Consider the following 54,474-nt stretch of genomic DNA (forward strand, 5'->3'; position numbering starts at 1 on the left):
TCTCCGCCGACTTTGCCAACCTTGAAGCCGAACTGGCCCGCATCGCCAATGCCGACGCCGCCCACGTCGACGTCATGGACAACCACTTTGTGCCCAACCTGACCATTGGCCTGCCCGTCGTGGAACGCCTTCAGGAGATCAGCCCGGTTCCGCTGGACGCGCACCTGATGATTGCCGACGTCGACCGGTGGGCGCCGCACTATGCCGACGCCGGACTGGCATCGGTCACCTTCCACGCGGAGGCGTCCAATGCCCCCATCAAACTGGCCCGGGAACTGCGGGCCAGGGGCGCCAAGGCCGGCATGGCACTGCGCCCGGCCACCCCCGTGGAGCCGTTCCTGGACATGCTCACCGAGCTGGACATGCTGTTGATCATGACGGTGGAGCCGGGATTTGGCGGGCAGTCATTCCTTGACGTCACGCTGCCCAAGATCCGCCGTGCCCGGGCCGCCATCGAGGGCTCCGGCGCCGCCGTCGCGATCCAGGTCGACGGCGGCATCACGGAGGAAACCATCACCCGTGCAGCCGAGGCCGGTGCCAACGTCTTCGTGGCCGGTTCGGCCGTGTACGGCAAAGATTCACCTGAGGCAGCCATCGAGTCGCTGCGGGCAAGGGCACAGCTGGCCTTCGGCCGAACGCCCGCCCGGGAATGAAGCCGCGCCCCGTGTGGTTGGCAAGGGGGTAGGGCAAACGGTGCCGTGAAAGGTGCCATAATGTAAGTGGACCGGCGCAAGCCGGTGCAAAGAATTATCAACGTGCTCCGGGGTCGGTGTAATTCCGAACCGGCGGTTATAGTCCGCGACCCGCGCTCAGCCGGCTGGAAACAGCAGGCAGTGCACGGTTGATCTGGTGAAATTCCGGAACCGACAGTTAAAGTCTGGATGGGAGAAGCACGAACAGTTTCGCTGCGGCCTCGGCCGGGGCGCTTCGGCACACAGGCCGGGCAGTCCCGCAGCTGCGCCGGAACTGAACGTTACCCCCGGAGCCATCGCGGTTCGAAAGGGTTAAGGTAACGATGGACTTTCTGCGATGGCTCTTTGACGCAAAGCTTGAATTCGCCGGTGGCGGATTCCTGCTGTGGCGCGAAGTCATAGGCAACATCTTTGGGCTGGCCAGCGCCCTCGGCGGCATGCGCCGGAAAATCTGGGCCTGGCCTGTCGGCATCGTCGGCAACGCCCTCCTCTTTACTGTCTTCATGGGCTCCGTGTTCGGCTCGCCCGTCTACGCCAACCTGCTCGGCCAGGCCGGCCGGCAGCTGATGTTCATTGCCGTCTCCATTTACGGCTGGTACCGCTGGAAGCAGTCCCGGGACGCATCCCGCGGCCACGGACAGGTGCCTGCCGCCGTCCTGCCGGCCTGGGCTGGGGGCAAGGCGCGGCTGGCCCTCGTCGTCGGCATGGTTGCCGGCACCGCCGCACTCACCCCGATCTTCCGTGCCATGGGCTCCTACGAGCCAGTATGGGCGGATGCCTGGATTTTCATGGGCTCACTCCTGGCCACGTACGGCATGGCCAAGGGCTGGGTGGAGTTTTGGCTCATTTGGGTGGCCGTGGACATTGTGGGGGTTCCCCTCCTCTTTAGCGCCGGGTATTACGCATCTGCGCTCATGTACATCTTCTACGGTGTCTTCACACTGGCCGGATTCTTTGTTTGGTGGCGCATCAGGCGCAAGGGCGACACCGCATCCACAACCACCACCGCAACTCCCCTGAATGAGGTCAAACTATGAACCGGGCCAACGCCAGCAGCGGGCACGACGACACCGTGGACGCCGAGTTCAACGTCTTCAGCGACGCTGAAATTGTTGCCATGGAAACAGCACTGGCCGCCGCCCGGCAGGGAGTGCGCGGCGCCAACCCCTTGGTGGGTGCCGTCATCATCGACGCGGACGGCACCGTCCTGGCCATCGGCCACCACCGCGGCGCCGGCACCCCCCATGCCGAGGCGGACGTCATCAACAGGCTGCTCGGCACGGGTGTCAAGCGGGACCTTTCCGCCGCCACCATTGTGGTGACCCTGGAGCCGTGCAACCACCAGGGGCGGACCGGCCCGTGCACCCAGGCCATCCTCGATGCCGGCCTGGGCAATGTGGTTTATGCCGTGGACGACCCCCACACGCCCGCAGCAGGTGGCGCCGACAAGCTGCGCATGGAAGGCATCAATGTGCGCTCCGGGCTCATGGCCCGCCAGGCGCAGGACATGAACAGGCAGTGGTTTGTTGCCGTCCGCGAGGGCCGGCCCTTTGTCACGGCGCGCCTGGCCCAAACGGTGGACAGCCGCATTGCGGCCGCAGACGGCAGCAGCCAGTGGATCACCTCCTCCCAGTCCCGGCAGGATTCACACACCCTGCGCGGCCGGGTGGATGCCATTGTGGTGGGCACCGGAACCATCCTGGCGGACAACCCGCGCCTGACAGCACGTGCCGCGGACGGCACCGAATCCCCCCATCAGCCGCTGCGCGTGGTCATGGGGATGCGCGAGGTGGACGCCGGCGCCGCCGCACGCCACCAGGGCGGGCCGGGTTTCGTGCAACTCCACACCCACGACCCTGCCGAGGTCCTGGCCGAACTGCACCGGCGCGGCGTGGGGCACCTCATGATTGAGGGCGGCTCCAAGATCAACGCCGCGTTCCTGGCGGCCGGGCTGGTGGATGAGCTGATCGTGTACCTGGCCCCCACGCTGCTGGGCACAGGCATGCCGGCGCTGAACGACCTTGGCATCACAACACTGGACCAGGCCCAGCAGTGGGAATGGGACGGCACCACCACCGGTCCCGTGGAACGCCTGGGCCCGGACCTGAAACTCACCCTCATGCCGGCAAAGGTGCCGGCGCCCGCCACGCCCGCAGAAGGACTGTAGAAATGTTTACTGGAATCATCGAAGGCCGCGGCACCGTGGTCAGCATGGACACCCACACGGAAACGGACAGCGCCACGCTGGTCCTGGACACCGCGACAATGGGCAACACCGTGGACGGGCTCGGCCTGGGAGGCTCCCTCGCCGTCAATGGGGTCTGCCTGACAGCCGTGCGCATCAACGGCACCATGGTGGAGGTGGACGTCATGGGTGAAACGCTCCTGCGCACCACCACCGGCGACCTGCGCCCCGGCAACACCGTCAACCTGGAACGCTGCGTGCCCGCCGGAGGCCGCCTGGACGGCCACGTGGTCCAGGGCCACGTGGACGGCGTGGGGTCACTGCTGGAGCGCGAAAACCAGGGGAACTGGGACCGTTTGCGCTTCTCCGTGCCCGCCGCACTGTCCCGCTACATCGCCGAAAAGGGTTCCATCGCCGTCGACGGCGTCTCCCTCACCGTCACGGCCGTCAGTCCGCCCGGCGAGGCGCAACAGTGGTTCGAGGTGGGGCTCATACCTGTCACGCTGGCCAACACCGGCCTGGGCGCCAAGGCCGCCGGCGGCACGGTCAACCTGGAAGTGGATGTCCTGGCCAAGTACGCCGAGCGGCTGCTCCAATTCGTGGTCCCTTCCGCCGCAGGCCCCATTGACGGCGGCACCGTCTCGGCAGGCGCCGGCACGCAGGGGGTGCAATCATGACCGCCCTGACGAATTCCGACACCCTGCTGGACCCCGTCCCCGCGGCCATCGCCGCCATTGCCCGCGGCGAGGCCGTGCTGGTGGTCGACGACGAAAACCGTGAAAACGAGGGCGACATCATCTTTGCGGCCCAGCACAGCACCCCGGCCCTCATGGGCTGGACCATCAGACACAGCTCCGGGGTGGTTTGCGTTCCCATGGACGATGCCCGCGCCGACGCCCTGGACCTCCCGCCCATGGTGGCGCACAACCAGGACGCCAAGGGCACGGCGTACACAGTCAGCTGCGACGCGGCCCACGGGGTCACCACGGGCATCAGCGCCACCGACCGTTCGCTGACCGCCACCATCCTCGCCAACCCGGCTTCCAGGCCCGACGCCGTCACCCGGCCCGGGCACATGTTCCCCCTTCGCGCCGTGGCCGGGGGAGTGCGGCAGCGGCCCGGGCACACGGAAGCCTCGGTCGAACTGTGCCGGCTGGCCGGCTGCGAGCCGGTGGCGTGCATTGCCGAGGTGGTGGATGACGCCGGCCAGATGGTCAGGCTCGAGGGCCTGCGCGAGTTTGCCGACGCCGGCCAGCTGGTGCTCATCTCCATTGCCGACCTCGTGGCACACCTGGAAGCAGGCCCGGCCCTCAACGCCGCTGCCGCCGGGGTGCACCATGAGTAACGCCGCCGAGCCCAGGGAAGAGGAGGCCCGCGTGGATGAGGACGCCAATGTTACGGGCGGACCGGTAGTGAAATTGCCCACACAATTTGGGCTGTTCCGGGCCCAGGCGTGGGTGGATTCGGACACCGGCGCCGAGCACCTCAGTGTAAGCGCCGACGGCACGGACGACAGCAGCAGTTCCCTGGTGCCGCTGGTCCGCCTGCACTCCGAGTGCCTCACCGGGGACGTCTTCGGCTCCTACCGCTGTGACTGCGGCGAACAGCTGGACTACGCCCTGGGCATGATCCACCGGCAGGGCGGCACCCTGGTCTACCTGCGCGGGCACGAAGGCCGCGGGATCGGGCTGGCCAACAAAATCCGTGCCTACAGCCTTCAGGAAGCAGGTGCCGACACCGTTGAGGCGAACGAGCAGCTGGGCCTGCCCGTGGACAACCGCGACTACGCGGACGCTGCCGGCATCCTGCAGGCGCTGGGCCTGTCCCGGATCCGCCTGCTGAGCAACAACCCGCTGAAGTCCCAGGACCTGGCCAGGCACGGCATCACCGTCACCGAAGTGGTCCCCACCGAAGTGCCTGCCCGCACCGAAAACCTGCGCTACCTTCAAACCAAGCGCGACCGCATGCACCACACCCTTGAAGTTCTCAACCCCACCCAACCGGAAGGACCCATCCAATGAGCGGCCACGGAGCACCCGTCATCGGCTTCAGCACTGAACAGCAGGGCCAGGCCTCAGGGCTGAAACTGGCCATCATTGCCGCCAGCTGGCACACCGAAATCATGGACGGGCTGCTGGCCGGCGCGCTACGCGGCGCGGCCGACGCCGGCATTGCCAGCCCCACCGTGGTCCGGGTTCCCGGCAGCTTTGAGCTGGCCGTCGCGGCTGCCCGGCTGGCTCCCCACTACGACGCCGTCGTCGCCCTCGGCGTGGTGATCCGCGGCGGCACCCCGCACTTTGAGTACGTGTGCCAGGCCGCCACGATGGGCCTCACCGAGGTCAGCCTCCGGTCCGGCAAGCCGGTCGGCTTCGGGGTGCTGACCTGCGACACTGAGCAGCAGGGCCTGGACCGCGCCGGGCTTCCCGGTTCCGTGGAGGACAAGGGCCACGAGGCGACCACGGCTGCCCTCGCCACCGCCCTGACCCTGGCAGGGCTCGGAGCCTGATGGCGGACACACAAGGTTGGCGGCTCCGTGAAGGGGCCGCCAAGCAAGTAAGGTGGAGACCGTGAAAACCTTCGAATCCCTTTTTGACGAGCTGAGCGAGAAAGCCGCAGCGCGGCCCGCCGGCTCCCGAACCGTCGCCGAGCTTGAATCCGGCATTCACGGCATCGGCAAGAAAGTGGTTGAGGAAGCCGCCGAGGTGTGGATGGCCGCCGAATATGAGTCGGATGAGGCCTGCGCCGAGGAGATTTCCCAGCTGTTTTACCACCTGCAGGTCATGATGATCGCCAAAGGCCTTTCCCTCCAGGACGTATACAAGCATCTCTAGCCACGTCCCGTGGCCGAAATCCTGAACCGGGTGCACCCTGTGCACCCGCCCCAGACTAAATGCTTGAATACGTTACTGAAAGATAAAAACCATGCTTAGAGTTGCCGTCCCCAACAAGGGCTCCCTGTCCGAAGCCGCCTCAGCCATGCTCGCCGAAGCCGGGTATCGCCAGCGCCGCGACAGCCGCGAACTGGTCATGGTGGACCCGGAGAACAATGTTGAGTTCTTCTTCCTGCGCCCCCGCGACATCGCCGTGTACGTCGGCGCCGGCACGCTCGACGTCGGCATCACCGGCCGCGACCTGCTCATGGACGCGCAGGTGGACGCCGATGAACTGCTGCCCCTGGGCTTTGCCGTGTCCACCTTCCGCTTTGCCGGCCCGGTGGGCCACTTCACCACGGCCGCGGAGCTCGAGGGCAAGCGCCTGGCCACCAGCTACGACGGACTGCTGCGCGAATACCTGGCCGAGCTGGGCATCAATGCCAAGGTGGTCCGCCTCGACGGCGCCGTGGAATCTTCCGTTCGCCTGGGCGTGGCTGACGCCATCGCCGACGTCGTCGAAACCGGCAGCACGCTCAAGGCAGCCGGCATGGAAATCTTCGGCGAGCCCATCCTGGCCTCGGAAGCGCTGCTCATCGGGCGCCGCGGCGTCACCCCGCCCGCCGGTGTCGAAGTCCTGATCCGCCGCCTGCACAGCGTCCTGGTGGCGCGGCAGTACGTATTGCTGGACTACGACGTGCCGAAGTCGCTCATGGAGAAGGCCACGGCGCTCACCCCCGGGCTGGAATCGCCCACCGTGTCCCCGCTGCGCGACTCCGACTGGGTTGCCGTGCGGTCCATGGTGTTTGCCAAGGACACCAACCGGGTCATGGATGAACTGTATGAACTTGGCGCCCGTGCCATCCTGGTCAGCAGCATCCACGCCTGCCGCATCTGATCCGCCGCACCAACAAGGGAGCCCGCCATGAGTGTTGCCATTCGAGTCATTCCCTGCCTGGACGTTGACGCCGGCCGCGTGGTCAAGGGCGTAAAGTTCCAAAACCTGCGCGACGCCGGCGACCCCGTCGAACTGGCCCAGCGCTACGACCGCGCCGGCGCGGACGAGCTGACCTTCCTTGACGTGACGGCATCCTCGGGCAACCGGGAGACCACGTTTGACGTGGTGTCACGCACCGCCGAGCAGGTGTTTATCCCGCTGACCGTGGGCGGGGGAGTCCGCGAAGTCTCCGACGTCGACCGGCTGCTGCGGTGCGGGGCAGACAAGGCGTCGATCAACACGGCCGCCATCGCCCGGCCCCAGGTCATCGACGAGATTACCCGCCGTTTCGGTTCCCAGGTCCTGGTGCTCAGCCTCGACGCGCGGCGCACCCGGGACGGGCACACGCCGTCGGGCTTCGAAGTGACCACCCACGGCGGCCGCAAGGGCACCGGCATCGACGCCATTGAATGGGCCAGGGAGGCAGCCGAAAGGGGTGTGGGGGAGATCCTGCTCAATTCGATCGATGCCGACGGCACCAAGGAAGGCTTTGACCTGGAGCTCATCCGCCTGGTCCGGGCCGCCGTCCATGTGCCGCTCATCGCCTCGGGAGGGGCCGGAAAGCCCGAACACTTCCCGCCGGCCGTTGCTGCCGGGGCGAACGCCGTCCTGGCGGCGTCGATCTTCCACTTTGGCCCCGACAACGCCATTGCCGACGTCAAGTCGGCCATCCGCGACGCCGGCTACGAGGTGCGCTAAGGCCCGACGACAGCCGTCTGAAGAAGGGCGACGGCGTCGGGCTGGCCCTCGAAGGTCACCAGGGCCTGGCCCGTGCGGCCGTTGGCGTGCATGAGCAGTTCGCCCGGCTCGCCCAGGATGGCCACCGAGACGGGGGCGCGCTTGGCGACGTGGCGCAGGCCTGCCGGGTTGACCAGGACAATGCCCAGGTCCACGCTGCGGTACAGGATGGCGGCGCGCTTGACGAGTTCGGCCCAGAGCGAGTCGGAATAGTCGGCGTCGAGGGCGCGGGGGGCCCAGCGGTCCGTAGCGCGGCGGATGTCCTCGGTGTGGACAAAAAATTCAATGAGGTTGGCGCTGTGGTCCACCGCGCGAAGTGACAGCGGCGAAAGCCTGGGCGGCCCGGCCCGGAACTTTTCCACCAGCTGGGCAAACGCCTCGGGTGTGGATGATTCAGCGGCCAGACGGGCCGTGGCCTTTTCGGAAACCTTGTTCCAGGGTTTGATGACCAGGCCCAGCCCCACTTTCGGGCTGTGCTCGCGCAGGTAAAGGTGTGCGGCCAGTTCCTGGGTGCGCCATCCTTCGCATAGTGTTTCCGCTCCGGGACCGGCGGCCAGCAGGGTCTCGGCGAGGACTTCACGGGATGGTTCTACAAATTGCATCACTTGTGAAATTAGCATGTATTGGCGCGCGTGGGCACCTTGAACCGCCGGAATGGACGCCGGAAGAATTGGCGATACCTGCCGGGGTGCCCCGCAATGGCCGGGCCGGGCGGTTTCTGGCACTAGAATTGGGGTGATGCCCCACCTCCCAGCACCCCAGTCCGTATCCGCCCAGGCGCCAGGCTCTTCGGCAGCGGGCCCAGCAGCCGCCCCTGCCGGCACCGCGCCCGAATCCCTGCCTGCAAACATCGAGGCATTGCTGAAGCGGGACGCGTCCGGGCTCGTGGCCGCCGTCATCCAGCAATTCGACACCCTTGAGGTGCTCATGCTCGGCTGGATGGACGCGGAGGCCCTGCGCCGGACCCTCACCGGCGGCAGGGTGACGTTCTGGTCCCGGTCGCGGCAGGAATACTGGCGCAAGGGCGACACCTCCGGGCACGCCCAGTTTGTGAAATCCGTGGCCATAGACTGCGACGGCGACGCCCTTCTGGTCACCGTCGACCAGGTCGGCGCCGCCTGCCACACGGGTACCCGCACCTGCTTCGAGGGCCGCGGACTTCCCGCCGTGACTGGCAGCCGCGACGCCTAGCTTCCACCCCTGCCTTCCTTCCGCCTGAGATGAAAGAATTTCCGAATCCATGCAAGATCTAGGTGTCATCAGCCCCACCCTTGACGAGTTTCGCGAGCTTGCCCGCAGCCGGAGGGTGATTCCGGTCCGCCTGAAGGTCCTGGCCGACGCCCAAACGCCCATTGGGCTCTACCGCACGCTGGCGGCCGGCGCACCGGGCACCTTCCTCATGGAGTCGGCCGCGGTGGGCGGCACCTGGTCGCGCTACTCGTTCATCGGCGTCCGCTCGCGCGCCACCTTGACCACGCACGACGGCGGCACCCACTGGCAGGGCGAGCCGCCCGTCGGCGTGCCGCTTGACGGCAATCCTGTCGCCGCCATGGAAGCCACGCTGAAGCTGCTGGCCACCGAGCGCTTTGACGGGCTGCCGCCGTTCACGTCCGGGCTGGTCGGGCTGGTCGGGTGGGAGTCCGTGCGGCACTGGGAAAAGCTGCCGGCGCCTCCGGTCGACGACCTCCACCTGCCCGAACTGGCCCTGAACCTTGTCTCCGACATGGCCGTCCACGATAACACCGAAGGCACGGTGCTGCTCATCGCCAATGCGATCAATGTGGACGGAACGGACCAGAACGTGGACGGCGCCTGGCGCGACGCCGTAGCGCGCGTCCACACCATGCTGGAGGCGCTGCGCACGCCCGTGGCCCAGCCCATGTCGGTGCTCCAGGAGCCAGAGGCCAGCTTTGCCGACTCCGTGCACGAACGCTGGGACCGCAACGAGTACCTGAAGGCCATCGACCGCGGCAAGGAAGCCATCGTGGACGGCGAGGTGTTCCAGGTGGTCATCTCGCGCCGCTTTGAAATGGAATGCAGCGCACCTGCCCTGGATGTCTACCGCGTGCTGCGCAACACCAACCCCAGCCCGTACATGTACCTGTTCAGCTTTGAGGATGCCAACGGCGGCGCCTATTCCGTGGTGGGTTCTTCGCCCGAGGCCCTGGTCACGGTCAGCGGCGACGAGGTCATCACCCACCCCATCGCCGGTTCCCGCCCGCGCGGAAAGACGGTGGAGGAAGACAAGTTCCTGGCCAAGGACCTGCTGGCCGACGCCAAGGAACGCTCCGAACACCTGATGCTGGTGGACCTTTCCCGCAACGACCTCTCCAAGGTCTGCGAGCCGGGCACCGTGGATGTCACCCAGTTCATGGAAGTTGAACGGTTCAGCCACATCATGCACCTGGTCTCCACGGTGGTGGGCACCCTCGCCTCCGGCAGGAGCGCCTACGACGTGCTGGCGGCCACATTCCCGGCCGGCACATTGTCCGGTGCGCCCAAACCCCGGGCCCTGCGACTTTTGGATGAACTGGAACCGCACCGGCGCGGCATTTACGGCGGCGTGGTGGGCTACCTGGACTTTGCCGGGGACATGGACATGGCCATTGCGATCCGTTCGGCGCTGCTGAAGGACGGCAGGGCCTACGTTCAGGCAGGCGGCGGAATCGTGGCCGACTCGGTCAATGAAACGGAGGCCCAGGAGACCGTCAACAAGGCGGCAGCACCCCTGCGCGCCGTCTATGCCGCGGCGTCCCTCAAGGCCCTGGACGATGCGCCGGTCCTTGCGGAAGGGAGCCTGGCATGAGCACCGGAAAGTCGTCCACGCCAGCCTGGCAGCGCAAGTCCCCGCTGATCCTCCTCGCCGTGCTGGCCGCCCTGGCAGTCTTCGGCACCACTACCCAGACCTGGATCCACGTCTCCTTCGGGCAGACCACGGTCCAGCAGTCCGACCTCAACATACCCGGCAGCAAGGCCGCCGTCGCCGTCTCGGCACTGGCCCTCGTGGCGCTGGCAGGTTCACTGGCGGCAACCATCGCCGGCAAGATCTCCCGGATCATCACCGGCGTCATTGTCCTGCTGGGCGCGGCCGGGATTGTCGCCGTCGTCACCGGCCTGCTCGCCGACCCTTCGGCGGCGGCCATGGCGGAAGTGGGCAAGACCACCGGCGTGGTGGGGGTGGCCAGCAACGCCACCACCACCTGGTTTCCCGTGGCCGCCGTCGTGGCAGCAGTGGTCCTGGCCGTTGCGGCCGTGCTGATCCTGTGGTTTGGCCGGAACTGGAACGTGCGCACCAAATACGACGCCGCGCCGGCCGGCTCCACTCCGGACGGCGGCGGCGCCCTGGACGGGGTGGACAGCTGGGACAGCCTCACCCGGGGCGAGGACCCCACGCTCTAACATCACAACTTGCCCCCCGGGGCGTGGGGGTTTCCGCTTCCACAGGCAACTAATGGCAGAATGTATTGCAGTATCCGCATCAAAGGGAGAATTACCATGAGCAACAAGTCGGCCACCTCCTCCGTGGCAGCGACAGTCCAGGAACCCATGGACCACAGCGTTGAGCTGGGCCACGGCAACAGCCCCGCCGCCTGGACCTGTGTGGCCATCATGCTGTTCGGCTGCATTGTCGGCTGCATCGCCTTCGTCATCGGCGAAAGTGCCACGATCGTCTTCTGGGCCGGCGTGGCCATCATGGTCATCGGCCTGGTCACGGGCATGGTCATGAAGAAGATCGGCTACGGCGTGGATGGAAGCAAGCTGAAGAACAACGGCCACTAGGCGTGAGCGTTCTGCAGGACATTGTCGCGGGCGTCAGGGAGGACCTTGACGCCCGCAGGCAGGCAGTCAGCCTGACCCAGCTTCAGGAGCGTGCCGCGCAGGCGGCGCCGCCGCTGGACGCCTTTGCTGCCCTGGGTGGAAACGATCCCGCCCGCCCGGACTTGCGGGTCATTGCCGAGGTCAAGCGGCGCAGCCCCTCCAAGGGCGAGCTGGCAGGCATTGCAGACCCCGCGGCCCTGGCCGCCCAATACCGCGACGGCGGCGCCTCCGTAATCAGCGTCCTCACCGAGGAACGCCGCTTTGGCGGTTCGCTGGCCGACCTGGATGCCGTGCGGGCGGCGGTCGACATCCCCGTGCTGCGCAAGGACTTCACCTGCGACCCGTACATGATCTGGGAGGCGCGCGCGCACGGCGCCGACGTAGTGCTTTTGATTGTCGCGGCGCTGACGGACGCTGAGCTGGCCGAATACCTGGCCCTGACCCACCAGCTGGGCATGAACGCCATCGTGGAAACGCACACTGCCGGTGAGGTTGCCCGGGCCGTTGCCGTGGGTGCCAGGATCATCGGCATCAATGTACGCAACCTGAAGACGCTCGATGTGGACCGGGGCGTCTTTGCCGCCCTGGCCCCTTCCATCCCCGAGGGGCCGGTGGTCATTGCTGAATCAGGTGTCCGGAACGCCGCCGACGTCCACCACTACGCCGAACACGGTGCGAACGCAATCCTGGTGGGCGAGGCCCTGGTCACGGACGCCACCCCGCTGGAGCGCATCACCGAATTCAAGGCCGCCGGCTCAGCCGCCATCGGCGCACGCTAGGCCGTGTTCCGTTCCACCGGCACGGAACTATCACTTTTTTCTTGCATGACCAACACAGGAACAGGACGGTGGAACTGATGGCCCATGTGCCCACAGCTTCGTCACCAGAGCCCGCAGGGGGCAATGACGAAGGCATGGCAGACGCCGCCACTGCCTTCCTGGCAGGAGGCCACGGACAGCCCGAACCGGACGCGGGACATTCCCTGCGCCATGCTCCGGGCCCCTACTTTGGCAGCTACGGCGGGCGGTGGATGCCCGAATCGCTGATTGCCGCCCTCGACGAGCTGGAAGACACCTTTGAAAAAGCCAAGGTGGACCCGGACTTCCTGGCCGAGGTGGCCGAGCTCAACAAGAACTACTCCGGCCGGCCCTCGCTGCTGACCGAGGCCAAGCGTTTCAGCCAGCACGCCGGCGGCGCACGGATCTTCCTCAAGCGTGAAGACCTGAACCACACCGGATCGCACAAGATCAACAACGTGCTGGGCCAGGCACTGCTGGCCAAGCGCATGGGCAAGACCCGCCTCATCGCCGAGACCGGCGCCGGCCAGCACGGCGTGGCCAGCGCCACGGCCGCAGCCCTGCTGGGCATGGAGTGCGTGGTGTACATGGGCGCCGAGGACTGCCGCCGGCAGGCCCTGAACGTGGCCCGGATGCAGCTGCTCGGCGCCACGGTGGTGCCCGTGACCAACGGCTCCCAGACGCTCAAGGACGCCATCAACGACGCCCTCCGGGACTGGGTGGCCAATGTGGACAACACACACTACCTGCTCGGCACCGCGGCCGGGGCCCACCCGTTCCCGGCCATGGTGCGCTTCTTCCACGAAGTGATCGGCGAGGAGGCCCGCTGCCAGATCCTGGACCAGCTCGGGCGCCTCCCCGACGCCATTTGCGCCTGCATTGGCGGCGGCTCCAACGCCATCGGCCTCTTCCACGGCTTCCTCGACGATGCCTCCGTGAAGATTTACGGCTTTGAGGCCGGCGGCGACGGCGTGGAGACAGGCCGCCACGCTGCGACCATCACGCTGGGCCGCCCCGGCGTCCTCCACGGCGCCCGTTCCTACCTGATGCAGGACGACGACGGCCAGACCGTCGAGTCCCATTCCATCTCGGCCGGGCTGGACTACCCCGGTGTCGGGCCGGAACACTCCTACCTGCACGACATCGGGCGGGTCAGCTACGAGCCCATCACCGACACCGAGGCAATGGATGCCTTCAAGCTCCTCAGCCAGACCGAGGGCATCATTCCGGCCATCGAGTCGGCACACGCACTGGCCGGCGCCATGAAGGTGGGGCAGCGGCTCACGGCCGGCCTCGCCACGCCGTCGGACATTGCCATCATCGTGAACCTGTCCGGCAGGGGGGACAAGGACGTGGAGACTGCGGCGGCCTGGTTCGGCATGTTGGATGAAAACGGCCAGGTCAAGGGCACCACGCTCTCCACCCGGGCCGCCAAGGACACCGCGCCAACCGCCAGCGCCGACGCCGCGGACCCGAATGCAGAGGATGCCAGCAATGAGTAATGCAACCCTGCCGCCCCGCCACGGCGGGCAACCGGCGGCCAGCAAGTCGGCGGCCGCCATCGACCGGGCCCAGGCGGCCGGCCGCAAGGCATTGATCGCGTACCTGCCTGCAGGCTACCCGGACAAGCAAACTGCCATTGACGCCGCGATTGCCGTGGCCCGCAACGGGGCCGACATTGTCGAAATAGGCATTCCCTACTCCGACCCGGTCATGGACGGCGCCGTCATCCAGGCCGCCACCACCGAGGCGCTGGCCAACGGCTTCCGCGTGGCCGATGTCTTTGACATCGTCGCGGCCGTGACAGCCGAGACCGACGCCGCCGTGCTGGTCATGACGTACTGGAACCCGGTGCTGCGCATGGGCGTGAACGAATTTTCCCGTCGCCTCGCCGAAGCTGGGGGAGCGGGGCTCATCACCCCCGACTTGATCCCCGACGAGGCCGCCGAATGGTTTGCCGCGTCGGACAAGTACGGGCTGGACCGTGTGTTCCTGGTGGCGCCATCCTCGACGCCGGAACGCGTGGCCATGACGGTGGAGGCCACGCGCGGGTTTGTCTACGCCGTGTCCATCATGGGTGTCACGGGTGCGCGCAGCACGGTGTCCAGTGCGGCCGAGGCCGTGGTGGCGGCCGCCCACCGTGCCGGTGCGGAACGCGTGTGCGTGGGCCTGGGTGTTTCCCGGCCCGAACATGTCCACGAGATTGCCGAGTATGCGGACGGGGTCATTGTGGGGACGGCGCTGGTCGCTGCCCTGCGCGACGGCGGCGTGCCCGCCGTCGGTGCCCTCGCCGCGGAACTGAGCACCGGCTTCGCCGTGGGCTCGTACGCTTCCCGCACGGGTGCGGGGGAGTAGGCGCCATGGCTGCAATTCCCACGCTTGCCACGGCAGCTGCAACACACCTCGGTGCCGCCATTCCCGCACCGGCCTGGTCCGGCTTTGACATCGGTCCGCTGCGCATCCACGCCTATGCCCTGTGCATCCTGCTGGGGATCGTGGCCGCCATCTGGCTCACCGACCGCCGGTGGAAGCGCCGCGGCGGGCCCGAAGGATCCATCTGGGACATCGCCATCTGGGCCATCCCCTTCGGCATCATTGGCGGGCGTCTCTATCACGTGTTCTCCTCCCCGGACGCGTACTTTGGACCGGGCTACAACGGACATGGCAACCTGGCCCTGATCCCGCAAATCTGGCTGGGCGGGCTGGGCATCTGGGGCGCCGTGGTCCTGGGCGTCATCGGTGCCTGGATTGGCTGCCGCCGCGCCGGCGTCAAGCTTTCAGCGTTCATTGACGCCTCAGCGCCGGGGATTCTGCTGGCCCAGGCCATCGGGCGCTGGGGCAACTACTTCAACCAGGAACTTTTCGGCGGGCCCACCACGCTCCCATGGGGACTTCACGTGGACCCACAGTTCGTGCCCGCGGGGTTCAGCCCCGACACCTTGTTCCACCCCACCTTCCTCTACGAATGTGTCTGGGACGTGTTGGGCGTGGTGGTGCTGCTGCTGGTGGACCGCAAGTTCCGCCTCCGCTCCGGCCGCCTGTTCCTGCTGTACGCCATGGTCTACACGGCCGGGCGCGTGTGGATTGAAATGCTCCGCATTGACGCTGCCGAACAGATCACGTTCTTCGGCATCACCACCCGCCTGAACGTGTGGACCAGCATCCTGGTGTTTGTGGCGGCGCTGGTGGTGTTCCTCATCATTACTTTCCTGCGGCGCGGGAAGCCGTTCACCTCCGTCTACCTGGCCGGCCGCGAACCCGCGGCCGACGATCCAGCCGAGAGCGGAGACGGAGGCGCCGGACCGGCTGCGGACGATGATTCCGCGGACGGTGAAAACGCTGCGAATGGTGGCGGCAAGCCGCGGACGATTGAGTCGGAGGTGGAGCTCGCCGGCACCGACAAGGCTCTTGCGGACGAGCCCAAGGACGGGCCCAAGACGGAACATGAAGTCGTGGGCAAGCCGGCCCCCGGCCGATTTGGCCTGGACGGTGCGTCGCCGGAGACATCCGCCAAGCCCGATTCCTAGGGACTCGGATTCAGACATGAAGCCGTGGGCGTGATGCCCGGGCGATCGAGTTGCGACACATAGGGCGGCCCCGCATTGCCGGGGCCGCCCTTTTTCGCGCCTGCGGGGCGATTCTCCGGGTCCGGTCCCGATCGCACGGCACCAGTTGCTGTGGGGGACCTGCCCATCCAGGTTCCCGGCCCCGCTCGGGCGGCGGCACGCCATCACCGGCAATCGGCGGTGCAGGTCCTGCGACCTTTCCCGGCCTGTGGCCGCAGGTGCTGCACCATCGAATGCTGCAGGGTGTCTGTGCCCACAGGAGCTGCACCGTCGATGTGGATGTTGAATGATGGCAGGGCACCGATGGTCCCTGCCACGGCACGGTTGACCGGACAACGCTGAAATTCGTGCCGGAAGATGCCATACATCAAATAATCTTACTGATCGTGCATATGATTTCATGATTCGAGATCGAAGTATTCTGTGGGTCAGGGTGGCTTATATAGTGGAAATCGCCGCGCAGACAGGCCCGCAACCACCGTTGGGGGATGTTGTGCATTTGCACTACAGGAATACAGCCCGTGTGTATTTGCCACCAGTGCCGCCGGGCCGGGCATGCAACCCGCCGGAGCACAACCGGCATGCACCAACCAATACAGTTGCGCGGGAGATTGCCACCCGCAGACCGAGGGCCACCGCCGTCCCCATCCACCGTTCGACCAGGGGAAGGACTTCACCGTCATGACTCAGACTTCACCGCTCGCCCAGTCACCCTTCACGCGCTTTGCGCAGCTGCCCGCGCAGCAGGGGCTGTACCGGCCCGAGTCCGAAAAAGACGCCTGCGGCCTGGCCATTGTCGCCACTTTGCGCGGAGAGCCCCGGCGCGACATTGTGCAAAGCGCCCTCGTGGCACTGCGCAACCTGGAACACCGCGGCGCAGTGGGCGCGGACGAAGGCACCGGCGACGGCGCCGGCATCCTCACCCAGGTCCCGGATGCGTTCTTCCGTGCAGTGGTGGACTTTCCACTGCCTGCCGCTGGCGGCTACGCCGTCGGAACGGCCTTCCTCCCTACCGAGCCCAAGGAATTGGCAGCGACGCGTGCCGGGCTGGAAGCACTGGCCGAACGTGAAGGTCTGGATGTCCTGGGCTGGCGCGAGGTGCCCATCGTGGCGGACCTGGTGGGGGCCAGCGCCCGGGCCTGCATGCCGCACTTCAGCCAGCTCTTTCTGGCGATCCGGCCCGGCAGCGAGGACGCGTCGAGAAAAGAAGTGAATGCGCTGGACGCAAAGGCCTTCCGCCTTCGCAAGCGCGCGCAGCACAAGTTCGGCGTGTACTTCCCCTCTCTGTCCTCCAAGACCCTTGTCTACAAGGGCATGCTGACCACCGCCCAGCTTGAACCGTTCTACCCCGACCTTTCGGATGCGCGCTTTGCCACCAAGCTGGCAGTGGTGCACTCGCGCTTTTCCACCAACACCTTCCCGTCATGGCCCCTGGCCCAGCCGTTCCGCACCATCGCCCACAACGGGGAAATCAACACCGTCAAGGGCAACCGCAACTGGATGCGGGCCCGCCAATCCACCATGTCCCACTCCCTGCTGGGCGACGCCCCCGAGGAACTGTTCCCCATCTGCACGCCGGGTGCCTCCGACTCGGCATCCTTTGACGAAGTCGCGGAACTGCTGTGGCTGTCCGGCCGCCCCATCACCGAAGCCGTCATGATGATGATCCCGGAGGCGTGGGAAAACCACACCACCATGGACCCGGACCGCAGGGCCTTTTACGAATACCACTCCCTGATGATGGAGCCGTGGGACGGCCCGGCGGCCGTGTCCTTCACCGACGGCACCCTGGTCGGTGCCACCCTGGACCGCAACGGCCTGCGCCCCTGCCGCTACTGGGTGACAGCGGACGGGCTGGTGGTCTTTGCCTCCGAAGTGGGCGTGCTGGACATCCCAGCCGAAAAGATCGTGGAAAAAGGCCGGGTGGCGCCTGGAAAGATGTTTGTTGTCGACACCGAGGCCGGCCGCCTGGTCCGCGACGACGAGGTCAAGGCGCAGGCCGCCGCCAGCAGGCCCTGGGCCGACTGGGCCCGTGAAAACACCATCCGCCTCGCGGACCTGCCCGAGCGCGAGCACGTGGTCCACACCAGCGCCTCCGTCATCCACCGCCAGCGCACCTTCGGCTACACCACCGAGGAACTGAAAATCCTGCTCGGCCCCATGGCCCGCACCGGCGGCGAGCCCCTGGGCGCCATGGGCACCGACACGCCCGTCGCCGTGCTCTCCAAGCGCCCCCGCCTGCTCTTTGACTACTTTGTCCAGTCCTTTGCCCAGGTGACCAACCCGCCGCTGGACGCCATCCGCGAAGAACTGGTCACCTCGCTGAACACCGCCATCGGCCCGCAGGGCAACCTGCTTTCCCGCGCCAAGGTGGCCATGCCGCAGGTGGCCCTGACCTTCCCCGTCATTAACAATGACGAGCTCGCCAAGATCGCCAACATCGAAACCCCCCTGGCAGCCGACGGCACCGGCGGGGAGCGCATCGCCATGAAGGTGCGCGGCCTGTACAAGTTCGACGGCGGCGAGGCGGCCCTGCGGTCCCGGCTCACCGAAATCTGTGAGCAGGTTTCGGGGGCCATCAACCGGGGCGTGCAATATGTGGTGCTGTCGGACCGCGACTCCTCCGCCTCCTGGGCCCCGATCCCGTCCCTGCTGCTGCTCAGTGCCGTCCACCACCACCTGCTGCGCAGTGCCAACCGCACCAAGATCTCCCTGGTGGTGGAAGCCGGAGACGTCCGCGAGGTCCACCACGTTGCCGTCCTGATCGGCTTCGGCGCCGCGGCCGTCAACCCCTACCTTGCCATGGAATCCGTGGAGGAGCTGGTCCGCAGCGGCGACGTCGTGGGAGTCACCCCCGAACAATCCGTGCACAACCTCATCAAGGGCCTGGGCAAGGGCGTCCTGAAGATCATGTCCAAGATGGGCATCTCCACCGTGGCCTCGTACTGCGGCGCCCAGACCTTCGAAGCGCTGGGACTGTCCCAGGAACTGGTCAACGACTACTTCACGGGCACCGTCTCCCAACTGGGAGGCGTGGGCCTGGACGTCATTGCCGCCGAGGTCACGGCCCGCCACACCCTGGCCTACCCCGTCGACGGCGTGGACGTACCCCACCGCCCGCTGCTGGGCGGCGGCGAATACCAGTGGCGCCGCGACGGCGAACCGCACCTGTTCAACCCGGACACCGTGTTCCGACTGCAGCATGCCACCCGGGAACGCCGCTACGACATCTTCAAGAAATACACGCAGGGCATCGACGAGCAGGCCGGCAAGCTCATGACCTTCCGCGGGCTGCTGAAGTTCCGCGACGGCCAGCGGCCACCGGTGCCGCTGGAGGAAGTGGAAGCAGTCAGCAGCATCGTCAAGCGCTTTTCCACCGGCGCCATGAGCTACGGCTCCATTTCCCAGGAAGCCCACGAGAACCTGGCCATTGCCATGAACCGGCTGGGCGCCAAGTCCAACACGGGCGAGGGCGGGGAGGACGTGGCCCGGCTGCTGGACCCGGAGCGCTGCTCCGCCATCAAGCAGGTGGCCTCCGGCCGCTTCGGCGTCACCAGCCTCTACCTGGCCAGCGCACAGGACATCCAGATCAAGATGGCCCAGGGCGCCAAGCCCGGCGAGGGCGGGCAGCTCATGGCCAAAAAGGTCTACCCCTGGATCGCGGCCACCCGCCATTCGACGCCCGGCGTCGGGCTGATTTCCCCGCCGCCGCACCATGACATCTACTCCATCGAGGACCTGGCCCAGCTGATCTACGACTGCAAGCGCGCCAACCCGGCCGCCCGGGTCCACGTCAAGCTCGTCTCCGAGATGGGGATCGGCACGGTCGCGAGCGGCGTGACCAAGGCCAAGGCCGACGTCGTGCTCGTTTCCGGGCACGACGGCGGCACCGGCGCCAGCCCGCTGAACTCGCTCAAGCATGCCGGCATGCCGTGGGAACTGGGCCTCGCCGAGACCCAGCAGACGCTGCGCCTGAACGGGCTCCGCGACCGCGTGGTGGTGCAGGTCGACGGCCAGCTCAAGACCGGGCGCGACGTAGTGGTGGCTGCCCTGCTGGGTGCCGAGGAGTACGGCTTTGCCACGGCCCCGCTGGTGGTTTCCGGCTGCGTCATGATGCGGGTGTGCCACCTCGACACCTGCCCCGTTGGCGTGGCCACGCAAAACCCGGAGCTGCGCCAGCGCTTCAGCGGCAAGCCCGAGTTTGTGGTCAACTTCTTTGAGTTCCTGGCCGAAGAGGTCAGGGAAATCCTGGCCGGGCTCGGCTTCCGCACCTTGGAGGAGGCCATCGGCCACGCGGACCTGCTGGACACGCGGGAAGCCGTGGACCACTGGAAAACGGCGGGCCTGGACCTTTCGCCCATCATGTCCGACGCCGGAGTGCCGGCAGGGACGCCGGTGCGCAACCTCACCGCGCAAAACCATGAGCTGGACAAGCACTTCGACCAGCAGCTGCTCACCATGGCGGCCGAGGCACTCAGCGACCGCACGCCCGTCAAGATCAGCGTGCCGGTGGTCAACACCGACCGTTCCGTGGGCACGCTGCTGGGCTACCACGTCACGAAGGCGTTTGGCGTGAACGTGCTGGGGCCGGACACCATTGACGTCACCCTGACCGGCCAGGCCGGCCAGTCCCTGGGCGCGTTCATGCCGGCCGGCATCACACTGCGCCTCTTCGGAGACGCCAACGACTACGTGGGCAAGGGCCTTTCCGGCGGGCGCATCACCGCCCAGCCGGACCGCGCCAGCTCCCTTGTGGCAGCCGACAACGTGATTGCCGGAAATGTGATCGGCTACGGGGCCACCAGCGGGGAAATGTTCCTCCGCGGCCAGGTGGGCGAACGCTTCCTGGTCAGGAATTCCGGGGCCACCGCGGTGGTGGAAGGCATCGGCGACCACGGCTGCGAGTACATGACCGGCGGCCAGGCCCTGGTCATCGGGCCCACGGGACGCAACTTTGGCGCCGGCATGTCCGGCGGCACGGCCTATGTGCTGGACCTGGCCCGCAGCAACGTCAACACCACGGCCCTGGACTCGGGGGAGCTGTCGCTCATCCCGCTCGACGCCGAGGATGCGGACATTGTCCACGCGCTTTTGGCCCGGCATGTCGAGGAGACGGGCTCGGAGGTGGCCGCCACGCTGCTGGCCGACTTCCCGGGCACGGTTGGGCGGCTGACAAAGATCCTTCCGCGTGACTATGCAGCAGTTTTGGAAACCCGCTTGGCAGCAGCCGAGCTGGGCGAGGACCCCGACGGCGACGCCGTCTGGCACAAAATCTTGGAGGTAACCGGTGGCTGATCCCCGCGGTTTTTTGAAGAACCGGGAACGCATCACCCAGGCCAGGCGTCCCGTGCCGGTCCGCATCATGGACTGGAAGGAAGTGTACGAGAACCAGGACCACGAGGTGCTCAAGGGACAGGCCGGGCGGTGCATGGACTGCGGCGTGCCGTTCTGCCACCAGGGCTGCCCTTTGGGAAACCTGATCCCGGAGTGGAACGACCTCACCTGGCGGGACAAGGGCGAGGAGGCAATAGAACGGCTGCATTCCACCAACAACTTCCCGGAATTCACCGGACGGCTGTGCCCGGCCCCGTGCGAGACTGCGTGCGTGCTGGGGATCAACCAGCCGTCTGTCACCATCAAGCAGGTGGAGGTCTCCATCATTGACGAGGCCTTCGCCCAGGACTGGGTGCACCCGCTCCCTCCGGCCAGGCTCACCGGCAAGACTGTCGCCGTCGTCGGTTCCGGCCCGGCCGGCATGGCCGCCGCCCAGCAGCTGACCCGCACCGGCCATACGGTGGCCGTGTACGAACGCGACGACAGGATCGGCGGGCTGCTGCGCTACGGCATCCCCGATTTCAAGCTGGAAAAGGACAAGCTCGACAGGCGCCTGGAACAGATGAAGGCGGAGGGCACCCGCTTCCGCACCGGGGTGGAAGTGGGCAAGGACATTGGCTGGGACGAGCTGCGCCGCCGGTACGACGCTGTCGTGGTGTGCACGGGTGCCACTGTTCCGCGGGACCTGCCCATCCCCGGCCGCCAGCTGGGCGGCGTGCACTTTGCCATGGAGTACCTGGTGCAGTCCAACAAGGTGGTGGCCGGTGACACGGTGGCCGGCCAGATTGACGCCCGCGGCAAGCACGTGGTGATACTTGGCGGCGGCGACACCGGGGCGGACTGCCTCGGCACCGCCCACCGCCAGCAGGCTGCGTCCGTGACCACGCTCGCGATAGGCAAGCAGCCCCCCGTGGAACGCACCTCCGCCCAGCCGTGGCCCATGTTCCCGAACCTGTTCGAGGTGGCCAGTGCGCACGAAGAAGGCGGGGACCGCACCTACCTTGCCTCCACCGTGGAATTCCTCGGCGAGAACGGCCGGCTCACCGGGCTCAAGATTGCCGAAACCGAGTACGTGGACGGCCGCCGTGTGCCCAGGGCCGGCACGGAACGAATCATCCCTGCGGACCTGGTGTTCCTCTCGCTTGGTTTCACCGGCCCCGAAACGGCAGAGCTCACGCACCAGCTGCCGGTGGCGCTCAGCGCCCGGTCGACGGTGGAACGCGACGGCTACTACATGACCGCCAAGCCGGGCGTTTTCGCCGCCGGGGACGCCGGACGCGGGCAGTCACTCATCGTCTGGGCCATCGCCGAGGGCCGTGCCTGCGCGGCTGCGGTGGACAAATTCCTCATGGGCGAGACATTTCTGCCCGCCCCCGTCTCACCCAGTGACTCCGCTATCAGTGTCTAGGGCCGACCCGCTAGGCTGGACGCAGGACACTAGATTTCCACTGTCAAACACACCACTTAGGTAGGTAAATTGAGACGCGCAAAAATTGTGGCGACTTTTGGGCCGGCAATCGCCAGCTTTGAGAACACACTTGCGGTACTGGATGCAGGGGTCAACGTGGCCCGCATGAACATGAGCCACGGCGACTACTCCGTGCACCAAATCACTTACGACAACGTCCGCAAGGCTTCCGAGCAGCTGGGCAAGACCGTGGCCATCATGGCCGACCTCCAGGGCCCCAAGATCCGCCTGGGCCGCTTCGAAAACGGCACCGGTTACGATCTGGCCGTGGGCGATGTCTTCACCATCACCACCGAGGACGTGCCCGGCACGAAGGACATCTGCTCCACCACGCTCAAGTCCCTGACGGAAGACGTCAAGCCCGGCGACATCCTGCTGATCGATGACGGCAAGGTCTCCGTCCGCGCCACTGCCGTTGACGCCGTCAAGGTGGTCACCGAGGTGACGGTGCCCGGCAAGGTTTCCAACAACAAGGGCATCAACCTTCCCGGCGTTGCCGTGAACGTCCCCGCCCTGAGCGAAAAGGATGAGGCGGACCTCCGCTGGGCCCTGGCCTGCGGCGTGGACCTGGTGGCCCTCTCCTTCGTGCGCGACGCTGCCGACATCACGCGCGTGCACGAGATCATGGACGAGGAAGGCCGCCGAGTCCCGGTCATCGCCAAGATCGAGAAGCCACAGGCCGTTGACAACCTTGAGGCCATTGTTGATGCGTTTGACGCCATCATGGTGGCCCGCGGAGACCTGGGCGTGGAACTTCCCCTTGAGGACGTCCCGCTGGTGCAGAAGCGGTGCGTGGAAATGGCCCGCCGCTGGGCCAAGCCCGTCATTGTGGCCACCCAGGTGCTTGAATCCATGATCGAGAACCCGCGCCCCACGCGTGCCGAGGCCTCCGACTGCGCCAACGCCGTCCTGGACGGTGCGGACGCCGTCATGCTGTCTGGCGAAACCAGCGTTGGCGCGTTCCCGATCGAAACGGTCAAGGTCATGGCCCGCATCATTGAGGCGGCCGAAAAGGACGGGCTCAAGCGCATCCCGCCGCTGGGCACCAACCCGAAGACCCGCGGCGGCGTCATCACGGCCGCTGCCGTGCAGATCGCCACGCAGCTTGACGCGAAGTACATTGCCACGTTCACGCAGTCCGGCGACTCCGCGCGCCGCCTGTCCCGCCTGCGCCCGGCACACCCGATCTTCGGGTTCACGCCCGTGGAGCAGGTCCGCAACCAGCTGGCGCTGACCTGGGGCGTGGAGCCCGTGCTGGTGCCCACCGTGCCCCACACCGACGCCATGACGGCCCAGGTTGACCGCAAGCTGCTGGAAAAGGGACTGGTGGAGGACGGCGACCTCGTCGTCATCGCCGCCGGTTCCCCTCCCGGACAGTCCGGTACCACCAACCTCGTCAAGGTCCACCGTGTCGGGGACGTCGCCGACCTGGGCCTGGCCGAGTCCGGCGCCAACAACAACCGGGAAAAGGTTGGCCCCTGGCCCACCAAGTAGGCTGAGCCAACCATCCCCAAAGCACGACGGCGGCACCCATGGCGGGTGCCGCCGTCGTGCTTTAACCGGTGGCCGAGCAGCTCCCGGTGGTCGAGCAGCGAGCCCTGCGAGCGCGTCGAGACCCCGTCCGGCGGCCGAAGTTATCCACAGGCACCCCAAAATTCCGGACTTTGGCGTGCCCTGGTGGGCTACTGTTTCCACCATCCCCGGAAGCGGAGTGCCGGGGATCCTTAGTGGAAACTCAGGCCGGGGGCGATGGACATGCGGGTCGGAAAATTGATCGTGGGAGCGTGCCTGGCTTGTGCCGGGTTGCTGGCAGCGCTGGCGCCGGCGGCCGTTGCCGTCCCGGGTGAACAGGGGGCCGCGGTGGAGGTGGTGGAGCCGGGCCCGGCCCCCGTGGCCTTGAAGGCGGGGCCCGGCGGGAAGAGCTTTTGGGAGCTGACGGTGAAGGGCGGGGGAGCCTACATCGCTTCCTGGGAGCGCTCAACAGGGGTGTGGTCAACACCTGAGGAAGCCGGGGCAGCGTTGACTGGGATGTACGACTGCCGGAACAAGGCGGTCATGAAGTTCGTCGACCAATTCCCCACCTACCAGGCGTTCAACGCATCCCCGGGAGTCAAGGATGAGGCGGGCAAGATGTCGTTCGTGGATCCCGCCACGGTCAAGGCGATGGAGAAGTGCTTGACGGATTCGTCCATCAGCTCGGACCAGGTCAAATACGTGAAGGAAAAGGCAACATCCGGAAAGACGCCGGGATCAGTGGTCATCCAGATTCCGGCCGCGCTGACAGGGCCCGGCACCCACGAGCTGTTTATCGCTAAATACGCCCTGCTGGCCAGCGGCAACCCTGCTTGTCCGAGTAAAACCTGGGCGCCCGGTCCGGACACGATGGGTGGGGCGGTGGGTGGCATGTGCAACCCCTCGCTCCAGGACATCAAAAAATTCACTGTGACGATCCCGCGTGAGGCTTCGGCAACCGTGCTGGGCGGCCCGGTTGCCGCGGCCGGCGCGTGGTTCGAGCCCAGCGCCTACAGCAACGCGCGGCCGCTGGAGGTGGGTGCAACATCAGGAACTGTCGGAGCAACGGTGGCAGGCCTGTGGCAGGCGGCCGTTCCGGCGCTGGTGCTGGGCGTGGGGCTGGCCCTGCTGCTGGCCGTTCCGACTGCCTTGCTGTCAGCCGAAACCGGCAGGCGGACGGGCCGCCTGGCAGGCGCCGTCCGCATCGTGGTGCCCGTGGCGGGGCCGCCTGTTGGCGGAGTGTCACGGCGCCGTTGGTGGAGCACCCGCACGCTGGGCATGGTGCACGGCCCGCTCGCGTTCCTGGTCCTCGTTGCCTGTTCGGCACTGGCCGCCGTCGGGCAACGCGGATTCGGGTGGAATGGTGGATCTGCGCGCCTGGCGTTGTCCTTCCTGGCGGCGTTCCTGCTGCTGAACTATGGATCCATGGTTTTAAGATGGGCCATTGCGAGCCGCCACCGCCGCGGCAGTTTCCCGAGGGTCGCCGCCCGGCCCATCTATGTGGTGGTGCTGCTGGCCTCCCTGGCCGCGGCACGGGTTGTTGGCCTCGAACCTGCCCTCGTCTTTGGCGCAGTCCTCGCCATCGACTACAGCCTCAACACGGAGGAAGCAGGTCCCCGCAGGCCGGCGATGGCTGCAATTGCGGGCACCCTCTTCTTGGCCGTGGTGGGCTTCGCCGCCTGGGCCGGTTACAGCTTCCTTGCCGCCAACCACGTTGAAACATTCATCCGGTGGGGCGAGATTCAGCCGGACAGTGTGGCTGCCGTCAACGATGCAGCCGGGATGGTGACGGTCGCAGCGGGGGAGTTCCTGGCCGTCATCGCCACCGTGGCCATTGCGGCCCTGCCCGTCACGTTGTTGCCGTTCGCTCCCTTTGAGGGGGCGCTGCTGTGGGCATGGCGCCGGGGTGCCTGGCTACTCACGTACGCCGTTGCCGCTGCCGTCTTCAGTTTCGTGTTGGTGCCGTGGCCCGGATCCGTGGGAGCCATGGAAGGTCCCCTCAATGCATGGCTTGGGCTGTATGCCGGCTACGCCGTCCTGGCCGGAGTGTTGTGGGCCATGATGGTGCTCCCGGTCCGGGGAAGGGGCGTGCCGTCCCCTGACCCCAGCTAAAGCGCGACGCCGGCACCCAAGGCGGGTGCCGGCGTCGTTGGTTTCCGGTGGTCGAGCCTGGGCCCACGGCCGCGAGGGTCCCGCTGCGAGCTTGCGAGCAGTGGGAGCGGCTGGGGAGCGAGACCGGCTCAGTTGACCTGGTTGATGATGGTTTCAGCCACCTCGCGCATGCTGAGGCGGCGGTCCATGGAGGTTTTTTGGATCCAGCGGAAGGCCTCGGGTTCGGTCAGGCCCATTTTGGTGGTGAGGAGGCTCTTGGCGCGCTCCACAAGCTTGCGGGTGGCGAATTGCTCCTGGAGGTCGGTGACTTCGTTCTCCAATGCCTTGATTTCCTCGTGGCGTGAGAGGGCGATCTCAAGTGCCGGGATGAGGTCGGCGGGGGTGAACGGCTTGACCACGTAGGCCATGGCGCCGGCGTCGCGGGCGCGCTCCACCAATTCCTTTTGGCTAAAGGCAGTCAGGAGGACCACGGGGGCGATGCGGGCCTTGACAATCTGCTCGGCGGCGGTGATGCCGTCCATGACGGGCATCTTGACGTCCATGAGGACCAGGTCCGGCTTGAGTTCCTTGGCGAGTTCCACAGCCTTTTCACCGTTGTCGGCTTCGCCAACCACGTCATAGCCTTCGCCGCGCAGGATCTCCATGATGTCGAGACGGATCAGGGTCTCGTCCTCCGCGACGATGACGCGGCGGGCGGGGGTGGTGCTGGTGGATTCCGAATTTTCGGACACTAAGGGCTCCTTGGAAGCTGGTGGCAGTGATTGTCGCCGCTGGGCGGAAAATCGACGCGCATGGGTGGCACTGGTTCTACAAAACAGCCTATCTGCATGTAGAGTGGATCCGCGCACTTGTTCGGAAGTGATTCACGAACGGGCGCGTGATCTTTGTAACGGAGCCCACGTGGGCCCCTGCAGAGGCCCAAGTGGCGGAATGGCAGACGCGCTGCACTCAAAATGCAGTATCGAGAGGTGTGTGGGTTCGAGTCCCACCTTGGGCACATTTGTTCGAAGAATGACCTCCTGGAAACAGGGGGTCATTTTTCTTATCCGGACCTGTTGTTCGAGCTGGTCGAGACACTTTGTCGGGGCCCGGCCATGTCCTTGTTCGATCCAACTAGGCAGCGCACTTGGTCTCCGACGCAGATTTAGTTGATCGTCCCCGGCAGCTCCCTTTCTGAATGTTGCGAGGAGTTCGTCTCCGTCACTGTATCCATGGTCCGTCGGGGCAATTGCCACCGAACTTGGGGGTGCCTTTCTTCTCAGTAGACGGAAGCCCACCCAACACCGGTGTACGACAGATGCCAAGGTCGAGGCCTTTTGCACCAACCACCAGGACACGCCGTGGGCCATGGCGGTCCCTGTGGGCTGCTGCGTAAATTTCGGCCACGATCAAGTCGACGTCCGTCTCGTCGGCATAGCTGGCGTAGATGTCTGCGGTGGGACGGTTGCCAATGCCCTGCCGGATCAGTGCTGCTCAGCCAAGCAACTTGATGTAGCCATTTGTGCCGCGTGCCACCAGCCGTCTGGTGAGCTCATGGAGGAGAGTCGGGATTTCGGCGCCGGTGAGCTCGCCGGCGCTCATGCGGTAGCCAGGCTGCGTTCGCGGATGAAGACGTTCATTGCCGCAAGCTCGTGAGGTGTTTCAGACTTTGTGAGTTCCTTCATTGGTTCGCGGACGGTCCGGTAGGACTCGGCCGGCATCCACGCCTCGTTGAGGGGTTGGATGCGTTTGGTCCAATCTGGGGCGGGTTGGTTGAGGCGGTGTGCGGTGTAGTTGGTGATTCCGGCCAGGGCTGCGGACCATTGGGGGTCATTGAGTTGCGGGCTGCGCTGGATTAACGGCCTGCCGGCTTTCAGGGATGCGCTGGCGTAGTCGGCGAGCATCTTGGTGGCGAATTCAAAGTCCCTCTTGGCGAGAAGGTCTGTGAAGGTTGCTGCGTAGTCGCGCCGTTCCGGGTCGTGCTGGCTGCCTCGGGGGATAGGGGTTGCCGTTGCGAGGGAAAGGCCGAGCGCTGCGAACACCGCCAAAGTCTTGCCGACTTCAGCGCGCTCGTGGCCCGATTCGAGGTCGATGAGGAATTTCCGCGAAACAGCGGCGGCGTCGGCCAAGGCTTGTTGAGTAAGGCCCTGGCCTATTCGTTGGCGGCGGATCAATGCACCGGCCGCGGCCGGTGTGTCTATGGTGTTCTCAAATGTCATGGCCAAATCCCTTCCCTCATCCATTGTGTCACCGAGCGGTGACATCCGCATCTCCATGTCTGAAGACGTAGAGAATAGTGGTTCCATTGCGGACTGTTCCCGCCGGGAACACATGTCCCTCGGGACTGGCCCGGACTGCGTCGTACTTCCGCAGAAACTCGTGGCTTCCCAGTGTTTGCAAGGGTAGAAGTCTGGTTCGAGTCCCACCTTGGGCACATTAAACCCCCTGAACTCAGGGGGTTTTCGTGTTTAAGCGTTGACACGATGTTGACACCCGTTGACCGGTTGCTCCCCTGAGAGGCGATGTTGGGGCGCATCCTGAAAGCCCGACATCGATGTGGCTGTTGGCTTGCGACGGCCCCGTGCTGACGAATTCGGGGAGAACTTCTCCTCCACCTTGATCATCGTGTGCCGGAGCCTCAACGCCGGTTAGCTCCATGTCGGGGCTCACCAGCGCCACTAGCCTCGGAAGTACTGGACGCCCCCAGCGTGGCCGTTTCTTGATCTGGCATGAGCAGGACCCTTCAACCATGTCCCCTTGAAACGAAATCCCGCGGAAAGTGCCTTTCGTTTTCAACATTGACTTCGTCAAGTAGCGGCCGCCCTGCTTTCAGCGAGGCGTCGGCATGCCCGCTTCGTGGTCGATGGGGGAATTCCGCGAAACCTTGGCCGCATCAGCCAAAGTTTGTCGGCTCCGATCTGCGTCCAACTGGACTGAAATCGGCATGTTTCCGCGGGCGATCAGCATATGTGGGCCGCCTCCCCGGGTTGCGGGAGTACCCTGAGTCCAAAGCGTTGACGGAAAGCAGGATGGTGTGGCCAACTCAGGATCCGGCGATTCGGTGGTGGACCGGGGGCCGCCTCATTGCCGCATTCCCCGAGGGGGCTGGCAGCCTCCAGCTGTCGGAGCTGGCCCGCCGGGCGGGGCTGCCGCTCACCACTGCGCATCGCCTGGTCCAGCAGCTCGCCGGGCACGGTCTGGTGGAGGCACTGCGCGCCAGCTCGGCGAGCTCCACTCAGTGGTTTCCTCCCGGCACGCACGGGCATACCTTGCCGAGTCTTACACGGGATGGCCGGGCGAGCCATAAGCCTTGATCCACCGATCCGGTTTGGGGGTTGGCTGAATTCCGGTTTTTGGTGGTTTGGCATTCTTGGGCAGCACAGGGGGCGGCCTCGCTGCCGGTGGTGTTCCACTGTCTGGTTCCTTGGGTTGCGCCGGGTTCGGCTGGGTTGACGGTTTCTTATGCGACGTGTTGTGGCGGTTTGTGGGTGGCGGTGAAGAGGTTCTCCCACTCGATTTGCCAGGGCCAGGACTGTGGCAGATGGAACTGTTGGCGGCGGGCGCTGGAGGCTATCCGGGCCGGGATATTGATGATTTTTCGGCGGATCGTGCCCGTGCGGGCTTTGGTGAACTGGCCGGCGGCCAGGATCCCGGCAGTGCGTGTGAGGTTGTAGGCCATGACCGCGGCGACGAGCCAGGCCGAGTTCGCGGCGAACTTCCCCGAGGGCAGGTGGGCCAGGGCGGAGTCCTTGAGATCGGCGTTGACCTGCTCGATCCGGGCATGCTTGCGGTGAACCTTGTCGGCAGCAACAGCATCCAATGTTGCCGCATCAATGGTGGTGAAGAAGGAGTGGAAGCGGTACGTGTCAAAGAGTGTTGGCTGCCCCTGGGCCGCTTTCGGATTCAGCTCCGGGATGCGGCGCACGACCAGGCGCCCGGGGACCCGTTCGGCCTTCTTCCTGCCGGTGAACGCGGTGAACTCGATTTCCGCGACCTCGGCCACTGACACCCAGGCTTGGGCGTCCTCGTCGTAGACGGCGTTGGTGTACTTGATCGGAGTCCACGCCTCCTCCGGAATCTGGGTGATGGAGCGTTTCACGGCCTTGTTCATCGGCACCGTGACCGTGACCTCGGCGCCACCGGCCAGTGCTGCGCTGACGGTCGGGTGCCCGTAGTAGGCCGAATCAAAGCGACATACCACCGGCCCCGGCGTCTTGGTTCGTTTGAGGGTGCCCAAGGCCTCGGTGACGAACTTGTTCGCGCCGCGGGCGGAATTCGCCGCCCCTTTGCGCAGCCGCTGGGCGATGATGACCGGGGCGGTGTCTTCCCGCGAGGCGGTCGCCAGCACGGCGTTCAGGCCCCGGACCTTGGAGTAGCCGTAACCGGAGCCCTGCTTGGCGTAGCCGTGAACCTCGATGATCGTGTCATCAACATCGATGAAGAGGAAGTGTTCCCCGGACTGTGCCCCGAACAGGGGCGCCGTCCGGGCGAGGTTGATCAGGAACCGGGAGGCGACTGCATCCAACTGTTTCACGTGCCCGAAGGTGAAGGACCGCAGGAACGAGCCCAGCGTTGAAGGGGCGTAACAGCCGGTGAAGGCCTTCTTCATTCCGCCGTGGCGCAGCACGGCCATGTCATCAATGCTGTCGGCGCCTGCGACCATGCCCGCCACCAGGGCAGCAACTTTCAGCCCGGCGTTCGCACCCTTGTGGGTCGGTATCTTGACCCACTCATCCGCCAGGGTGTGCAGGCCCGCAACCTGGGCCAGGCGCATCACCGGCACCAGCCCGGCCGGCGACACAAGGTTCTCCTCATCGAAGGAAACTGACACGGCCGCGCGGGTGTGGGAAACTAACATCTGCGAGATGTCCTCTTTTGGGTATGAAAATTTGACTGTGGTAAGCCATATTTTCCCCTAGAAGGCGAGTTCTAGCGGTTGTTGCAACACCCCCTGAAAAACGGGAGTTGCAACACTCATGGATTCACCCTCAATTAATGATGCTTTCTTAACGAAAAAATCACCCCCAGGAAACCAGCCCATTCCGTCCGGCTCGCCAGCCCTGAAGCGGGCCTACCGGCATTACTCTGCCGCCGATCGCACCGAGTTCTTCGCTGCGTTCGAGCGTTTGGGAAGCATCCCGGCGGCCGCCCGGGAACTGGGATTCACCCTCAGTACCTGCCGTGCCTGGGCGGGGCCTTCCGGCAGGGAATCAGGCCAGAAATACACCCAGTCCCAGAAGGACGAATTCTTTATCGTCCTGGACCGGGTCGGGAGCGTGAGCGCCGCTGCGAAGGTGCTGGGCATCAACGTACAAACCTGCTTCCACTGGGCCTACAAGGCCGGCGCCGTGACCTGCAGGCCCCGCGCAAATCCGGTGGTGGCCCAGCCCTCTGCCACCCAAGAGCATAAGGACGTGTTCTTTACCGTCCTTGCCCGTGTGGGCAGCATTAGCGTGGCCGCCCGGGAGCTTGGCCTGCCCAAGTCTCGGTGCACGAACTGGGCCCGCAACGCCGGGATCAAGTCCATCCATCCCGGGGTGGCCAAACGTGCCGAATACTTCCGGCTCCGCGAGGCAGGCGTCGGCCGGAAGGAGGCCGCCGCGGCTGCCGGGGCGAGCCGGAAAAGCGGTTACCTGTGGGAAAACGAACGAGACCGGGCCAAGGACCGCGCCGTGAGCTCCGAGTCCCTGGATCTGCCGTATAAACAGGAGGTGAAGACTACTTTTCCCGAACCGGCGTCAACCGATACAGCACCCTCAGCCCCTGCGGCCCTGCCGCCGGCAGCGGCACCCAGGGCGGCAGCAGCACCCGAACACGCTCTGGTGGCCCTGAGGGCCCTGGAACAGGTCGTCAGCGCCCGTTACTTGTCCCTGGCCGAGCGGGAGCGGATCGCGGACATGTACGGACGGGGAGAGTCGATGCGGGCCATTGCCCGTGCTCTGGGCCGGTCCCCGGGATCGATCAGCAGGGAGATCAAACGCAACAGCCACCCCACGTTGGGCTACCAGCCCTATGGCGCCCACCGCGCCGCCACCGCATCCCGGGCACGGCCGAAGATCAGTAAGCTGGCAGCAGCCGGGGAACTGCGCGATTACGTTGAAGAGAAGCTGCGCGTACGCTGGTCCCCGGAACAGATCTCGAAGCTGTTGATCAAGGAATTTCCTCATGACGGGCAGATGCGTGTGAGTCACGAAACGATCTACCAGTCCCTCTATTTCCAGGCCCGCGGCGGGCTCAAACGCGAGGTCAAGGAAGCGTTGCGGACCGGGCGGACCCGCCGGAAGAAACACAAGAGTCCCGAGGAACGCACGAGCCGCTTCCGGGATCCCATGATCAACATTTCCGAACGCCCGCCCGAGGCTGAAGACCGTGCGATCCCGGGCCACTGGGAAGGGGACCTCATCACCGGCACCAGCAACCAATCCGCGATCGCCACCCTGGTCGAGCGCACCACCCGCTACGTCATGCTCGTCCACCTGCCCATCGACCACAGCGCCGAATCCGTCCGCGACGGACTAATCAAAACCATGTCAACCCTGCCAGCCCACCTGCGCGGTTCCCTGACCTGGGACCAGGGCGTGGAAATGGCCAAACACAAGGCCTTCAGCATCGCCACCGACATGGACGTCTACTTCTGCGACCCCCACAGCCCCTGGCAGCGCGGAACCAATGAAAACACCAACGGACTCCTGCGCCAGTACTTCCCCAAAGGCACCGACCTTGGCGCCTACGGACCCGAAGACCTCGAGCACGTCGCCCAGGAACTCAACGCACGCCCACGCAAAACACTGAACTGGAATACGCCAGCCGAGTCTCTTCGTGATTTACTGATAGCCAGCTGACCTCGGGCGTTGCATCGACCCCTAGAATTCGCCGAAGACGGACATTTCGTGTTTAAAACGCCGTACCAGCCCCCAAATCAATCGGTGGATCAAGGATAAGGGCCCTCAACCAAGGGCCTCGCGTCGCCCTCTGGCGGCCCGGCCATGCTGGTGGACCCAACGACCGTCGTGGTCAACGTACTGGGCAATTGCGTTCCCACATTAGTCGTGGGGACATGAGAAAACCGCTTCCCCGAGTTTCGCCGGGCTGGTCCGATCCACGCCAGATCGAATGGTTGACAGCGCCATTGAGGGCGAGCCTGCCGAACTCGATACCGGTGCGTGGATCGGTCTTCGCACCGTTGATGGGATTGGATGGTTGGCCCGGGGACTGGATGTGGGATGCATTGCCTCATCCGGCGGCGAGTGACCGACGATTTTGAGGCAATTCAGCCCATGACCCGTTCACCGACGGCGTACCGCCGACAGGACTATGGCAGGCGTCACTTTCGTTGTAGTGGAATATGGCGCAGGGCATTAGTGGCAAGCTGCACCACCCACAACCAGCCACGTCCGCCCCGGGAGGTGTGCGGTGAAAGAAAATTCGGAGATGTCCCAGTCCGGGCTTGAAACTGAGGATGTCATGGACTCATATTCCCGGTCCGTCATTGCGGTTGCCGAGGCGGTGGCGCCCCACGTGGTCGCCGTCGAGGTGTCGGGCACGGGCCGCAACGGCCGCACGCGCATGGGTGCGGGCTCCGCCGTCGTCTTTACCGAAGATGGCTACATGCTCACGAATGCCCATGTGGTGGCCGGCGCCAGCGGCGGGCGGGCGGCCTTTGCCGACGGCACTGGAACGGACATTGAAATCAGGGGAGCGGACGTGCTTTCCGACCTGGCCGTGATCCGCGGCCTGTCCCACATGCATGCACCGGCCCGCCTCGGCGACGCCGAGGGGCTGCGGGTGGGCCAGCTGGTCATTGCCGTGGGCAACCCCCTGGGCCTGGCCGGTTCGGTGACGGCCGGCGTGGTCAGTGGCCTGGGACGGTCCATGCCCACTGCCCTCGGACGGAACCGGCGGGTGATTGAGGACGTCATCCAAACCGATGCGGCACTGAACCCCGGCAATTCCGGCGGGGCGCTGGCCGACGCCCAGGGCCGGGTGGTTGGTATCAATACCGCCGTGGCAGGTGCGGGGCTGGGACTGGCTGTTCCAATCAACGCCACCACCCGGAGGATCATCTCGGCCCTCATGACTGACGGGAGGGTCCGCCGCGCCTACCTGGGCCTGGTCAGCTCGCCGGTCCGGCTCAACGAAACTCTGGCCCTGCGGACGGGGCAGCAGGAGGGCCTGCGCGTGGTGGATGTCATTGCAGGCTCTCCGGCGGACCGGGCCGGGCTGAAGTCCGGCGACCTGGTGCTCACCGTTGCCCAGCGCCCCGTTTCAAGTGCGCAGAGCCTGCAAAAGCAGTTGTTTGCCGAGGCCATCGGTGCGCTGCTGGCAGTGACGGTGCTGCGAAACGGGGCCATGGTGGATGTGATTGCGGTCCCGGTGGAGATGACCGAGTAGGCCTCAACTCGGAGAGCGCGGGCGGCGTGCAACATTGGCCCCAAGTATTGACAGCGTGGTCGATCTCACCTAGGTTCAATTTAGGTGTTCGTTTAATGAACTTCTGTTCGACAAGTGAACAATTAGCTTGAAGTTCACGCCATTTACCACCGGCGGCCAGCGTTCCATCGAGGATGGAAGGCCTCCCCAAAATTGATAGAGGAATTCATGATTCAGCGTGGAATCACCCTGAAAAAGGGCGTATTGGCAGGGGTCGCAATTTTGGCACTGTCGCTGTCGGCGTGCGGGTTGCCGGGTGACAAGGGGTCGTCTTCCAAAGACACCAGCGGCCCCATCAAGATTGCCGTTATCGATGCCCAAAGCGGGCAGACTAGCTCCCTCGGGGCATGGGAACTCAAGGGAGTGCAACTCGCATTCAATGAGGCCAATTCGGCCGGTGGCATCAATGGTCGCAAAATAGACCTGAAAATATACGATGACCAAGGCGACCCGACAACTGCCACCAACCTGGCCCACAAAGTGGCCAGCGACGGAAACATCTTTGTCATGGGTTCCAGCGGCAGCGCGCCCACCTTGGCCATGGCACCCGTGCTGGCCCAACAAAAAATCCCATTCATGAGTTCGGGCCAATCTCCGAAGCTCGGTGAATTGGGGAACAAGTTCCTGTTCTTGAATGACCCGACGAGCGTGACCGGCGACGAAACACTGGCCAAGTACCTTGTGACGACCAAGCACTATCAAAAGATTGCCATGATCAGCAACAACGGGGCCTATGGCAGCGGCGAGCACGATGCGTTCACGGCCGCTCTCAAGCAGCTGGGCGTGACGCCTGTGGCCGACCAAATGGTCACCCCGGCACAGAAGGATTTCAGCGCGGCGCTGACCACCATCCGGCAAAGCCAGCCAGAGGTGCTATTCGTCGGGGCCGAAGAGGTCCAGACGGGCCTGATCGTCAAACAGGCCCGTCAACTGGGGATCAATGCCGTCGTCGCCGGTGGCGCTCCGGCGGGAACCTCCGTGTACATTTCGACTGCCGGAGCCAGCTTGGCCGAGGGAACCATCACCAGCTCCCCCTATTTGGGCAATGATACAAATGCCGCAACCAAAAAATTTGCGGCTGCCTACAAGGCCGCCTACAACGAAGTGGCGGAATTCCATGGGGCCAAGGCTTACGACGGCGCCAAGATCCTCATAGCAGCCCTCACCAAGAACCCCACCGCCACGGGCGCTGCGCTGGCGGACGCCGTCCGTGCCGTCAAGTACCAGGGATTGGTGGGCAACTTCGACTTTGATGCCAACGGGGTGGGTGTCCATACTGCCCAAATCGGCGTGGTGAAAAACGGCATTATCGTCCCCGCCCCGTGAACTATGCCTGGCAGGGGCCGCCAAGCGGCGGTCCCTGTCGGTTGAAGGAGTTTCATCATGCAATTTGTTTTGCAGACTTTGGTGGGCGGAGTCGGGATGGGTGCCATCTACGTCCTGGTCGCCTTGGGCTTTTCCCTCGTGTATCGAACCATGGGCCTGGTCAATTTCGCCCACGGCGACATCATCATGGTTGGCGCCTACATTGCCGCAACGTTTTTTGTCAGCAGCAAACTTCCATTTTTCGTTTCCATGGTGCTGGCAATCGTAGCCACTGCTGTTATCGGCTTGCTGATCGAACGCGTCCTGCGGCCCTTGGAAAACAAGGACTTTGACTTGATGCTGATTGGCACCATTGGGTTCGGCATCATGCTGGAGGCCATTGCCATCATGATTTGGGGTGCCACTGGGACATCCGTCCCGGCACCTGTGGACGGCGAGCCGTTCAATATCCTTGGAATCTTCATCAAGCGCTACGAAGTGGTCATAGTGGTGGTTGCGACTGTTGCCGCCGTCGTGCTGTGGCTCTTTCTTGACCGCACCAAGCGGGGGATGGCCATGCAGGCGGTTGCCATGGACTACGAGGAAGCCACGACCTTGGGCATCAACGTTGGCAGGAGCAATGCAATCGCCTTTGCCATCGGGGCCGGCTTGGCTGCCCTCGCCGGAGGACTGGCCGGTCCAGTGCTTTACGTCAATCCCACCTTCGGCTTTAGCCTGGGCATCCTCGGATTCGCCGCAGCCATCTTGGGCGGATTCGGCAACATCAAGGGGGCCATTATTGGCGGGTTGGGAATTGGCGTGCTGCAGGCATTTGCTGCAGGCATTTTCCAAGGCTATGCCGATGTGGCCGTCTTTGTGGTCTTCGCCGTTATCGTTGTCATCCGGCCGACCGGAATCTTTGGAGAAAGTACGGTGAACCGGGCATGATCAAAAAAGCAATACTTACAACCATCCTCGCAGTATTTGCGTTGGTTCTTCCGTATTTGATGAGCGGCTACACAATCCACGCGGCCGACGTTGCCATCATCTACTGTCTTCTGGCCATCGGCCTGTACCTGACCATGGGGATAGCCGGGCAGTTCAATCTGGCCCAAGTGGCCCTCTTTGGAGTTGGCGCCTATGGCTCAGCCATTGCGACCACCACGTTTGGGCTGGGGTTCTGGCCGGCGGCCGTCTTCGGCATCATTGCCGCTATTATTTTGTCCCTCATAGTTGGCATCCCCGCCCTAAGGGTCCAATCACACTATTTGGCAATTGTGACCCTCGGACTGGCCCTGGCCTTTGTCAGTATTGTCTCCAATCTTGTCATCGCAGGCCAGGCCGAAGGCTTGAATAACCTCGTTCCGGCGCAATTCTTCGGCCTGGACATGAGCAGCGACTATTTGTATTACTACCTTGAACTCTTCGTCCTTGTTGCCGGGATATTGTTTGCCGCCTTCGTGGTCCACACCCGCCTGGGGAGGCGGCTGAAAGCCATGCGTGATGACCACTTGGCCGCAGCAGCGATGGGGGCCGAGGTGCCGATCCTGCGCATGATGGCATTTGCCTTCGGCGGCGTCTATGGCGGCGTGGCAGGAGTACTCTATGCCGGGCTGATCCGCTATGTAGCACCCGAATCATTCGGGCTGCCCATCATGTTCCTGCTCCTGGCCATGGTGGTCATCGGCGGGCGTCACTCGCTGCCCGGCGTGGTGGTTGGCGTATTGGCACTGTCGATCGTGCGGGAACTGTTATCGGACTTCTCTTCAGTGGCGCAATTGGCCTATGGTGCCCTCGTGGTGCTGGTGGTTGTCTTCGCGCCGACAGGACTGGCGGGTGTTCCCGCCCGGATCCTGCGGCTCCTTGGCAAGGGGACACGAGCCGTACAGGCCAAAGGCGTGGGGCCGTATGTGGCCAGCCATTCCCCAAAAGAACATGCGGCGGCAACTGCCACCTTCTCTTCGGGCGAACGCCCCGTGGCATTGGAAGCCAAGGAAATCGTGAAGCAATTCAAGGGGCTGAGGGCCCTGAACGGGGTGTCATTCTCTGTTCGAGAAGGCGAAATTCGCGGGATCGTGGGCCCAAACGGTTCGGGCAAAACGACCTTGTTCAACGTCCTCAGTGGTATTCATGCACCGACCGCAGGTGCCATCCGGATCCTCGGGCAGTCCTCCACGTCGGCCTCGGCCTACAACTTGTCCTTGCGGGGGGTGGCAAGAACGTTTCAGAATTTGAGATTGTTCCGGCTCCTCAGTGTCCGGGACAACGTCCTCGTTGCCCTGGACAGATCCACCACCACGTGGTCTTGGCGCTATGTCATTTGGCCTGTTGGGGTATTCCGCACTGATCGCGAACTGCGGCTGCGTGCCGATGAGATCCTGGAGCGCTACGGATTGTCCAAATTCGCGGATTCAGCCCCGGGAGAGCTGTCCTATGGGGCGCAGCGCAGGGTTGAGATCGCCAGGGCGATGGCCACATCGCCAAAGATTCTCCTGCTGGACGAACCGGCCGCCGGCCTCAACGGCGACGAGGTCAATCAGTTGCGGGACATCGTCAATGACATTCGGACGGACGGGGTCACGGTGCTGATCATTGAGCACAACATGGGGCTGGTCATGTCCATGTGCGACAGGGTGACGGTGCTTGCCACCGGTTCCGTCATTGCCGACGGCGCGCCGGCTGAGGTCGCCCGGGTGCCACAAGTCATTGAGGCCTATCTGGGAGATGACGCTGCCTTGGACAACGACCTATTGGAAATAGAAGGCCCTGCCAGTGAAGAGGTCAAGAAATGAGCGCCACGAACGCAATGCCAGGCAGTGCCCAGGCAGAAGGCAGTACGGTTGCCGCTGCGTCCCTGGTAGTCGAAAACCTTGTGGTCAACTACGGCGGTGTCCAGGCAGTGCGGGGCATCAATTTCCGGGTCGGCGTCGGAGAGTCGGTGGGTATTATTGGCGCCAATGGCGCCGGAAAGAGCTCAACACTCAAGGCAACTTTGGGCCTGGTCAAACGAACGGCAGCCCGGCTTGACTACGGTGCAACAGACCTGCTGGCTGTCCAGCCGCGGCACGTTATCCGTCACGGAATTGGATACGTGCCCGAGGGGCGGAAAATCTTCGGCGGACTCTCGGTTGAGAAGAATCTGATGCTCGGCGCCTACACCCAGCGTTGGGGGGAGCATACCCGCAGCCGAATTCAGGAGATCTATGCGATTTTCCCGGTCTTGGGGGACATGAAAAACCGCCTGGGCGGTGCCCTGTCCGGGGGTCAGCAACAAATGATGGCCATCGGCCGGGCCCTCATGTCCAATCCAAGGCTCCTAATTCTCGACGAACCTTCCATGGGCCTTTCCCCCAAACTGGTTGACGACGTTCTTGAGGTCATCCAAAGGCTGCGCGGAGCAGGCATGAGCATCCTGCTGGTTGAGCAAAATGCCAAGCTGACATTCGAGGCAACAACACACTGTTTCGTTATGGAAAACGGCCAAATCGTGGTGGACGGGCCAGCTGACGATCTGCGGCACGACCCCCAGGTCCGCCGCATCTACCTGGGCATCTAGCAACGAAGCCGCTCATTTGGGGCGGTGTTTGCTGTGCAGGCAATATCTGCCTTGCAAAATCATTGGAAATCATCAAAAGAGGAACCAACCCGTGAACTTTCCCACCATGCCGGCACCGCGCATCCTTCGAGTCGGAATTGCCGGATGCGGCGCCATTTCCCGCAATCATCTAGAGGCGTTCCGGGCCGTCGGAAATGTGGAGGTGGTGGGGGTGTGCGACATCGACCCGGACCGGGCCCGCGCCACCGCCGCCGCGTGGGGCGTACCGGGTGCATGCGACACGGTTGAGGAACTTTTGGGCCTGGACCTGGACATTGTCTCCGTGTGCACACCGCACCCCACCCACGAAAGTGTGGTCCTGGCGGCCGCTGCGGCGGGCGTCCACGTGCTCTGTGAGAAGCCCATTGCCACTGAACTGGCCTCCGCTGAACGCATGGTGGCCGCCTGCGATGAGGCAGGCGTGAGGCTCGGCGTGCTGTTCCAGCGCCGGTTCTGGCCTGGTGCCGAGCGTATCCGGGCCGCCATTGACGACGGCACCCTGGGCACTCCTGTCCTGGGGCAGTGCTCGGTCATGCTGCACCGCGACACGGAGTACTACTCCCGGGATGCCTGGCGGGGCACGTGGGCCTACGACGGCGGTGGCGTCCTGATGACCCAGGCCATCCACTACATTGACCTCCTGCAGTGGTTCATGGGAGACGTGGCGGAGGTGTACGGCAAGATCAACACTTTCAAGCATGGTGACCACATTGAAGTGGAAGATTCTGCAACGGCCCTGATCACTTTTACCTCCGGTGCCATGGCAACCCTGGAGGCATCAACAGCCGTGTCGCCGAGCCTGGGGGCGCAGATACGGGTTACCGGGGAAGGCGGTGCTTCAGCATCGTTGACGGAATTTCCCGAGGGCACTGACGGCAGGGTGGATCTCTGGGCGGTGGGGGAATCCATTATTACTGAGCCGGCCCATCCTGCCGGAACCCCGCCTAATGTTGACCTTGGTGCAATCAACGGCCAGCTGATACCGCACCACACAGCCCAGGTCCGTGATTTTGTCCGGGCAATCCAGGAGGGCGCCGTGCCGGCCATCACGGGCCGGGATGCCGTCAAGGCGCTGCGCATACTGCTTGCCGTCTACGAATCCTCCCGCACTGGCCGTCCCGTCCTCTTTGCCCCTCTTGAAACGCGTTCCGGGGCTGTAGCCCCGTGAGCCGCTTCAAGGCTGCCGGCCCGACGGCAGAACTCACACCCGGAGTCAACATTCCCCTCATCGGCATGGGCACTTGGCCGATGAAAGGCAGCGAGGCAACTGAGGCGGTTCGGCAGGCAATTGACAACGGTTACCGCCATGTCGACACGTCAGAGAACTATGAGAACGAAGAAGCCGTGGGCGAAGGAATCCGTCGAAGCGGCGTGGATCGCGGCGAACTCTTTCTTACCACCAAGTTCAACAGCCGGTGGCATGGCCGGGACGCCGTACGCACGGCTTTTGGCCATGCCACCCGCAGGCTGGGCACCGACTACCTCGATCTATTCCTGGTACATTGGCCGAACCCCGCTCAGGGACGATTTGTTGAGGCCTGCGAGGGCCTGCAGCAACTGGCGGATGAGGGATTCATCCGGGCCTGGGGCGTGTCCAACTTCAAAACCGAACACTTGCAGCAGGTTCAACACGTGGGGCTTGTGGTTCCGCTCAACCAGGTGCAGCTCGACCCTGAGTGCGGTCAGCCAGCACTGCTGGCCCACCACCGCGCCCACGGCGTTATGACGGCTGCCTACAGTCCACTTGGCCGGGGAGGCGCCGTCTTGGGCCACCCGGCCCTAACCGGACCGGCAGAAATGCTGGGACGGTCCCCGGCCCAAGTCCTGTTGCGGTGGCATGTCCAACACGGCCGCGTCGCAATTCCCAAGTCGGCCGATGCAGGCCGCCAGCGGGAAAACCTTGACGTGTTCAGTTTCTCCCTGACCCCGGGGCAGCTGGACGCCATTGACGCCCTGGACACTGGTGCCGGGCCGAGACTTGACTCCGATGCCTTCTTCCACTGAAGCAGCGCCCGGAGCCCGGCACCACGGCAACGATGCCAGCATGTGGGATCGGTAACGGCGGCGCTTCGTAGTATTGGCAGCCCGGCTACTTCCCGGCGGCCACGTCCGCGGAGATGAGGGCCGCCGTGCGCAGCAGCTGCTGGCGCACAGTGTCCAAAAAGGCGGCCGGGTCAACCTTTGCGTTTACCGCCTGGGCCTGCAGGGAGACATTGACGGCGGCCACGACGGTCCCGCCGGCGTCTTGCACTGGTGCCGCCATCGACATCAGGCCGAGCTCCAGCTCCTGGTCCAGGAGGCACCACCCCTGAATTCGCACAGCCTGGAGAGCCTCGCGGATTCCGGCTTCGGTCCCGACAGCCGTGGGGGTCAGGGGCACCACGGCGTGGGAGGCGAAATATGCGTTGAGCGCGGCCGGCGGCAGCCCCGCCAGCAGCACCCTTCCCATGGACGTGGCGTAGGCCGGAAAACGGGTGCCCACAGTGATTCCCACGCTCATGATGCGCCGGGTGGCAACGCGGGCCACATAGCTGATGTCGCCGCCGTCGAGCACGGCCGCGGAGGTGGATTCACCCAGCTGGGTCGACAGCGCCTGCAGGTGCGGCTGGGCCAGCTGCGGAAGGGACAGCGCGGACAGGTAGGCGTACCCCAGCTGCAGCACGGACGGGGTCAGGGAAAACTGCCTCTCATCGGTGCGGACATAGCCCAACTCCACCAGTGTGTGCAGGAAGCGCCGGGCGGTGGCGCGGGTCAGCTGCGTTCTTTGGGCGACCTCGGAAAGCGTCATGGCTGGATGGTCGGCGTCGAACGCCCGGATCACTGCCAGCCCGCGGGCCAGGGACTGCACATATTGGTCGCTGGCCACGGGCGGGGCGGTCTGCGCTTCGGTCATTTCCTTATCCTAGCGCCGCCGTCAGGGGTACCGGGACGCGTTCCTGAAGCTCCGCCAGCGTGGTGCCGAACGTTTCCCTGACCTGCACGCCCTCGGCCCCAAGGTGGAAAACAGCCTCATTGGTGTAAACCCTTGTCACGCAGCCCACGCCCGTGAGCGGGTAGCTGCAAGCCTGGACCAGCTTGGCGGAGCCGTCCTTGGCGAACAGGCTCATCATGACGTAAACCTCCTTGGCTCCCGTGGCCAGGTCCATGGCACCCCCGACGGCGGGAATCGCGTCGGGTGCGCCGGTGTGCCAATTGGCCAGGTCGCCGCCTGCTGACACCTGGAACGCCCCGAGCACGCACACGTCCAGGTGGCCCCCGCGCATCATGGCGAAGGAATCGGCGTGGTGAAAGTAGGATGCCCCGGGCAGTTCGGTGACCGGAATCTTGCCGGCATTGATCAGGTCCTGGTCGATGTCGTCGCCGTGGGCCTCTGGCCCCATGCCGAGCATGCCGTTTTCGGTGTGCAGCGTGACGGCCTGCTCGGGGCGGAGGTAGTTGGAGACGAGGGTGGGCTGGCCGATGCCGAGGTTGACGAAGGAGCCGGCCTTGATGTCGGAGGCGACCAGGGCGGCCAGTTCCTCGCGTCCCAGCCGGGTGGCGCTGTGCGCAACGTCTGCTGCCTGGGTGTTCATGGCCTTGCCTCTTCCCTTTCCGGCGCCGCAGCGGGTATCCGGACGATCGTGTTGACGTAAATGCCGGGCGTGACGACGACTTCCGGGTCGAGCCCGCCGGTGTCGACAATATTGCTTACCTGGACGATGCTGGCCGTGGCCGCGGCAGCCATGATGGGCCCAAAGTTCCTGGCGGTCTTGCGGTAGATGAGGTTGCCCGCCCGGTCGGCCGTCAGCGCCTTGATGAGGGCGAAGTCGGCGTAGATGGGGCTCTCGTACACGTGGCCCCGGCCGTCGATCACCCGGGTTTCCTTGCCTTCGGCCAGCATGGTGCCAAAGCCGGTGGGCGTGAAGAAGCCGCCTATCCCTGCCCCGGCGGCCCTGATCCGTTCGGCCAGGTTGCCCTGCGGGACAAGCTCCAACTCGATCTCCCCGGCCCTGTAGGCGGCGTCAAAGTGCCAGGAGTCGGACTGCCGCGGGAAGGAGCAGATGATCCGGCGGACCCTGCGTTCCTTGATCAGCAGTGCCAGGCCGGCGTCGCCCTGGCCGGCGTTGTTGTTCACCACGGTCAGGCCGGTGGCGCCGCCGTCGAGCAGGGCATCGATAAGTTCCATGGGCTGGCCGGCATTGCCGAAACCGCCGATCAGCACGGTTGAATTGTCCCCGATGCCGGCCACGGCCTCGGCCGCGGAGTTTGCAATAATGGGCATTGGCTTCCCCTAGTTCTTCGCCGCGTTGATGGGTGCGCTGACATTCTCCAGCACAATGGCCAGGCCCTGGCCCACGCCGATGCAGATCGCGGCCACACCCCAGCGTTCCCCGCTAGCCTGCAGGCTCCGGGCCAGTGTGCCCAGCAGGCGGGCGCCGGACGCGCCCAGCGGGTGCCCCATGGCGATGGCCCCGCCGTGACGGTTCACGAGCTCCGGGTCAATGCCCCAGGCATCGATGCAAGCCAGCGACTGCGCGGCAAAGGCCTCATTAAGTTCGACGGCGCCCACCTGCTCCCAGCCGATTCCCGCCTTTGCAAGGGCCCGGTTTGCGGCCTCGACGGGCCCATAGCCAAAGAATTGCGGGTCCACGCCGCTGGCGCCTCGCCCGGCGATCCGGGCAAGCGGGTCCAGCCCCAGGATCCTGGCGGCCGCCTCCGAGCCCAGCCAGGCTGCGGAGGCTCCGTCGGACAGGGGAGAGGAGGTAGCCGCCGTGACAGTGCCGCCCAGCTCCTCGTTCCGGAAGACCGTCTTCAGCCCGGCCAGTTTCGCAGCGGTGGAGCCGGGTCGGATGCCCTCGTCCCGCAGCAGCTCCGTGCCCGGGACCACGGTGGTGAGGTTGTCGTAGAAGCCTTCGTCCCAGGCTGCAGCCGCCAGGTTGTGGGAGCGGGCGGCAAATTCATCCTGGCGTTCGCGGGTGATCCCATACTTTTCGCCCAGCTGCTCAGTGGCCTCGCCCAGGGACACCGTCCATTCGCCGGGCATGTCCGGGTTGACCAAACGCCAGCCCAGGGTGGTGGAGGAGAGGGACAGATCGCCGGCCGGGAAGGGGCGCTCCGTCTTGGGCAGCACCCACGGCGCCCGGCTCATCGACTCGGCGCCACCCACCAGCACCAGCTCGGCGTCGCCGACGTTGATTTGGCGGGATGCGATCATGGCCGCGTCCAGGGAGGAGCCGCACAGGCGGTTGACCGTGGTGCCGGGGATGGAGGTGGGCAGCCCGGCCAGCAGGGTGGCCATGCGTGCCACGTTCCTGTTTTCCTCCCCGGCGCCGTTCGCGTTGCCAAACACCACCTCGTCAATCCTGGTTACGTCCAGCCGGGGCGCGCGGGCCACGGATTCCCGGACCACGTGTGCGGCCAGGTCATCCGGGCGGACCCCGGCCAGGGTGGATCCAAATTTGCCGAAGGGTGTGCGGACAGCGTCGTAAAGGTACGCGTGGTTCATGGCAGTTCGTCTTTCTGGGTGGCTGCTTCGGCCGGCTCGTTGTCGAGGCCGGCAAAGACTTCCTGGGCGGTCTTGAAGGCCGTGTTGGCGGAGGGGACCCCGCAGTAGATGGCGGTTTGGAGCAGGATCTCTTTGATCTCGTCCCGGGACAGTCCGTTGCGCAGCGCCGCCCGGAGGTGCATGGCCAGTTCTTCCCAGTGGCCGTGGGCCACCATGGCGGTAATGGTCACCGCGGAGCGCATCTGCCGGCTGAGGCCCGGCCGGGTCCAGATGCCCCCCCAGGCGATGCGGGTGATCATGTCCTGGAAGTCGGCGGTGAAGCCGTCCATGGCCGCGCCGGCCCGGTCAACATGGGCGTCCCCGAGCACTTCGCGGCGGACGGCCAACCCGGCGCGGTACACCTCCGCCGTGGTGGCCTCCGGCGTGACTGCGCCTTGGGGCGGCACGTCTTCGGATCCGGCGCTGCCGGGCTGGGGTGCTGTTGTGGCGGTCATGGCTGGTTCCATTCGATCAGGCTGCGGAGCAGCCGGGCCACTTCGCCGGGCGCTTCGGCCGGGGCCAGGTGGGAAACATGCGGGAGGGTCACGGAAAGCGCCCCGTTTGGTGAGGGAGCGTTGGGGGTGGCGTTGACGGCGTCCACCATGGCCTGCGCCATCTCCGGCGGCGCCACGGTGTCCTCCTCTCCGGCCACGGCCTGGAACGGCACCCTGATCCGGCCCAGTTCGCCGCGGACGTCAAAGCCGGCCAGAGCGCCGCAACAGTGGGCGTAGCTGAAGCGGTCGGCGTCCCGCAGGGAATGGAGCAGCCGGCTGGCCAGGACGGGGTCGCGGTCCATGGACCCCTTGGCAAACCAGCGCTGGGCCGAGCCTTGGATCATGACGGGCGTGCCCTGGGTGCGGACGGTATTGGCCCTCTCGGCCCACGCTTCGGGTGAGCCGAGCTTGGGCCCGGAGCACTGCACGGACAGGCCCAGGAGCCGCGTTCCGTGGTCAATTCCGAGCTGCAAACCCACTGCCCCGCCCAGGGAGACGCCGGCGTAGTGGAATTGTGCGCCCGGGGCGATCGAATCAACCAGTGTGATGACGGCTTCCGCGAGCCCGGCGACGGTGAAGGGCGACTCCGAGGCCGGGGACACCCCGTGCCCCGGCAGGTCCCAGGCAACCACGTCCACAGGGGTGCCGCCGTCGTTCTGGCCGCCTGTCCCGCCGCCTGTGCCGCCGCCCAGGAGGGCCCCCACGTGCTCCCACAGCACGGAGGAAGTGCCCAGTGAACAGCCCACCACCAGCAGCGGGTGCTGCCCGAGGGGCCGCTGCGGGGACAGCAGCACCGCCTTGACGGCGGGCACGCGGGTGTCCACGACCATTTCCCTTGCCTCACTCATGGCTGGTTCCTTCCGGCGCCCACTGGGGGTGGGCGGCAAATATTCGTGTGACAATTGCACGGCTTTCACCCAGGTAGCCGGCAGGATCCAGCAAGGCGTCCAGCCCGGCATCGGACAGTGCATGCCGCGGCACGGCGTCCCGCAGGAGCCGGGCGAATTCCGCCCCCTGGTCCCCGGCGGGTGCTGCCAGGGCCCGGTCCACCACGGCCTGGAACAGTTCCCTGCCGCCGGCGCTGCCGCCCCCGTCGCTGAGCAGGGGCACCACGGCGGCACTGACTGCCTCGCTCAAGAGCAGCGCGCCGCTGAGTCCCAGGTTGCGGCGCATGGCGGCCGGAAAAACCTGCAGGCCGCAGGCCACTTCGCGCAGGGCGGCCAGGGCGCCGCCAGCCAGTTGTAGGAGGGACAGCAGTGCGGCCCACTCACTGTGCCAGGCGCCGTCAGGGCGTTCGTCGACGGACAGGGCGGCCGCCAGGTGCAGTTGTGCCGCATGGTGGGGGGCTGCCAGGGCCGCACTGCGCACCAGCACGGACAGGATGGGGTTTTGCTTCTGCGGCATGGCCGAGGAAACGCCGCGGCCCGCGGCCCGGGGCTCGGCCAGCTCGCCAAATTCCGGACGGCTGAGCAGCAGCACATCGTTGGCGACCTTCCCCGCCGCGTCACACAGGGAGGCAAGGGCGTCACCCAGGGCTGTCACGGCGGCCCGGTTGGTGTGCCACGGCGCCGGCGCCGCAGCCAGGCCCAGCTCACGGGCCCAGGAATCGGCCAGCGTGAAAGGATCCGTGCCCGCGCTGGCGGCCAGGACGGAGCCGGCAGCCAGCGTCCCGGACGCCCCGCCGAACTGCACCGGGAACTCGATGGCGTCCAGTCGTGCTGCAGCCGACGCGAGCCCGTGGAACCATTGCGCCGCCTTCAGCCCAAAGGTGGATGGCAGGGAATGCTGGGTCAGCGTCCGTGCCACCTGCAGCGTGTCGAGGTGGGATTTGGCCAAGCCGGCCAGTCCCGCAGCGGCACCCGCCACGTCCTCCCGGAGGGGGGCCACGGCCTTCCGGGCCAGCCACATCAGGGCGGTGTCGAGCACGTCCTGGCTGGTCAGCGACGCATGGACGGCAGCAGCCGCCGGCGCATTGCGGCCGGCCACCAGGGTGCGCAGGCGCGCCACGATGGGGATCACGGGGTTCCCCCCTCCCTGCCCGGCCGCCGCCAGTTCCGCGGCGTCGAAGGAGCCTTCCCGCACCGCTTCCTGGACCGAGGCGGCTGAGCCGGCCGGGGCCAGGCCCGCATTTTCCAGGACCGCGACCCACGCGGATTCAACCGCGAGCACGGCCGCCACCACGGCGTCGTCGTCCGTCAGCGACCTCAGCTGCGGGTCGGCGGTGGCGGGGGAAAGCAGGCCAAAGGTGCCGGGCACGGACCTCACGCTCCCTGGGCTGGGGCGTGCCGGGCGCCGTCGAACTCCAGGAACACGGTCTCGCCGTCACCTTGGAGGCGCAGGTCCCAGCGCAGGCCGCCGTCGGGCTCGCGGCTGGCCAGCAGGGTGGACCGGCGCTCCTCCGGGAGGGAAGCAAGCAGGGGGTCGGCGGCGAGGGCCGCGGTGTCCTCGGGCAGGTAGATCCGGGTGAACAGGCGGTTGGTGAGCCCGCGGGCAAACAGCACGACGGCGATGAACGGTGCCGCTCCGGGGCGGGTGGCGCCGGGGTTGACCGTGGTGAAGGTGTACCTGCCCGTGTTGCCTGTCGAGGCGCGGCCCCAGCCGGTGAAGGTGTAGCCGTCGCGGACCAGGGAGCCTGTTTCGGCGACAACGTTGCCGTCCGCATCGGGCTGCCAGATCTCCAGGATGGCGTCCGGGATGGGAGCTCCGGCGCCGTCGGTGACAGTGCCCTGCAGGCGGATGCTGCCGGGGCGTCCGGGGGCGGCGAGCTCGTTGTCCTTCTCAAAGGGCAGGGCGTAGCCGAAGAAGGGCCCCACAGTTTGGCCTGGGGTTGGGGTGAGATTATCCATGGTGTTCGCCGTCCTCGCCGAGTGCCTCAGTTTCCGTCCAGGTCCGCTTCGGGCCGGTCAGGACGATGTCCCAGTTGTAGCCCAGGGACCATTCGGGGGAGGTGAGCTCGTGGTTGTACGTGGCCACGAGCCTGTCCCGGGCGTCCTGGTCCACGATGGATTGGTAAATGGGGTCCAGCGGAAAGAGCTGGTCCCCGGGGAAATACATTTGCGTGATGATCCGCTGGGTGAACTCGCTGCCGAAGAGTGAAAAGTGGATGTGCGCCGGGCGCCAGGCGTTGATGTGGTTCTTCCACGGGTACGCGCCCGGCTTGATGGTGGTGAACGCGTAGGATCCGTCCGCGCCGGTGATGCAGCGGCCCACGCCCGTGAAGTTCGGGTCGATGGGGGCCGGGTGCTGGTCGCGCTTGTGGATGTACCGGCCCGCCGCATTGGCCTGCCAGATTTCCACCAATTGCCCGGCCACGGGGCGGCCGTCGCCGTCGAGCACCTTGCCCGCCACCTTGATGCGTTCGCCCTGGGGTTCGCCGTTGTGGACGATGGTCAGGTCCGCCTCGAGGGGGCTGACATCCTGGTGGCCGAACGCGGGGGAGGCAAGTTCAATGGTTTCCGGGTCCGTGTGGTGCAGGTTTTTGGTTGGGTGGCGCAGGATGCTGCTCCTGTAGGGGGCGTAGTCCAGGCTGGGCTGCGTCAAGGGTGCAGCACCTGCTGCCAGGGACTGGCGGTACGTGGAGGCAATGGCCTGGATCTCGGCGCTCATTTCCTGCTGGGTGTTTTGCCGCGGGCTGGTCATGGTGCCTTCCTTTCCTGTGTTTGCTGGGTGGTTGTTTGCTGGGTGGTTGTTTGCTGGGTGGTTGGGTTCAAATTCGTGTTGTGGCTTGGCCGTGCATCAGGCGCTGGAATGCCGCAGGCCGTATTGGACTGCGTGCCGGACGGGCGCGTTGGGCGCGCCGTAACCGTCGTAGCCGCCGCGCCTCTCAACCATTTCAAAGAACACGCTGCCCACCGTGGCGGTGTAAAAGTGCAGAAATTCGCCGTCTGCGTCCCTGTCGTAGAGCAGGTTCAGCTCCCGCAGGGTGTCCAGGAAGTCCGGTTCCAGGTCAAAGCGGGCCGCCAGGTCCTGGTAATAGTTTTCCGGGATGTCCAGGAATTTCAGGCCGCGTTTCCTGGCGGCGCGTGCCGTGGCAACCAGGTCGTCCACGGCAAAGGCGATGTGTTCCTGGTAGCTCTTGTGGACGCCGTCGCCCTGCTGGATGAGCGGGGCCAGGTTGAGGACAAGGCGCACGCCGCGGTTGGAGGTGTCCATGACCTGGGAGCGGACCAGGCCTGTGGGGCTCGGCACCTCCGCGAAGGGCTGGGGTTCCAGCGCCAGGGCGCTGGTGTAGAACAGCACGGCTTCGTCAAAGTGCTGCCATGGCTGGGCCAGGTTCACGTGGTCGATGACAGCCCCCGGCCTTCTGCCGCCCCGTCCGGCGGCGCCGGGGCCGAATTCGCTTGTCCACGCCGCCGCGCCGTCGGCGCTGCCCTGGCACAGGAAGATTTCCGTGGAGTCGGGGGCGGCGATGCCCTGGAAGACTTCCTCGTCCGCCTGCGACTTGCGGGGAACCACCGGGGCCAGGAGCTGCTGGGCCCGGGATGACGCCAGCAGGGGATTCTCGACGTCGAAGCCAAGGGCCGAGATGGCAGGCTCCGCACTCTCCGGGGCTGCCTCGTTGATGACCACGCGCGCCTGGCCCATGGTCCACAACTGGACGTCCTTGGTGCGGTGTCGCCCCTCGGACGTGAAGCCAAGGTGTCCCAGCAGTGTCTCCACGGCAGGGGTGCTGGCGGCCTTGACCTCGGCAAAATTGAACCCGGTGGGCTCGGGGACCCGGGGGAGCGTGGCCATGCGCAGGGGCAGCCGTTCCGTTTCGCCTGCCGACGCCAGCCAGGCGGCGCCTTGCTCCTGGAGCCAAACCAGGGAACGCATTGCGTCAACGGCGGTTCTCGTGACATCGGACTGGCGGAAGACGTCGTTGAAGATTTCCAGGGAGACGGGACCGTCGTACCCGGTGCGGGCCAGGTGCCCCATGAACTTGGCGAGGTTGAACTGGCCCTCCCCGGGAAAGACCCTGTAGTGGCGGCTGAGGGACAGCACGTCCAGGGAAAGCTTGGGGGCGTCCGCAACCTGGACAAAGAAGATCTTTCCGGCTTCCAGCTTTTCAATTGGGGCGGTGTCCCAGTCGCGGGAGAGGATGTGGAAGGAATCCAGGCAGGTCCCCAAATTGGGGTGGTCCACGGCCTGGACCAGGCGGTGGGCGTGCTCAAAGTCGTTGACATACCGGCCCCAGGCCAACGCCTCGTAGGCAACCTTGACGCCGTGGTCCCCGGCTAGGCCCGCCAACTGGGCCAGCTGCGCAGCGAGGACGTCGTCCTCCCCGCGCGTGGCGGTGGCCACGTTGGAACACACCAGGATGGTGTCGATGCCCAGCCTGTCCATGAGTGTGAATTTCGCAGCGGCCCGGCGGAGGTTGGCTGAGAGCTGTTCATCGTCCACGCCGTCGAAGTCCCGGAAGGGCTGGTAGAGGTCAAGGGACAGGCCCAAGTCCGCCGCCCGGCTCCTGACTTCCTCCGGGCTCATGGCGGAGGTGACAAGGTCCTGTTCAAAGATTTCAATTCCGTCAAAGCCGGCCCTGGCACAGGCGGCCATCTTCTCCTCGAGCGTGCCTGACAGGCAGACAGTGGCGATTCCGGTGCGCATCAGCCGGCCGCCCCGCTGAGCAGCGGCTGGGTTCCATGGCTGGTGGCCGCTGTTGCGCTGCCTTCGCGTTCAACCATGTCCAGAAAGTGGGTGCGCATGTGGTCGGCGTCGGCGTCCCTGCCGGTAAACAACCGGAAGGCGTCCGCCGCCTGGCCCACGGCCATGCGTCCGCCGTCGAGGACCAGGCAGCCCCGCTTGCGTGCATGCTGCACCAGTTCAGTCTCGATGGGCCGGTACACAATGTCGGCCACCCAGTGGTGCGGGGTCAGCAATTCCAGGTCAAAGGAGGCGCCGGGGTGCTCCTTCATGCCCATGGGGGTGCAGTTCACCAGGCCGTCGGCGCCCGGCACCAGCATGTCCAGCCCGCCAATGCCGCCACCGGAGACTGTGCGGTCCGGGAACAGGCCCTGAAGTTCTTCAGCCCGGCTGACGGCCCGGCCGCCATCCATGTCCACCAGGTCCAGGTGTTGCACCCCGGCGCTGAGGAGGGCGTACGCCACAGCCGAGCCCGCCCCGCCGGCGCCGAGTTGGACCACGCGGCCCACGGGGGCGTTCGGCAGCCCGGTGGCAAAGGCCCCGCCGAAGCCCGAGAAGTCGGTGTTGTGGCCAATAAAGCCACCGTCCCGGATCAGCACGGTGTTGACGGCGCCAAGCCTGCGGGCGTCCTCGGACACCTCATCGAGGAAGGGCAGCACCAGCTGCTTGCAGGGGTGGGTGACGTTGAGGCCGTTGAAGCCCATGCGGGCGGCGGCTTCCAGCAAGTCGCCGACGGCGGTGGGGGCCAGTCCAAGTTCCAGCAGGTCGATGGGGCGGTACAGCAGGCGCAGTCCCTGGCGGTCGGCTTCGCGTTCGTGCAGGGCCGGCGACAGGGAGGGCAGGACGCCTTCCCCGATGAGCCCCAACAAATATGACTCGGCTCGAATACTCATGCGCATGGCTCCTTTGGGGTTGTCACCGCGGGCCGGGAAGGTGGGTCCGTCCGGCGGACGCTCCGGTGACATGAATGACATTACAACACTTGTTCGTATTTTGTACAGATGTTCACATCTTGAACATCGTGAAAAGTTATCTGACGGGCAATTTGACGGACAGCTCGGCGGCGGCGGATTTCAGCAGCGGAACATGGGCCACCATCTGTTCAATGGTCAGCCGGAATATCGGGGCCGCAATGGCCAATGAGGCAAACGCAACGCCCTGGGCATTGAGTACCGGCACGGACACCGCGCGCATGCCCAGTTCGTTTTCCTCGTCCATGACGGAATAGCCCTGGCTGCGCACCCGGGCAATCTCTTCACGGAAGGTGTCCCTGTCCGTAATTGACCTGGCGGTCAGGGGCTTGAGTTCCAGCTCCTCCACCAGCCGGGTCCGGTCGGCATCCGCCGCGAAGGCCACCAGCGCCTTGCCCACGGAGGTGGTGTGGAGCAAGCCCAGGTGGCCTGGATCGCTGGTAACGCGGAATGTCTGGGGTCCGTCCACCTTGCTTACGGTGAGGTGCCGTTCGCCGTCGCGCACGGAAAGTATGGTTGCCTCGCCCGTCACGTCGGTGACCCGCTGCAGGATGGGCATGGCAGTGCCGGCAAAGCCGTGGTGGTTGGAGACCTGCTGGCCCAGCTGGAAGACGCGCAGGCCCAGCCGGTACAGCCGGCCGTCCGGTTCGTAGTCAACAAAGCCGTCCCGGGTCAGTGAGCCCAGCAGCCGGTAGGTGGTGCTGAACGGCAGGGCGGCCAGCTTGGAGAGTTCGGAGGCACTGGCCCCCCGCGGCTCCGAGCCCAGCAGCACCAGCAGCCCCAGCGCCTTGCCGATCATGTCAGTCTTGGTGTCCTCAGTCACAGTCATGGTTCCATGTTGCCACATGGTGGGAGCTGTGACTAGATGGTGAAAGTAATCCTTGACAAGTGACGCCAGTCACGGTCATGATTTCTACATAGCACAAGTCGTTGCCACAATGTGGAAACGCCGCGAAAACTTTGAACTACGCAACACGCCAGTATTTTGAGACACCGCAGTCACACAAAGGAATCCGATGAAACAAACAATGCGCCTCAGCGAGCGAGGCCTGGCCCCCACTGAAGGGACTCCCAAGAAGGCAGCCCTGGCCAGCTTCCTGGGCAGCGCGGTCGAATACTACGACTTCTTCATTTTTGGATCTGCCGCGGCATTGATCTTCCCCCACGTCTTCTTCCCCAGCGCAGATGCCAACGCCGCCATCATGTCCTTTGCCACGTTTGGCTTTGCCTACGTTGCCCGGCCCTTCGGAGCTGTCATCCTGGGCCATTTTGGCGACAAGATCGGCCGGCAAAAGGTCCTGCTTTTCACCTTGGTCCTCATGGGCGGATCCACATTCATCATTGGCTGCCTGCCGGACTTTGCCACGGTGGGTTGGCTGGCGCCGATCCTGCTGGTGCTGGCCCGCCTGTGCCAGGGACTCTCCGCAGCCGGTGAGCAGGCAGGGGCTTCGTCCCTGACGCTCGAACACGCCCAGGACCACCAGCGCTCCTTCTTTACTTCGTGGACGCTGACCGGCACGCAGGGCGGGCAAATCCTGGCGGCCCTCATTTTCATCCCCGTGGTTGCCCTCCCGGACGACATCAAGTACGGCATCGGCTGGCGCATCCCGTTCTGGGTCAGTGCCATCGTGGTGGTCATTGCCTTCTTCATCCGCAGGTCCCTGGCCGAGCCGCCCGCGTTTGCGGAGGCCAAGAAGAACGACCAGATTGCCAAGCTGCCCATTGCCGAACTGCTCAAGCACCACTGGCGCGACGTTGTCAGGGTTATCTGCTGCGCGTTCATTGCTGCCGTCAGCACGGTCTTTGGCGCCCTGGCCATCAAGTATGCCCAGGACGTGGCGCACGTGAACAACACCATCACCCTGTGGCTGGTGGTCGCCGCCAACTTTGTGGCCTTGTTTACCCAACCGATGTTCGGCAAGCTCGCGGACCGGATCGGCCGCAAGCCTGTCTTCATTTACGGCGCCCTGGCCAGCGCGGTCATGACCCCGCTGTTCCTGCTGTCCCTGGAATCGGGCAGCGTGCCGCTGATGTTCCTTGTCTCGATTGTCTACTTTGCCTGCGGCTACGCTGCCGCCAATGCCGTCTGGCCATCCTTCTACGGCGAAATGTTCAGCACCAAGGTCCGTTTTTCCGGCCTCGCCATTGGCACCCAGATCGGCTTCCTGATGGCAGGCTTTGCACCCGCCATTGTTGCCGCCATGGGCGGAATCAAGCCCGGCGGGTGGGTCCAGATCAGCATCTTCACCGGAGTCATCTGCATCATTGCCGCCGTCTCGGCCTCAACGGCCAAGGAGACGTTCAAGGTCCCCACGGCGGAACTGGGCCGCTAGCCCCCTTGCCAAGAACGACGGCGGCACCCGGCTTGCGCTTTCAGCGCGCGGCGGGTGCCGCCGTCGTGCGGGAAGAAGAATTTCATCAAAATTGCCGATGGATTTAATGTGGGCAACAGCTTGGGTTAGAC

The 54,474-nt window shown here is 65.4% G+C and carries 47 protein-coding genes, 1 tRNA gene, 1 pseudogene and 1 riboswitch; of the genes and pseudogenes, 33 read left to right on the forward strand and 16 right to left on the reverse strand.

Going from position 1 to position 54,474, the window contains the following annotated elements; translation table 11 throughout:
* The 10 genes from rpe to hisF all read left to right on the forward strand — a co-directional run.
* Positions 1 to 653, forward strand: a 653-nt coding sequence (gene rpe, locus LPN03_RS08495; RefSeq protein ID WP_262453890.1) for a ribulose-phosphate 3-epimerase, incomplete at its 5' end; no start/stop codon positions are given.
* Positions 654 to 752: 99 nt separating this feature from the next.
* Positions 753 to 897, forward strand: a riboswitch (FMN riboswitch).
* Positions 898 to 1,015: 118 nt separating this feature from the next.
* Positions 1,016 to 1,729 carry a nicotinamide riboside transporter PnuC gene (pnuC, locus tag LPN03_RS08500; protein WP_165182871.1) on the forward strand — a complete coding sequence of 238 codons (714 nt, stop codon included), beginning with the start codon at positions 1,016 to 1,018 and terminating at the stop codon, positions 1,727 to 1,729.
* Entirely contained in the window at positions 1,726 to 2,859 is a 1,134-nt protein-coding gene (ribD, locus tag LPN03_RS08505) for a bifunctional diaminohydroxyphosphoribosylaminopyrimidine deaminase/5-amino-6-(5-phosphoribosylamino)uracil reductase RibD (protein WP_165182872.1), read from the forward strand. The genes pnuC and ribD overlap by 4 nt, the downstream gene beginning before the upstream one ends.
* 2 nt (positions 2,860 to 2,861) lie before the next feature.
* On the forward strand, positions 2,862 to 3,554 hold the full coding sequence (locus tag LPN03_RS08510) for a riboflavin synthase (protein WP_165182873.1): 693 nt from the start codon (positions 2,862 to 2,864) through the stop codon (positions 3,552 to 3,554).
* Complete coding sequence (gene ribB / locus LPN03_RS08515; protein WP_165182874.1) at positions 3,551 to 4,222, forward strand: 3,4-dihydroxy-2-butanone-4-phosphate synthase; 672 nt, start codon at positions 3,551 to 3,553, stop codon at positions 4,220 to 4,222. Before LPN03_RS08510 ends, ribB begins: the two co-directional genes overlap by 4 nt.
* The gene (gene ribA / locus LPN03_RS08520; protein WP_165182875.1) at positions 4,215 to 4,898 is read left to right on the forward strand and encodes a GTP cyclohydrolase II; all 684 of its coding nucleotides are present in this window, start codon (positions 4,215 to 4,217) and stop codon (positions 4,896 to 4,898) included. The genes ribB and ribA overlap by 8 nt, the downstream gene beginning before the upstream one ends.
* Entirely contained in the window at positions 4,895 to 5,383 is a 489-nt protein-coding gene (gene ribH, locus LPN03_RS08525; RefSeq protein WP_165182876.1) for a 6,7-dimethyl-8-ribityllumazine synthase, read from the forward strand. Before ribA ends, ribH begins: the two co-directional genes overlap by 4 nt.
* Before the next feature lie 61 nt (positions 5,384 to 5,444).
* Entirely contained in the window at positions 5,445 to 5,708 is a 264-nt protein-coding gene (locus tag LPN03_RS08530) for a phosphoribosyl-ATP diphosphatase (protein WP_165182877.1), read from the forward strand.
* A 91-nt stretch (positions 5,709 to 5,799) separates the two neighbouring features.
* A complete protein-coding gene (gene hisG, locus LPN03_RS08535; protein WP_165182878.1) occupies positions 5,800 to 6,645 on the forward strand; it encodes an ATP phosphoribosyltransferase in 846 nt (281 codons plus the stop codon).
* 27 nt (positions 6,646 to 6,672) lie between these two features.
* Positions 6,673 to 7,443, forward strand: coding sequence for an imidazole glycerol phosphate synthase subunit HisF (gene hisF, locus LPN03_RS08540; protein ID WP_165182879.1), 771 nt, complete (start codon positions 6,673 to 6,675; stop codon positions 7,441 to 7,443).
* On the opposite strand, the gene LPN03_RS08545 is transcribed toward hisF, so the two are convergent.
* The gene (locus LPN03_RS08545) at positions 7,440 to 8,084 is read right to left on the reverse strand and encodes a TIGR03085 family metal-binding protein (RefSeq protein ID WP_165182893.1); all 645 of its coding nucleotides are present in this window, start codon (positions 8,082 to 8,084) and stop codon (positions 7,440 to 7,442) included. The genes hisF and LPN03_RS08545 overlap by 4 nt on opposite strands.
* Positions 8,085 to 8,220: 136 nt before the next feature.
* On the opposite strand from LPN03_RS08545, the gene hisI reads away from it, so the two are divergent.
* From hisI to LPN03_RS08605, 12 genes are all read left to right on the forward strand, one after another.
* Positions 8,221 to 8,673: a phosphoribosyl-AMP cyclohydrolase gene (hisI, locus tag LPN03_RS08550; protein WP_262453891.1), complete on the forward strand. Its 453-nt coding sequence runs from the start codon at positions 8,221 to 8,223 to the stop codon at positions 8,671 to 8,673.
* A gap of 49 nt (positions 8,674 to 8,722) precedes the next feature.
* Entirely contained in the window at positions 8,723 to 10,288 is a 1,566-nt protein-coding gene (locus tag LPN03_RS08555) for an anthranilate synthase component I (RefSeq protein ID WP_262453892.1), read from the forward strand.
* On the forward strand, positions 10,285 to 10,881 hold the full coding sequence (locus LPN03_RS08560) for a Trp biosynthesis-associated membrane protein (RefSeq protein WP_165182882.1): 597 nt from the start codon (positions 10,285 to 10,287) through the stop codon (positions 10,879 to 10,881). The genes LPN03_RS08555 and LPN03_RS08560 overlap by 4 nt, the downstream gene beginning before the upstream one ends.
* A gap of 96 nt (positions 10,882 to 10,977) precedes the next feature.
* Complete coding sequence (locus tag LPN03_RS08565) at positions 10,978 to 11,262, forward strand: HGxxPAAW family protein (RefSeq protein WP_165182883.1); 285 nt, start codon at positions 10,978 to 10,980, stop codon at positions 11,260 to 11,262.
* A gap of 2 nt (positions 11,263 to 11,264) precedes the next feature.
* Positions 11,265 to 12,080, forward strand: coding sequence for an indole-3-glycerol phosphate synthase TrpC (trpC, locus tag LPN03_RS08570; protein ID WP_165182884.1), 816 nt, complete (start codon positions 11,265 to 11,267; stop codon positions 12,078 to 12,080).
* A 134-nt stretch (positions 12,081 to 12,214) separates the two neighbouring features.
* Entirely contained in the window at positions 12,215 to 13,600 is a 1,386-nt protein-coding gene (gene trpB, locus LPN03_RS08575) for a tryptophan synthase subunit beta (RefSeq protein ID WP_262453918.1), read from the forward strand.
* Positions 13,593 to 14,453, forward strand: coding sequence for a tryptophan synthase subunit alpha (gene trpA / locus LPN03_RS08580; protein ID WP_262453893.1), 861 nt, complete (start codon positions 13,593 to 13,595; stop codon positions 14,451 to 14,453). The genes trpB and trpA overlap by 8 nt, the downstream gene beginning before the upstream one ends.
* A 5-nt stretch (positions 14,454 to 14,458) precedes the next feature.
* Entirely contained in the window at positions 14,459 to 15,625 is a 1,167-nt protein-coding gene (gene lgt / locus LPN03_RS08585) for a prolipoprotein diacylglyceryl transferase (RefSeq protein WP_262453894.1), read from the forward strand.
* A gap of 720 nt (positions 15,626 to 16,345) precedes the next feature.
* Positions 16,346 to 20,959 carry a glutamate synthase large subunit gene (gene gltB, locus LPN03_RS08590; protein ID WP_262453895.1) on the forward strand — a complete coding sequence of 1,538 codons (4,614 nt, stop codon included), beginning with the start codon at positions 16,346 to 16,348 and terminating at the stop codon, positions 20,957 to 20,959.
* Entirely contained in the window at positions 20,952 to 22,406 is a 1,455-nt protein-coding gene (locus tag LPN03_RS08595) for a glutamate synthase subunit beta (RefSeq protein ID WP_262453896.1), read from the forward strand. The genes gltB and LPN03_RS08595 overlap by 8 nt, the downstream gene beginning before the upstream one ends.
* 69 nt (positions 22,407 to 22,475) lie before the next feature.
* Positions 22,476 to 23,960, forward strand: a complete 1,485-nt coding sequence (gene pyk / locus LPN03_RS08600; RefSeq protein ID WP_262453897.1) for a pyruvate kinase — start codon at positions 22,476 to 22,478, stop codon at positions 23,958 to 23,960.
* Positions 23,961 to 24,242: 282 nt separating this feature from the next.
* Entirely contained in the window at positions 24,243 to 26,090 is a 1,848-nt protein-coding gene (locus LPN03_RS08605) for a hypothetical protein (RefSeq protein ID WP_262453898.1), read from the forward strand.
* A gap of 128 nt (positions 26,091 to 26,218) precedes the next feature.
* On the opposite strand, the gene LPN03_RS08610 is transcribed toward LPN03_RS08605, so the two are convergent.
* Complete coding sequence (locus LPN03_RS08610; RefSeq protein ID WP_165182399.1) at positions 26,219 to 26,821, reverse strand: ANTAR domain-containing response regulator; 603 nt, start codon at positions 26,819 to 26,821, stop codon at positions 26,219 to 26,221.
* A 185-nt stretch (positions 26,822 to 27,006) separates the two neighbouring features.
* On the opposite strand from LPN03_RS08610, the gene LPN03_RS08615 reads away from it, so the two are divergent.
* A tRNA-Leu gene (locus LPN03_RS08615) sits at positions 27,007 to 27,087 on the forward strand.
* A gap of 580 nt (positions 27,088 to 27,667) precedes the next feature.
* Here the strand turns inward: LPN03_RS08615 and LPN03_RS08620 are convergent.
* Positions 27,668 to 28,288, reverse strand: coding sequence for a hypothetical protein (locus LPN03_RS08620; RefSeq protein WP_262453899.1), 621 nt, complete (start codon positions 28,286 to 28,288; stop codon positions 27,668 to 27,670).
* 815 nt (positions 28,289 to 29,103) lie between these two features.
* Here LPN03_RS08620 and LPN03_RS08625 point away from each other — a divergent pair.
* Positions 29,104 to 29,275 (forward strand): annotated as a pseudogene (locus tag LPN03_RS08625) (helix-turn-helix domain-containing protein); the annotation flags it as partial.
* A 254-nt stretch (positions 29,276 to 29,529) separates the two neighbouring features.
* Here the strand turns inward: LPN03_RS08625 and LPN03_RS08630 are convergent.
* Positions 29,530 to 30,927, reverse strand: coding sequence for an IS1380 family transposase (locus LPN03_RS08630; RefSeq protein WP_262453900.1), 1,398 nt, complete (start codon positions 30,925 to 30,927; stop codon positions 29,530 to 29,532).
* A gap of 913 nt (positions 30,928 to 31,840) precedes the next feature.
* On the opposite strand from LPN03_RS08630, the gene LPN03_RS08635 reads away from it, so the two are divergent.
* The 8 genes from LPN03_RS08635 (at position 31,841) to LPN03_RS08670 (ending at position 41,403) form a co-directional block, all read left to right on the forward strand.
* Entirely contained in the window at positions 31,841 to 32,911 is a 1,071-nt protein-coding gene (locus LPN03_RS08635) for an IS30 family transposase (RefSeq protein ID WP_370875275.1), read from the forward strand.
* A gap of 589 nt (positions 32,912 to 33,500) precedes the next feature.
* The gene (locus LPN03_RS08640; protein ID WP_262453901.1) at positions 33,501 to 34,460 is read left to right on the forward strand and encodes a S1C family serine protease; all 960 of its coding nucleotides are present in this window, start codon (positions 33,501 to 33,503) and stop codon (positions 34,458 to 34,460) included.
* A 207-nt stretch (positions 34,461 to 34,667) separates the two neighbouring features.
* Complete coding sequence (locus LPN03_RS08645) at positions 34,668 to 35,825, forward strand: ABC transporter substrate-binding protein (protein WP_262453902.1); 1,158 nt, start codon at positions 34,668 to 34,670, stop codon at positions 35,823 to 35,825.
* A 57-nt stretch (positions 35,826 to 35,882) separates the two neighbouring features.
* Positions 35,883 to 36,752, forward strand: a complete 870-nt coding sequence (locus LPN03_RS08650; RefSeq protein WP_262453903.1) for a branched-chain amino acid ABC transporter permease — start codon at positions 35,883 to 35,885, stop codon at positions 36,750 to 36,752.
* Positions 36,749 to 38,596: a branched-chain amino acid ABC transporter ATP-binding protein/permease gene (locus LPN03_RS08655; RefSeq protein WP_262453904.1), complete on the forward strand. Its 1,848-nt coding sequence runs from the start codon at positions 36,749 to 36,751 to the stop codon at positions 38,594 to 38,596. The genes LPN03_RS08650 and LPN03_RS08655 overlap by 4 nt, the downstream gene beginning before the upstream one ends.
* Positions 38,593 to 39,360 carry an ABC transporter ATP-binding protein gene (locus LPN03_RS08660; RefSeq protein ID WP_262453905.1) on the forward strand — a complete coding sequence of 256 codons (768 nt, stop codon included), beginning with the start codon at positions 38,593 to 38,595 and terminating at the stop codon, positions 39,358 to 39,360. Before LPN03_RS08655 ends, LPN03_RS08660 begins: the two co-directional genes overlap by 4 nt.
* Positions 39,361 to 39,451: 91 nt before the next feature.
* A complete protein-coding gene (locus LPN03_RS08665) occupies positions 39,452 to 40,567 on the forward strand; it encodes a Gfo/Idh/MocA family protein (protein WP_262453906.1) in 1,116 nt (371 codons plus the stop codon).
* Positions 40,564 to 41,403 carry an aldo/keto reductase gene (locus LPN03_RS08670; RefSeq protein WP_316255758.1) on the forward strand — a complete coding sequence of 280 codons (840 nt, stop codon included), beginning with the start codon at positions 40,564 to 40,566 and terminating at the stop codon, positions 41,401 to 41,403. The genes LPN03_RS08665 and LPN03_RS08670 overlap by 4 nt, the downstream gene beginning before the upstream one ends.
* Before the next feature lie 85 nt (positions 41,404 to 41,488).
* Here the strand turns inward: LPN03_RS08670 and LPN03_RS08675 are convergent, their stop codons facing one another.
* From LPN03_RS08675 to LPN03_RS08730, 12 genes are all read right to left on the reverse strand, one after another.
* Positions 41,489 to 42,292 (reverse strand): IclR family transcriptional regulator C-terminal domain-containing protein, encoded by an 804-nt coding sequence (locus LPN03_RS08675; protein ID WP_262453907.1) that lies wholly within the window; start codon positions 42,290 to 42,292, stop codon positions 41,489 to 41,491.
* 4 nt (positions 42,293 to 42,296) lie between these two features.
* Positions 42,297 to 42,971 (reverse strand): 3-oxoacid CoA-transferase subunit B, encoded by a 675-nt coding sequence (locus LPN03_RS08680; protein ID WP_262453908.1) that lies wholly within the window; start codon positions 42,969 to 42,971, stop codon positions 42,297 to 42,299.
* Positions 42,968 to 43,660: a 3-oxoacid CoA-transferase subunit A gene (locus LPN03_RS08685; RefSeq protein WP_262453909.1), complete on the reverse strand. Its 693-nt coding sequence runs from the start codon at positions 43,658 to 43,660 to the stop codon at positions 42,968 to 42,970. Before LPN03_RS08685 ends, LPN03_RS08680 begins: the two co-directional genes overlap by 4 nt.
* Positions 43,661 to 43,669: 9 nt before the next feature.
* Positions 43,670 to 44,884 (reverse strand): thiolase family protein, encoded by a 1,215-nt coding sequence (locus LPN03_RS08690; RefSeq protein WP_262453910.1) that lies wholly within the window; start codon positions 44,882 to 44,884, stop codon positions 43,670 to 43,672.
* A complete protein-coding gene (gene pcaC / locus LPN03_RS08695; RefSeq protein WP_262453911.1) occupies positions 44,881 to 45,378 on the reverse strand; it encodes a 4-carboxymuconolactone decarboxylase in 498 nt (165 codons plus the stop codon). Before pcaC ends, LPN03_RS08690 begins: the two co-directional genes overlap by 4 nt.
* Complete coding sequence (locus tag LPN03_RS08700; RefSeq protein ID WP_262453912.1) at positions 45,375 to 46,265, reverse strand: alpha/beta fold hydrolase; 891 nt, start codon at positions 46,263 to 46,265, stop codon at positions 45,375 to 45,377. Before LPN03_RS08700 ends, pcaC begins: the two co-directional genes overlap by 4 nt.
* A complete protein-coding gene (locus LPN03_RS08705) occupies positions 46,258 to 47,673 on the reverse strand; it encodes a lyase family protein (RefSeq protein WP_262453913.1) in 1,416 nt (471 codons plus the stop codon). The genes LPN03_RS08700 and LPN03_RS08705 overlap by 8 nt, the downstream gene beginning before the upstream one ends.
* A 5-nt stretch (positions 47,674 to 47,678) precedes the next feature.
* The gene (pcaG, locus tag LPN03_RS08710) at positions 47,679 to 48,263 is read right to left on the reverse strand and encodes a protocatechuate 3,4-dioxygenase subunit alpha (protein WP_262453915.1); all 585 of its coding nucleotides are present in this window, start codon (positions 48,261 to 48,263) and stop codon (positions 47,679 to 47,681) included.
* Complete coding sequence (gene pcaH / locus LPN03_RS08715; RefSeq protein ID WP_262453916.1) at positions 48,256 to 49,056, reverse strand: protocatechuate 3,4-dioxygenase subunit beta; 801 nt, start codon at positions 49,054 to 49,056, stop codon at positions 48,256 to 48,258. Before pcaH ends, pcaG begins: the two co-directional genes overlap by 8 nt.
* A gap of 96 nt (positions 49,057 to 49,152) precedes the next feature.
* The gene (locus LPN03_RS08720) at positions 49,153 to 51,003 is read right to left on the reverse strand and encodes a bifunctional sugar phosphate isomerase/epimerase/4-hydroxyphenylpyruvate dioxygenase family protein (RefSeq protein ID WP_262453917.1); all 1,851 of its coding nucleotides are present in this window, start codon (positions 51,001 to 51,003) and stop codon (positions 49,153 to 49,155) included.
* Positions 51,003 to 51,932 (reverse strand): shikimate dehydrogenase, encoded by a 930-nt coding sequence (locus tag LPN03_RS08725; protein ID WP_165182410.1) that lies wholly within the window; start codon positions 51,930 to 51,932, stop codon positions 51,003 to 51,005. Before LPN03_RS08725 ends, LPN03_RS08720 begins: the two co-directional genes overlap by 1 nt.
* 136 nt (positions 51,933 to 52,068) lie before the next feature.
* Positions 52,069 to 52,839, reverse strand: coding sequence for an IclR family transcriptional regulator (locus LPN03_RS08730; RefSeq protein ID WP_165182411.1), 771 nt, complete (start codon positions 52,837 to 52,839; stop codon positions 52,069 to 52,071).
* A 187-nt stretch (positions 52,840 to 53,026) separates the two neighbouring features.
* On the opposite strand from LPN03_RS08730, the gene LPN03_RS08735 reads away from it, so the two are divergent.
* On the forward strand, positions 53,027 to 54,343 hold the full coding sequence (locus LPN03_RS08735) for an MFS transporter (RefSeq protein ID WP_165182412.1): 1,317 nt from the start codon (positions 53,027 to 53,029) through the stop codon (positions 54,341 to 54,343).
* Positions 54,344 to 54,474: the final 131 nt, after the last annotated feature.

It is taken from the genome of Arthrobacter sp. A2-55 (genome assembly GCF_025548615.1).
GTDB classification, from domain to species: Bacteria; Actinomycetota; Actinomycetes; order Actinomycetales; family Micrococcaceae; genus Specibacter; species Specibacter silviterrae.

Excerpts from the sequence above, each read along its gene's own strand:
- pnuC (WP_165182871.1), top strand. The coding sequence starts at position 1,016 with ATGGACTTTCTGCGATGGCTCTTTGACGCAAAGCTTGAATTCGCCGGT.
- ribD (WP_165182872.1), top strand. The coding sequence starts at position 1,726 with ATGAACCGGGCCAACGCCAGCAGCGGGCACGACGACACCGTGGACGCC.
- LPN03_RS08510 (WP_165182873.1), top strand. The coding sequence starts at position 2,862 with ATGTTTACTGGAATCATCGAAGGCCGCGGCACCGTGGTCAGCATGGAC.
- ribB (WP_165182874.1), top strand. The coding sequence starts at position 3,551 with ATGACCGCCCTGACGAATTCCGACACCCTGCTGGACCCCGTCCCCGCG.
- ribA (WP_165182875.1), top strand. The coding sequence starts at position 4,215 with ATGAGTAACGCCGCCGAGCCCAGGGAAGAGGAGGCCCGCGTGGATGAG.
- ribH (WP_165182876.1), top strand. The coding sequence starts at position 4,895 with ATGAGCGGCCACGGAGCACCCGTCATCGGCTTCAGCACTGAACAGCAG.
- hisG (WP_165182878.1), top strand. The coding sequence starts at position 5,800 with ATGCTTAGAGTTGCCGTCCCCAACAAGGGCTCCCTGTCCGAAGCCGCC.
- hisF (WP_165182879.1), top strand. The coding sequence starts at position 6,673 with ATGAGTGTTGCCATTCGAGTCATTCCCTGCCTGGACGTTGACGCCGGC.
- LPN03_RS08545 (WP_165182893.1), bottom strand. The coding sequence starts at position 8,084 with ATGCAATTTGTAGAACCATCCCGTGAAGTCCTCGCCGAGACCCTGCTG.
- hisI (WP_262453891.1), top strand. The coding sequence starts at position 8,221 with ATGCCCCACCTCCCAGCACCCCAGTCCGTATCCGCCCAGGCGCCAGGC.
- LPN03_RS08555 (WP_262453892.1), top strand. The coding sequence starts at position 8,723 with ATGCAAGATCTAGGTGTCATCAGCCCCACCCTTGACGAGTTTCGCGAG.
- LPN03_RS08560 (WP_165182882.1), top strand. The coding sequence starts at position 10,285 with ATGAGCACCGGAAAGTCGTCCACGCCAGCCTGGCAGCGCAAGTCCCCG.
- LPN03_RS08565 (WP_165182883.1), top strand. The coding sequence starts at position 10,978 with ATGAGCAACAAGTCGGCCACCTCCTCCGTGGCAGCGACAGTCCAGGAA.
- trpB (WP_262453918.1), top strand. The coding sequence starts at position 12,215 with ATGGCAGACGCCGCCACTGCCTTCCTGGCAGGAGGCCACGGACAGCCC.
- trpA (WP_262453893.1), top strand. The coding sequence starts at position 13,593 with ATGAGTAATGCAACCCTGCCGCCCCGCCACGGCGGGCAACCGGCGGCC.
- lgt (WP_262453894.1), top strand. The coding sequence starts at position 14,459 with ATGGCTGCAATTCCCACGCTTGCCACGGCAGCTGCAACACACCTCGGT.
- gltB (WP_262453895.1), top strand. The coding sequence starts at position 16,346 with ATGACTCAGACTTCACCGCTCGCCCAGTCACCCTTCACGCGCTTTGCG.
- LPN03_RS08620 (WP_262453899.1), bottom strand. The coding sequence starts at position 28,288 with ATGACATTTGAGAACACCATAGACACACCGGCCGCGGCCGGTGCATTG.
- LPN03_RS08630 (WP_262453900.1), bottom strand. The coding sequence starts at position 30,927 with ATGTTAGTTTCCCACACCCGCGCGGCCGTGTCAGTTTCCTTCGATGAG.
- LPN03_RS08640 (WP_262453901.1), top strand. The coding sequence starts at position 33,501 with ATGTCCCAGTCCGGGCTTGAAACTGAGGATGTCATGGACTCATATTCC.
- LPN03_RS08645 (WP_262453902.1), top strand. The coding sequence starts at position 34,668 with ATGATTCAGCGTGGAATCACCCTGAAAAAGGGCGTATTGGCAGGGGTC.
- LPN03_RS08650 (WP_262453903.1), top strand. The coding sequence starts at position 35,883 with ATGCAATTTGTTTTGCAGACTTTGGTGGGCGGAGTCGGGATGGGTGCC.
- LPN03_RS08655 (WP_262453904.1), top strand. The coding sequence starts at position 36,749 with ATGATCAAAAAAGCAATACTTACAACCATCCTCGCAGTATTTGCGTTG.
- LPN03_RS08660 (WP_262453905.1), top strand. The coding sequence starts at position 38,593 with ATGAGCGCCACGAACGCAATGCCAGGCAGTGCCCAGGCAGAAGGCAGT.
- LPN03_RS08675 (WP_262453907.1), bottom strand. The coding sequence starts at position 42,292 with ATGACCGAAGCGCAGACCGCCCCGCCCGTGGCCAGCGACCAATATGTG.
- LPN03_RS08680 (WP_262453908.1), bottom strand. The coding sequence starts at position 42,971 with ATGAACACCCAGGCAGCAGACGTTGCGCACAGCGCCACCCGGCTGGGA.
- LPN03_RS08685 (WP_262453909.1), bottom strand. The coding sequence starts at position 43,660 with ATGCCCATTATTGCAAACTCCGCGGCCGAGGCCGTGGCCGGCATCGGG.
- LPN03_RS08690 (WP_262453910.1), bottom strand. The coding sequence starts at position 44,884 with ATGAACCACGCGTACCTTTACGACGCTGTCCGCACACCCTTCGGCAAA.
- pcaC (WP_262453911.1), bottom strand. The coding sequence starts at position 45,378 with ATGACCGCCACAACAGCACCCCAGCCCGGCAGCGCCGGATCCGAAGAC.
- LPN03_RS08700 (WP_262453912.1), bottom strand. The coding sequence starts at position 46,265 with ATGAGTGAGGCAAGGGAAATGGTCGTGGACACCCGCGTGCCCGCCGTC.
- pcaG (WP_262453915.1), bottom strand. The coding sequence starts at position 48,263 with ATGGATAATCTCACCCCAACCCCAGGCCAAACTGTGGGGCCCTTCTTC.
- pcaH (WP_262453916.1), bottom strand. The coding sequence starts at position 49,056 with ATGACCAGCCCGCGGCAAAACACCCAGCAGGAAATGAGCGCCGAGATC.
- LPN03_RS08720 (WP_262453917.1), bottom strand. The coding sequence starts at position 51,003 with ATGCGCACCGGAATCGCCACTGTCTGCCTGTCAGGCACGCTCGAGGAG.
- LPN03_RS08725 (WP_165182410.1), bottom strand. The coding sequence starts at position 51,932 with ATGAGTATTCGAGCCGAGTCATATTTGTTGGGGCTCATCGGGGAAGGC.
- LPN03_RS08730 (WP_165182411.1), bottom strand. The coding sequence starts at position 52,839 with ATGACTGTGACTGAGGACACCAAGACTGACATGATCGGCAAGGCGCTG.
- LPN03_RS08735 (WP_165182412.1), top strand. The coding sequence starts at position 53,027 with ATGAAACAAACAATGCGCCTCAGCGAGCGAGGCCTGGCCCCCACTGAA.